The sequence below is a fragment of the Mariniflexile sp. HNIBRBA6329 genome (assembly GCF_043558645.1).
GTDB lineage: Bacteria > Bacteroidota > Bacteroidia > Flavobacteriales > Flavobacteriaceae > Mariniflexile.
The window spans coordinates 1-57,671 of record NZ_JBIFXS010000001.1; the positions used below are offsets into that span (position 1 = coordinate 1).

The following is a 57,671-nucleotide window of genomic DNA, read 5'->3' on the forward strand; positions in this document are numbered from 1 at the left end:
GGTAAACCTAAAAAATGGCGAAGCCTTTAAAACATGACCACCGTCAAAGACGGTGGTTTTTTAGACTGAAATAAAAACCTATGTAGCAGAAAAAAAGAAAGAGCGTGAGCAAATCCAAAATAAAATTCAAGAATTGAACGAAAAGCGTAAAGTGTTCATTTCAAAACAAAAAACGGATACCAAAAATGGTTTGGAAAACGCCATGACCAATGCCATTAAAGAACAAGCAAAAAAGAAGAAATATACTTGGGAATAAAAAATTGAACCGCAAATTCGCAAATTATTGCAATTGTAAGTATTTAAATTTGCAAATTTGCGGTTAAAATTTATGATTCTTTAATTTACTGCAGGACAGTTACAATCGTAACGTTCGCGTCTGCAATTAAAATTATATCCTAAAGTTAATTGATGGAAACCGCCATTGGCAAACACCACAGAATTGGATTGATAGGTGTAATTATAAGCAAACATAAACTCTTTATAATTTACTCCCAAAATAGGTGTAATTTGTTGTAAACGTTGGCTATTCACAGAGGCTCCTTGGGTGTACTCTGCTCCATCAAAACTATTTCTGTACGACAAGCCTCCCCATAGGGAACCAAATTCCATTTGCTTATATACTTTTCCATTCACATCAATAGATGCTTCTTTCGTTTCATCTCTATACTGAAACATTACAGAAGGTTCATAGCTCCACTCGCTGCCATATTTACTAAATACATTTCCAACAGAAAATAAATAGCGTCTTAAATTACTTGTAATGTTTCTATCTTTATTAACTCCCGAGTTCTCCAATACATTTTTAATGGTTCCATGTACATAAAAATCCAGGAAATGGTACGAAAAGCCTAAGTCAATATTGAAGTTTGTTTCGTTTTGCACTACACCATCAATAATTGGGTCTGGGCCATCAAACAAAAAAGAAGTTTCATCTAATTTATACTGAATAAACCCTGCGCTTAAACCAAATGAAAGCATATTCAAATCGGTTTCACTCCTAGAAAACATCAAATGATGTGCATAGGTTGCATAAGCCCCTGTTTGGGAATGATACCCATTTTTATCGGTGTATAAAATACCTCCAATAGCCGAAGGTGAATCTCCAATACGCCCATTCATACTCAGTGTTAAAAGTTTAGGCGCATCTTCATGTCCAAACCATTGCTGGCGCGCCGTTAACCTTACTTTAGAACAATTGGCAATACCCGCCATAGATGGGTGGATTAAATAATAATTATCGGTAAGGTAATCGGTATATATTGGTAGCCCTTCTTGCGAATATGTAACATGAGCGCACAAAACGCTTACTACTACCATAAAAATATTCTTTAACTTCATAAGTTCAATCTGGCTTTTTACGTACTATACAAATGCCCTGGTTATTAAAAAATTACACAAAAAACAATGTGCTAACCCTATTCTTTTCAATCTCTTAAAAAGAGGCAACAAAACTCAAATATATGGATAACTAAAGTTTTCTTTTAGTATTTTTGTAAAAAATTAGCTGAAATGAATACTTTCAAGGTTTCTGTGCAAGAAACATCAAATAACGCCATAGTTAAATTCGAAGTAAATGAATTTATAACCAAGCATCAAAGTTTTGAATTCAACAATATAGACGAAGCTAAAGCATCACCTTTAGCGCAACAATTATTTTACTTACCATTCGTAAAAAAAGTATATATCTCTGGAAATTTTATTGCTGTAGAACGCTATAACATTGTAGAATGGAGCGATGTACAAGATGAAGTAGCTGGGCAAATTGAAGCCTACCTTAACGATGGCGGTCTTGTTATCGAAGAAACAGCAAAAGCGAAAAAAGTACCCGTAACGGTGTATGCCGAAAGCACACCGAACCCTTCGGTAATGAAGTTTGTTGCCAATAAAAAAATAGTAACAGCCCTTTTTGAATTCACCTCAATTGATGAAGCAAAACTATCGCCATTAGCGACTGAGTTATTTCATTTTCCGTTTGTAAAAAGTGTTTTTATTGATGAAAATTACGTATCCATTACTAAATACGATATGGCCGAATGGCAAGACATTACCATTGAGCTTCGCGAATTCATTAGAAGTTATATTGAAAATGGAAAAGATGTTGTGTTACCTCATGCTGCCGAAACTTTAAAAAAATCAACACCTCAATTAGATTCACAATATGAAGCGTTGGATGATACTTCAAAAGAAATCATCAATATTCTTGAAGAGTATGTAAAACCAGCGGTAGCGAGTGATGGTGGCAATATTCAATTCATCTCGTACGATGCCGAAAGTAAAAATGTAAGCGTGATGCTTCAAGGTGCTTGCAGTGGTTGCCCATCTTCAACTTATACTTTAAAAAGTGGTATTGAAAACATGCTAAAGGAAATGCTTCCTGGTAAAGTAGAAATGGTTGAAGCCATAAATGGCTAATTGAATAATTTTCTTAACTTTAGGTTTTTCACTTAAATTAATAAAATTATGGCCGTATTAAAAGTAATCGAGATTTTATCCAACTCCAATACAAGTTGGGAAGATGCCACTAAAAAAGCTGTAAAACATGCTTCTAAAAGCGTTAAAAATATCCGTTCCGTTTACGTACAAGACCAAAGCGCTAGCGTAAAAGATGGTGAAGTAACCGAATTTAGAGTAAACTTAAAAATTACTTTTGAAGTAAATTAAATTTAGAAAAGCTAAGCGTTTTAAAACAGAGCGCTTGTTCTATACATCTTTTTAAAACACACCTTATATGACCGTTATTTTAATAGCCATTGTTGCGTTACTGCATTTCTATTTTCTAGTTTTAGAAATGTTTTTATGGACCACACCAAAAGGCATTAAAATATTTGGTTTAAAATCTAAACAATTTGCCGATGATACCAAGGTACTAGCGGCAAACCAAGGTTTATATAATGGTTTTTTAGCTGCTGGCTTGGTCTTTTCAATTATTAAAAAAGACATACAAATTGCTGCTTTTTTCCTTATTTGTGTGACCATTGCAGGTATTTATGGGGCTTACTCTACAAAGCAAATAAAATTATTTTACGTACAGGCAGTTCCTGCCATTATCGCTTTAATTAGTTGTTTTATTTAAAACTTAACTATTAGTTTACTTCTATTAGTTTCCAAAATTTTATATTACAAACATTAAATAAATTACAAAGTAAAGATTATGAATTTAGAAAACATTGACGCTGAAAAGTGGATTGAATTAGCAACAGAATATGGATTGAAAATAATTGGCGCCATTGCCATATGGATTATTGGGTCTTGGGTTATTAAAAAAGTATTGAAAGCAACCCGTAAAGTAATGACCAAAAGCAATTATGAGGAAAGCCTTCAAAAGTTTCTAATAAATCTGCTTAGTTGGGGATTAAAAATATTACTCATCATTACACTTTTAGGCACTTTAGGTGTTCCAACCACATCATTTGCAGCTGTTATTGCTGCCGCAGGTTTAGCCATAGGTTTGGCGCTTCAAGGATCGCTTGGAAATTTTGCTGGAGGTGTATTAATTATGATTTTTAAACCATTTAAAATTGGCGATTTAATTGAAGCTCAAGGTGAAATTGGTGTAGTAAAACAAATTGAAATTTTTACAACAAAGCTAACCGGCTTATCAAATAAAGAAATTATTATTCCTAATGGCGCACTGTCAAATGGCAATATTATTAATTACACTACCGAAGGTACAAGACGTGTGGATTTAGTTTTTGGTGTAGGATATAATTCCGATATAAAGAAAACCAAAGAAGTTTTAATGAATGTAATTACTTCACATCCAAAAGTTATTGATACACCAGCCCCAACAGTAAATGTCTTGGAATTAGCAGATAGTTCGGTAAATTTTGCCGTAAGACCTTGGTGCAAAGCAGAAGATTATTGGGCCGTTTATTTTGAAGTAACTGAAAATACTAAAATAGCACTTGATGCTGCAGGTATTGAAATTCCGTTCCCACATCAAGTTGAAATTCAGAAAAAAGGTTAATGTAACTATCCAAATTTCTTGAATTATTTAGATAGAAAAAGACCTGTTAGTTTTAAAGCTAACAGGTCTTTTTTTATTTTGAACTTTTTAAAGCCACAAAATCTTTTAAATAATAAGGCTCAAAATAAGCGACATCTTCAAAGTCGCCATTTTTATATTTATCAAATGCCAACATACCCATTTGGCTGGCGGAAGGCAATTTATCTTCAACAAAAAAAGCATTTTCGTGTTTTATTAAGTCTTTTGTTTTTTCAACACCATTCCCTACAAAATAGACTTTTCCCGTAGTTAGATAATCTGTAAAAGCGTTTTCATCTAAAATTTGCGCTTCGGTTTCTCTTATTCTATTATAATTTGAATCGAAAATAGCCGCATACACTTCCAAACGTCTGGCATCTAGCATGGTTACTATAACACCATCATTGGCTTTAACCTGATGCGCCAACGCTTCTAAAGTAGGTACCGATATTAAGGGTTTATCTAAAGCGAAACAAAGCCCTTTTGCTGCCGAAACCCCAATGCGCAACCCCGTATAAGAGCCTGGGCCTTTACTAATGGCTACGGCATCTAAATCTTTTGAAGTTATGCCTGCTTCTTTTAAAACAGCATTTATAAATACATGTAAACTTTCGGCATGCGAATAGTTTTTGCTGTTATCTTCCTTTAAAACAATTGTTTTTCCTGCTTTTGAAATAGCTACTGAACAATTGGTTGTTGCGGTTTCTATACTTAAAATTACTGACACATTAATTAGTTAAAGGTTTTCCCATGTAAAAGTCTAAAACTTTTGTCTTAAAAACAAAATCATACTTCGCATTTATTAAAGATGCTTGTGCATTTATTAAACGCACTCGTGCTTGGTCTAACTCAAAAGAGGTCATTACCCCAATATTAAAGCGCTCTTGTGAATTTTCAAATGATAATTCCTGTGCTGCCAACGATTTTTTTGCAGCCTCAAAAGCTTTAAATGCCGATTTAGCATCGGTAAAAGCACGTTGAATGTTTGATTCTAAATTTAGCTTTGCCTGTTCTAAATTAAGCTTACTATTTTCCTCTTGAATTTTGGATTTGGCAACAGCTGTTTTATTTTGAAATCTTGAAAATATTGGAATATTTACATTCAAATTAAAGCTGTGGGATTTTTGATTATTCAACTGGTCTAAAAAAGCTGCTTCATTTTGAGTTAAGTTTGTATAAAACGCATTGGTATTAAAACCATATCCTAATGATACACTAGGCAAAAAACCACTTTTAGAAATTTCAGTACTTAATTCCGCATTTTCAATATTTTTTTCGGCTATTTTAATCTCATTTCTATTTTCTAAAGCAAAATCTAAAATGGGAGCAATATTGTTATACAATAATATTTCAGTCGGACTTTCAATATTGATTATTTCCACATCAAACCCCTCAAAAGGCACTTGAAGCAATTGTGATAAGGTTAATAATGCCAAGGTTACATTATTTTCGGCAAGGGTTACGCTTTGGGCGTCGGCACTTAAGGTGGCCTCGGCATCATAAATATTGGCTCTAGGTTGTACGCCTGCATCTACCAAGTTTTTTACTTGCTGCAATTGTTTGTCGCTAAAATCATATTGTGCTTTTGCGGTGGCTAAGTTTTCTTTATTGAACAGTACATTCAAATAAGCATTCACCACATTTAAGGAAATGTCGTCTTTAATTCTATCCAACTCTAATTGGCTGGTTTCTAAATTTAATTTCGATTGTTTATAAAGATTTGTTAATCGAAAACCATTAAATACAGTTTGGCTTGCTCCAACTCCAAAACTTGTACTGTTAGAGGTTCTATCTACAATTACTTGGGTTTCTCCAATATCTATGCGTTGTGTCCCTATTCCAATGTTATGACCTGCACTAGCACTAACCCCAGGTAAAAAATTGCCTTTTGCAGCTATAATATTTTGCTCGTTTGTAAGTAATGCGTTTTCACCTTGTTTTACTGTAATATTATTTTCTAAAGCATGGTTTACACATGCTTCCAAAGTCCATTTTTTGGTTTGTGAAAATGATACTATACACACAAAAAAGGCTAGAACAACAAAACTTTGCTTCATTTTAAATGTATAAAAATCCATCATTTTATCTTCTTCTTTGTCTTTCTTCATCTTCATTGTCTTTTGATGCCTTGTTCCAAACTTTTATTTTATCACCTTTCTTAACACCCTCGGTAATTTCTACGTTTATACCATCGGAAATACCTAAAGTTACATCTTGTTTTTTGTACTTACCTTCGCTTACCAATACTTCAACAAAAGGTTTTTCTGTAATTCTGTTGTATTGTAATAAAGCTTCCCTTATGGCTAAAACACTGTCTTTACTTTCAATATCAATTTCGGCATTGGCACTATAGCCCGCTCTTACATTTGTTGTATTATCAAGCTTTACATTCGCTTTGACAGTAAATTGAACGGCGCCGTTTTCTTCAACACCTCGAGGTGCAACGAAGGTTAATGTTGCAGGAAATTCTTTTTCATTGATGGCACCTAAAATAACTTTAATCTCTTTACCTTCTTTTAATTTGCCTACTTCTGCCTCATCTACTTTACCTTCAAAAATCATGAAACTCATATCGGCAATAATGGCAATAGTGGTTCCTGCGTTAAAGTTGTTACTTTGAATTACTTGGTCGCCTTCACGCACTGGAATTTCTAAAATGGTACCCGCAATTTGTGCTATGATATTGGTGTTTGCTGAACTTCCGCCAGAGATAGAACCTCGTTTTATAATTTGATAATCGTTTTGTGCTTGCGATAATGTTTCTTTAGCTTGATTGAATGCCAATTCACTATTCTCAAAATCTTGTCTTGAAATCACGCCTTTTTCAAAAAGAGATTTATTTCTTTCATATAAAACCTTCGCATTATCAAAAGACAACTTTGTTGAAGCTATTCTACTGCTAGCACCTACCAAACTTTGTTCGTTTGGTACCACTCTTATTTTTGCAATTAAATCACCTTTCTTTACAATATCACCTTCCTCTACAAGAATTTCATCAACAATACCAGAGATCTGAGGTTTTAATTCAATTTCTTCTTCAGGATTTAATTTCCCTGTTGCTACTGCTTTCGTATTAATGGATGTATAAAAAGGTTCTTCTACTTTAAAATCTTCAATACCCTTAGAATTGGCGTCTTTAAAATACTTTAATACAAACGCTAATAGTATGATCACTACTAATACTAAAATGATTTTTACTGTTTTGTTCATTCTTCTATTTTTGGAATTTTGTTTTTTTATTTTTTGGGAATTTACTACATAGCAGCCTATTCTTCTCTTAATGCTTCTATTGGTTTAATGCTTGTGGCTTTAAATGCCGGAATCAACCCTATTAGAGTCCCTAATATTACTAATATAATAAGGGCAATAAATACAACTGCTATCGATACAGAAGCGTTTACTATTACCGCATCGGCACCTTGTCCGAAAGCCGCATCCAATCCTATTAAAATCCAACCACCGGTAATGATCCCGAAAACACCTGCCACCATGGTTAAGAACACCGCTTCTAACACAATTTGGCGTTTAATTTCAAAAGGTGTTGCACCCAAAGCACGGCGTATGCCAATTTCTTTGGTACGTTCTCTTACGGTAATCAACAATATATTTCCAATAGCAAAAACACCTGCTATTAGTGTTGCAATGCCAACAAACCATGTTAAAAACTGCATACCTATTAAAAAGCCTGTTACTTTTTTAAATTCTTTGCCTATGTTGACACTTCCAAAGGCACGCGTATCTTCTGGATGAATGTTGTTTAGGTTTTTTAATAACAGCTTAACATCTTCTTCAATTTGTTTAATATCATATTCTGGTTTTCCGGTTATCATCATCCAACCTATTCGATCGCCTCTATTATATATTTGCTGAAAGGTTGTAAATGGAATGTGAATATCTGTAGAAGGTCCCATGTTCATGTTTCCTACTTCAAAAACACCTACTACTATAAAATTAATACCGTTAACATCAATATACTTTCCAATGGCGTCTTCATCCTTTTCAAAAAGTTGTTTATAGGTATCTTCAGAAATAACGGCTACTTTTTTATTATCATCTATATCATTTTGATTGATGAAGCGACCATGTATGAGCTTTTTCTTTTGCAATTGGTCTAACAACGGATAATCGCCCGCCATTTGAAAACTACCCGTAAGAAAGTTTCTGGTAACACTGGTACCTTGCTGACTTCTTGGAAGCACAAACTCGATACCTTCTACATTTTCTTCTACTTTTTTAGCATCGGTTAAAGACAGCCTTACTTGCTTGCCTTCCTGAAATCCTTTAAATGGTTTGCTAGTACTTTGCCCCCAAACAAATACGCTATTGGTGGCAAAATTCCCAAACAATCTATTAAATGAATTTTCTAAACCTCGTGCAGAACCCAACAAGCCAATAAGCAATAGAATACCCCACCAAACGCCCACCATGGTAAGGATAGACCTTAGTTTGTTTTTACTAAAGCTATCAAAAACTTCTTGCCACGTATCGCTTTCAAATAAAAATTTAAACATGTTTAGTCGTTTCTTAGTGCTACAATGGGCTTGATTTTAGAAGCTCTTTTTGCCGGAAAATAACCTGCAATAGCTCCTGCCCCTACTAAAGTTAAGGTAGCTCCTATTACCAAACCATTACTTACGCCTGGGTCTTTAATAAAATAATCTTTTAAAACTGGTGTTGCAAGCTCAATAACCCCAACCCCAATTAACAACCCAACATAGCCTGCAATGGCTGTGATAAGAATAGATTCTATTAAAATAATAGAAACGATGGATCTTGGTGTAGCACCTAAAGCTTTGCGAATACCTATCTCTTTGGTACGTTCTTTAACTATAAAAATCATGATATTGCTTACCCCAACAACACCAGCTATTAAAGTTCCGAAACCGATAACCAAAATAATAACGGTTAAACCAAATGTCATTTGGCTAACGGCTTTAGTGCCTTCTGCCATGTTATGAACTCTTACAGCACGCTGGTCGCTACTAGCCACTGAAAATCGGTCTTTAAGCTTTTTGGTTAGTAATGAACTAAAAGCCAGAGCTTCGTCATAATTCATTTCAGGATTGTAGGTAAGGTTTATTTGATCGATATAATCATTTTTACCGTAAACTTGTTGCGCCGTGGTTACGGGCATGTACATAATCCGTTCTTCATTATCACCGCCATCATCGGTAAAAATACCAACTACTTTATAAGGTATGCTACTAAGGTTTATATATTTACCTAATGCGGTAGTTTTCAAAAACAAATCTTCTTCAATTTTTCTGCCAATAACAACTACTTTGGTTTTGTTTTCTAAATCGTTTAGATTGATATAACGACCTTCAATTACATTGGTTTTTTCTAAATATTGATGATCTGGATGCACACCACGTAAACTATAACTGTTTTGTTCTCCTCTAAAAGAAGCTTGTATATTATTGTATATACGTGCCGTTATATATTCTACTTTGTTACCAAATTCATCTTTTATGTAATCATAATCTTCGTTTTTAAATTGAATTTGTCTTCCAGACTGCAAGCCCTTATTGGCTTTGGTAGTTCTACCGGAATTTATAAAAATTGAATTGGTAGCATCATCAACAAACGCTTCAGCAAAGATGTTTTGTAAGCCGTTAGCAATACCAAATAGAATGGTAAATAATAAAATAGCAAAAGCTACCGTAAACCCCGACAATAAACTTCTGGTTCTGTTTTTATTAATACTTTGAAAGATTTCTCGCCAAAGGTCTAAATCAAACATACTGTGACGCTCTTACTTGAGTTACTTTTTTGTCTTCCATAATAATACCATCACGTAATCGCACAATACGTTTGCACATATTGGCAATATCTTCTTCATGGGTAACAATTAAGATGGTTTTGCCTTCGTCATTCAACTGCTGTATAAATTCCATAATTTCATGGGAAGTCGTCGTATCTAAAGCACCTGTTGGCTCATCAGCCAATAATAATTTAGGATTGGCAGCCAAAGCCCTTGCAATGGCAACACGCTGTTTTTGACCACCTGAAAGCTCTTTAGGTAAATGATGCGACCAGTTGGCTAAACCTACTTTTTCTAAATGGAACATAGCCAATTCCTGGCGTTCTTTACGCTTCATACCTTGGTAGTACAAAGGCAAAGCCACGTTTTCCAAAGCTGTTTTATAGTTTATAAGATTGAACGATTGAAAAATAAATCCTAAAAATTTATTTCTATAAATAGCTGCTTTTTTTTCGGTAAGATTTTTAATAGGAACATTATCTAATATATAACTGCCTTCATCAGCTTCATCCAACATGCCAATAATATTCAGTAATGTAGATTTACCCGAACCCGAAGAGCCCATAATGGCAACCATCTCACCTTCTTCAACAGAAAGATCGATGCCTTTTAATACATGTAAACTGGAATCTCCAATAGGATAGGATTTGTGTAACTGACGTATTTCTAACATTTATTTTTGATTGATTAAGCGTAAAGCTGTAAAATTTAGACTATCAACACAAAGAAATGTTACATATTACAGATAAAAAACTTTTTATTACTTTTTTAACGTCTTGTATTTCTTATAGATAAAGTAACCCAAGCCTCCCACCAAAATATAAGGGATAGCCATCAAATACACAATACCATCGTTGATGCCTTCTGCTGCTGTTTGTCCTTCTTCACTTTCTAAAACGGCACGACACATAGCGCATTGGGCGTTTGTATCCATAAAAAAGAATAGAGATAATAGAAAAAAGATGATTTTGTTTTTCATTTTAATATTATAAAGTTCTCGACTGTGCCCGAACAGACATTTTATACATAATATGGTGAAATCATGATATAAACAATAACGCCTGTTACCGCAACATACAACCACAGCGGAAATGTTATTTTGGCTATTTTTTTATGCTTTTCAATGTTGTTGGTGATGGCTCTTACATACGTAATTAATACAAACGGAATTACAATAATAGACAATAGAATGTGTGTTATTAAGATGAAATAATACACATATTTAATAGCCCCTTCACCTCCAAACTTCGTGGAATCACTGGTCATGTGGTAGGCAACATACATCACCAAAAATGCTACTGAACACCATATTGCGGTTGTCATTAAATTTTCATGGAGCACAATATTTTTATTTTTAATGGCTATGAAAGCAATTATCAATATAACAGCAGTTAGTCCATTTATGGTAGCATAAATAGGCGGCAAGAACGATAAAGGCTCTACATTAGGTATCCTAACACCAAATAAAACAGCTACTGCTATGGGTATTACAACAGATAATATTATAATTAACTTATTGTATTTTTTATCGTCTAAAACTTCGTTTGGATTATTCATTTAACAACTTTTTAATGTCTTCTTTTAATGCACTAATTTCTTCGGGGGCACCATCGTCATCAACCTTTTCAGATTCTGAAACAATGCCTTTGTAATAAATAATAGGATTTCCATACGTATCTTTTCTAGAACGAATGAATCCGTTTTTATCTATTAAAGCGAAATTTCCAGAATGTTCAAAACCACCTACGGCCTCTTCTTCCTGTGCAGTATACAAATTAAAACCTTCGTTTGAAAGTTTATAAATGGCCTCCTTATCACCGGTCATTAAATGCCAATTTGGGTTGGTTACACCATATTGGGTTGCATATGCCTTCAGTATTTCGGGCGTATCATACTCGGGGTTTATAGTGAACGATGCCACACCAAAATTTTCAAAACCTTTAAATGTATTTTGAATTTGAATAAGGTTTGCATTCATTCTTGGGCAGATGGTAGGACAAGTTGTAAAGAAAAATTCAATCACATACACTTTCCCTTCATAATCTTTATTAGAAATGGTTTTTCCATCTTGATTTGTGAAAGAAAAGGACGGAACCTTTTTTGCTTCCCCATTAATTTCTATAAAAGCCAAATCGGAAAGTTTTGTTTTGCTTCCTTTTGAAAAATCGCTTCTGCTCTCGTTTCTGGTAACATCGTCATTAGAAATTCTATCAACAATTTTTGGAATAAAAATAATACCAAAAACCAGAATCACAAATGCAATACCTATGTATGAATAATTCGTTTTTTTGCTCATTTCTTTTCTATCAATTATAACTAGTTTATTAGGTTTCGTCCCGATAGCTATCGGGATCACTTAACCAGACAACCTTATTAATTTGCAGTTTCTTTTAAATCGTTTGCTCTTCTAGTTGAAGAATCAAATTCTCCTTTTCTTATTTGTCTGTATTCCGTAAATAAAATACGTAAATCGTCGCTCATTTTGTTCTTTATTTCGGCTACTTCAATACAGTTATAAGAATTCAACCTATAAACAGGTGCTTTTTTTGAAATTTCATTATCCGTTCTATCATCCAATCTGCCTCTTTGGTTTAAATCCTTATCAACAACAAACACTTCGTTCGTTTCTAAGTTGCTGTTTAAATCTGTTTTACTTTTTAAACTATTGAACACGGTTTTAATTGCATCGGGTTCTCCAAAAACAAAGTGCCAAAACCTTAAATCTTCGTACCCACTAATTTCAGATTTTAACTTTTCAACCTCCGTTTCTGTTCCGTTGGGAACCAAAATAACGACCTGGAATTTTTTAAAACCTTTGAATTTATCATAAACCAATTCCTTTAAATTGGAGGCCATAATACTATTATTTATAGGGTTTGTCCCTAAAAAACCGAGTACGGTAATGTGGTCTTTTAAAATAATCTTTTCTTCAGCCTTTGAATTAAATTGATTGATTTCCAAAACCGATTGGTTTACGATATCAAGCGGCGTATAGTTATGTGTCGCTGGGTATAAGAACAGTAAAAACGTAACAGGAAGAAAGAACAAAACTCCTAAAATTAAATACCGACCTGCTTTTTTATAGTTCATTAAAAACCTGTTTTTTAATTAATGTGCAAAAATAAAAAAAGGCGGTTTAAAAACCGCCTTTATATATCTATTTAACACTTCAACTCTGTTATGTGCTAATTTATTTTTAATTCCTTAAAAATCTCTTTTAATATAGCCTTTATCGTATACGTTGAAAACATAACCACCTTCTTGTAATAAGATAAATATTAAATAAAGAATTAAGAAAATTGTTGTCCAAACTACAGCGCGTCTTAATCCTTTAGTTTCGTCGCGCATGTGCATAAAATCCCAAGTAATGTAATATGCTTTTACCAAGGTTAATATAATGAATATCCAGTTAAGACCTTTCATGCCTAAAACATGCCCCATTAACGCTTCTGGCTTGTAGATACCTAACACAACCTCAACCGCTGTAACAATGGTTAAAAAGACCAAAACTCCCCAAATTTTTTGAGTATTGGATTTAAACTTAATTAAACCTCTAAATATTTCTAATTTATGTGCGTGTGCCATTTTAAACTAATATTTTACTTATTAAACTAGGTAGAAGAATGTAAATACAAATACCCAAACTAAATCTACAAAGTGCCAGTACAAACCAACTTTCTCAACCATTTCGTAGCTTTTACGTCTTTCGTAAGTTCCTAATACCACGTTGAAGAAAATAATGATATTGATAACAACTCCTGAAAATACGTGGAAACCGTGGAATCCTGTAATAAAGAAAAAGAAATCGGCAAATAACGGCGAACCATATTCGTTTACATGTAAATTAGCACCTTCAACCACTAATTTACCATTGTTTTTCAACTGTTTTAACGATTCGGCTCTAGATAAAACCGTTTTATGTCCGTGCTCATCTAGCAACTGTGTTCTAACTAAAATATTTTCGTGTTTCTCTAAACCGTGAACAACTTCTTCAACCGTATAAGGAGGCAAAGTACCTTCTTCAACAAACCAAATACCATTTTTACGCTCTTGTTGTACGCGCTCATGCTCACCAGCTACCACAAAATCCCTTAATGCTACACGATGCCCATCTGTATCAACAAATTGAAGAATGTTTCCTCCTTTTGTTTGTACAGCACCAAAATCGCCTTTTATAAAGGTTGCCCATTCCCAAGCTTGAGACCCTACGAATATGATACCACCAATAATGGTTAAGAACATATATAAAGTTACTTTAGCTTTGTTTAAATGATGACCAGCATCTACCGCCAACACCATCGTTACAGACGACATGATAAGGATAAACGTCATGAACGCTACGTAAATCATCGGTAATTCTTGCCCATGTAAAAACGGTACGTGTGTAAATACCTCATCGGCAATTGGCCATGCATCAATAAATTTGAATCTTGAAAATCCGTAGGCAGCTAAAAACCCCGAAAAGGTTAATGCATCTGAAACGATGAAAAACCACATCATCATTTTACCATAACTTGCTTTTAAAGGTTGGTTACCTCCTCCCCAAGTTTTAACTTCTGTTCCAGTGTTTGCAACTGTAGTACTCATATATGTTGGTTGTTTTTTAAAAGTTGGACAAAAATAATCAATTTATTTATCTTATAAAATATAAAAATAAAAAGAGATACACCCATAGTATATCAATAAAATGCCAAAAGGTGGCTGCAAGTTCAAAACCAAGCATTTTTGTTGGTTTATACTTTTGTTTAAAATGATTATAAATTACAACCAATAAGCAAATAAGCCCTACAACCACGTGCAAAATGTGCACAATGGCTATTAAATAGATGTAAGACATGGTAACATTACTTGTTGGACCCGTAAAATTATAACCCAAATCAATAATTTGTTGGAAGCCTGAAAATTGATAAAAAATAAAAACCACGCCCAAAATAAGTGTGATGAACAACCAAAGCATGGTAGCCTTGTTGTTGCTTTTTTTTAAAGCTTTTTTAGCTAAAATAAAAGACACGCTGCTTAACATAATAATAACCGTGCTAATTATAAAAGCATTTGGCAATTGAAAATCTTTCAACCAATCGGGTCTGGAACTACTTACCACAAAAGCGCTGGTCCACCCTGCAAACGACATGATAAGCGATATAATACCAAACCAAAGCATCATTTTTTTTGCTCTGCTATTCTTTTCTTCTAAAGTACCTTGTGTTAAATCCATATTATCGTATAAATTTATCTATAACATATACTATTTGCACCAACGAAATGTAAGACACACTTACCAACATAAGCTGTTTAGCCGCTTTTTCGGTCATGATCTTAAACAAACGGATGGCGTAGTACAACATCCATAACCCTAAAGCAAATACTATAATTGCCGAAACTATGGATAGTTGTAAGCGTCCCGTAAATCCGAAAACCGGAATAATGGAAACCAAAACCGTCCATATGGTGTACATAATGGTTTGTACCGCAGTTCCTTTATCTTGTTTACCAGTCGGCAACATAAAGAACCCTCCTTTTTTATAATCTTCAAACAAAAACCATCCAATAGCCCAAAAATGCGGAAACTGCCAAAAAAACTGTAAAGCAAATAAGGTTCCTGGTTCAATACCAAAATCATCGGTAGCCGCAACCCATCCCAACATAAACGGAATGGCACCCGGAATGGCACCAACAAAAACCGCCAAAGGTGTTTTGGTTTTTAAAGGCGTATAAACACAGGTATATAAAAATATGGATATAGCACCAAACATGGCCGTTTGCTTGTTAATGGTGTACAGAATAATAACACCCAACAATGTAAAAATAGACGCAATTACAAACGCCGTGGTCACACTCATACGGCCCGAAGGGATGGGTCTGTTTTTGGTTCTATCCATTAAGGCATCCAAATCTTTTTCAATAATTTGATTGAACGCGTTAGAGGCGCCCACCATAAAATAGCCACCAAACGCCAGTAAAACCAAGGTTTTAAAATCAACCGTTTCCACCCCTAGCAAATAACCTGCAAGCGACGAGAACACCACGCTTAATGCCAATCGCATTTTAGTGATTTCCTTAAAATCTGATATAACAGAAGGCCCTGTTACTGAAGTTTTTGATTTGCCCAATAGTAAATTTACTTAACCGCTTTCAATAGCGAGTGCAAAGATACTTTATTAAAGCATTTTGAGCAATGCTTTTTATTGGTAATTTATTTTGGGAAATCTGTTAGAATTTTTGGGCGAGCCCCTATCGGGTCGGGCTATTCGTTACAATCTTTTTGCTAGTGCCTCACAAAAAGGATTTCCACTGCTATCCCTCACGCGGCGGTAGGTTCGGTTGGTTGTCACTGTTTTTTTGCTTCATATGCTTCGTCCTAAAGCATATTTTATAAATCTAAAATTCCGAATGTTTCCGTATATGGAACATCGATGCTAATTATTTCAAATTTTGGATTTGTTCCTTTTTTCAACAAGGCTAAAGTGGTTTTTGAACGAACGTCAGAAGTAACAAAATGAGTAACAGTTTTGTCTAAATCAGATTGAGCAAAAAGTTTTGAGTCGTTTGGAATTATAGCTCTAGGTGATAATTTTTCGTCACTTATTTTATTTTCAGCAAAAATAATTTTTGCAAATTCGCCTGTCTTTTCCGCTTCTTTTAAATTAAATGGAACAATTTGCACATTTTTTAAAGGTAAATCTTCCAGTTTTCCAACAACACAATATTCAGCAATTGTTATTGTAGAAACTTTAAGGGCAATTCCACTTTCCAAAAAATATTTAAAATAGCCAACAGCATTTGAGTGAAGAGGATCCTCATCATTAAGAAGTCGAATAAAGAAACTTGTATCTAATAATACACTATGCTTCATATCCGCCTCTTAAATCCAACAACCATTCATCAGCATTAATATTTTTCCAGCTGTTTTTAGCTTTTTTAATTAGTGAATTAAGATAATCAATATCGAATTTGGGCTGATAATCAATTAACTCAACTAATGACAGGGATTTAGTATCAATTTCGCCAGTTTCAATATTTTGTTTTCCGCTTGCTCTGACTCCAAATTTCTTATAAAGTAAATTTTCCTCTCTTTCTTTTAGAAATTCTTCGCCAGTTTCAATGGACAAATATCCATAGTCATCAGTATCTAAATGAATATTAGCTTTACTTTTCCCTCCCGCATCTTTTAAAATACCATAAAAGTAAAATTCAGCTTCAACCCAAATATTCTCTGTCCTAAAATATTTAGTAGTAGGATTTATTGTTAATTCATAATCGTCTTTGAGAGAAGTTTTTATTTGAAATTCGTAATTTTTCTGACGTGATAAATTTTGAATATTTTCTATCGCTCTCGCAGTTTTTAATTCTAAAAAATCTATAGATTCATTAGCTTGAACTTGTCCTAATACAGCACTAAATCCGATTACTGTTTGAATAGTCGTTTTAAACAAATGCAGAACTGAACCTTCTTGAATATCGTATGTTATGATTGGCCTGTCCTTTTTATTGTTTGGATATAACAAGTCCTCAACATTCTGCAAAATGGTTGCAATATGCTTAATATCATAGTTATCAGGACTTAAACTTTGATTGCCTGATTTACCTATCACTCGAATTTCTATGTCACCAATTTTTTCCACAATTCAAAGATACAATTATTTTGATATGGTTTATTCGTTTCTTTTTTCAGTATGCTTTACAACTCCTTATATATTAACCCTTATTACTCATATCCCATAAATATAAAATTTATTTCTGTAAAAAAATACGCTAAATTTTTAATATACTAATACTACTGAAAATTAATTTGATTTACGGTAAGTTGCGGTTAGGGATTACTCATGCATTTCTATTCTAAATTTGAAATCGTGAATGCTACGTATTTGAGGCAGAATCCTTTTGGTTTTATTTGTTAGGGAAATAATCTTAAAAAGAAGATTTAATTTTAATTGTGGATTCCTGCCTTCGCAGGAATGACAAAAAACCAAAAGATATAGCCGAAAGCCCGACCCTTATGGTAACGCCAAAAAAAATAAAAGTTGTAGTTATAATTTATGAGATTCCCGCCTATGCGGGAATGACAGAGCGATTAAAAATCGAAATACCAATTAAACAAATCGGTTCTTATACCAAAGTTAAACCACACGGTATTGTTCTTAAATGTGCTAGCAGTCTCCGCTTCTGGGTTAAAGTTTCTAACGGTTATATCGGTAAAAATCTTCAAATTAGTTGCTGGATTTATTAAATAACCTGCTTGTAAATTCCCATTAAAGGTTTTGGTTTTTATGCCTTGACCAACTTCTACCCCCGTATCAAAAGGGCGGTCGTTATAATTTCTATAAATATCACCACCGTAACTAAAATCATCGGTGCCATCATTAAAATCCAATCCGCGAACTCCAAAAATAAGTTTCGCATTGGCAAACCAACGTTTGTAATGGTAACGCCCAATTAAAATAGCTTCGCTAAAATTGGCTCCCCATAAATGCGCCATCGATTGGTTGTTGTGCCCATAGTTAAGCACAATGGTATTATGCGAATAGGTATATGGACGCATGCGGTTGTATTCAAACTGAAGCAATAAATTGTTTACTTTAAAAGCACTGTAATATTTAACACCCAATTGATAACCATATTTATTTTTCCAGCTTTTTTCGCCTCCTTTTATATCACTTAATGAAAACTCATCTAAAATAAATTGACTATAGACGTTTACATTATCATTAAACTTATATTTTACCGATGCACCAAGCAATGCATTTCCAGCACCTTGTCCCGTTTCAAACTCAATAGCTCTATAAAAAATAATTGGATTTAAATAATTGACATCAAAACCTCTACCGTTACTATTGGTCCACAATACCGATTCAAATAAACCGATATTCAGTTTTTTTGAAACATTCCAACTTAAATAATGGCTGGCAATGTATTTGCTTAAAAAAGCTTTGTCTTGCACTACTTCATCCCTTACGTCTTTTAACCACATCCAAGTATTGGTGTATTTTATTTTCCAAAATGAGGTGTTCAATTTTAAAAATGGGTGAGGACTCGCTACATCACTCAACAATAACGAGCGGTACCCATCACCTATAAAATTTTTCCCATGCCCAAACTGAACATTAATAAACTTAGCTGGCGCATACGATAAGTAAGCTTCCGCCACAGGATAATCATAGGAATCCGTTTTAAAACGTTTTGCTATACCACGCCCTGGAATAATAGCTGGGTCGGGACCAAAGGCTTTCAAGCTTTCGGCATAGTCGTTCACATATTGCGCAAATCTACCTTGACTTTCAAAAACCGATGCATAAAAATTTAATTTATCACCTAAACCTCCTTGTACTAAAACCCCGCGTGTGTTGTTGTATGTGGAATTAAAATCTGCATTAGTATCTGTTCCTGCTTGCAAATCTAAAATGGGGTCTATTGTAAACCAATAATCATTTCCTTGTAATTGTACCAAATGTTCGTTCCAAAGTTTTCGTCCTGCCCAAGTATCTGTTTCTTTAAGCAATTTGTCTTTTTCAGCTTTAAAATCGTAATATTTTGATACATCTTCGTAAACAAACGGTTTGGATGCGGTATGGCTATTGGTTCCAACCATGTTCATCTGCCTATCAAACCTCGCATAATCGCTATGCGTAAACGGAATATTAAGTTGACTGGAATAGGCTTTATCTTCAAACGTTTTTAAAGTCTTGTTTATACTATCAAATTCCGATTTTGCTTGTTGCTCTCGTTTAGATATTTCGTTCTCTTTAGCTATATCTTGGATTGCAGCCGTTTGGTTTACTAACGGTATCCTGATAGGAATGGTGTATTGTTTATAAGTATTTCTGCCATTGTATGTAGCTGGAGTAACTTTTGGAAACATGGAGAACACCCGTTTTGCTTCGGTTTTCAATTCGCTGTACATGGCTTCTACATACAATACTTTAAATTGCCCTGTGGTATCAACTTCAAAAAGCACCACTACTTCGCCTTTATAGTTTTCGGCTGAAACCTTTTCAGGCACTTTAAAATTATTGTAAATATGATTGTAAACGTTGGAATCAAAACATGTTTGCAACCTATCGATTGCTAAGCTATCACAATTTGGAAATACTGGTGGTTTTTCATTATAAACTTTATTTTGTGAACCCATTATAAAGCTTGCAAAAAGTAGGAATAGAACAACGAATTGCTTCATGGTTTTATATTAGCATTGATTTAGGGTTGAAAGATACTATATTTTTAATAATAGCTAATTAAAAAAGCCGTTATCGATGCATCGATATAACGGCTTTTACTTTTTTAAATTGTGATGGGTTTAATCTTGTACCTGAAATATAATAGGCAATGAGTAAATAACCCCTACATTTTTATCACGCTGTTTTCCAGGTGTCATTTCTGGGATGATATTGATAACACGTGTAGCTTCTTTTTCCAAATCTGGATGGGTTCCTCGAACTTTAATGTCTTTAACGTGTCCCGTTTTATCAATTTTAAATTGTGTTCTAATTACTTGTTTACCCGACAAACCTAATTTACTACCCAAATCCATATTGAACTTTTTTTGGATTAATTGGGTGATTTTATCTGACATACATTTACGTTTGTCCTCATTTGTTTTTTTGCTTTCACATCCGGGGTAAATGGGTACATTTTCTATAAGCTCAAATGGAACAGGCTCTTCGTCTACAGGCTTATCCACCAAATCAAAGCTTCCAGGTTTAACAGGTGTTGAAGTTGGTGTAGTTGGCTTTACCGGTTCGTCAATAAAATCATCTGGGGCATCATCAGGAACTTCTTTGTAATCATCTATAGGGTCGGTTGCTTTCTGTTTTACAGGTTCATCAACAACTTCTACCTCAGGTTTAAAAACGGTAACGTCTGCCATGTAAACCTCGTCTGGAGGCAAGAGTTCTACAACCTTTGGAATGTTGGTTTCAAATTTCATCTCTAACAAGCCATAGGCTGCCAGTAAACAAACAATTAAGCCAATTTGAAAATAAAGGCTTGAGTTTTTTCGTAAATTTGCATCATGCTTTTGAGGTTTTTTCACGATTTCTCCATTTTGCCGAATGGGTTCGTGAGTTTTCTTTGGATTACTCATAATAAATAAAGTTTAAATGTTAATATTATGATAAAGTCTCAATAAGTATACCAAAAAAGAAATCCCGTTACAAATTTTGTAACGGGATTTTATATGCCTCACCCGAAACCGTAAAACAACAATTTCGACCTCTCCAAAGGAGGGATAAAATAAAAAAACTCAAAGTTGCCTTTGAGTTTTTCATATATTAAGAAAGATTATTCTTAGTCTTGCACTTGAAAAACGATTGGTAATGAATATGGTACGTTTACTGGCTTACCACGTTGCATTCCTGGTTTCATTTGAGGAAGCATCCCAATAACGCGTGCTGCTTCTTTTTCCAACCCTGGATGTGGTGCTCTTGCTCTAATACCTGTAACCGCTCCTGTTTTGTCTATTTTAAAGATAACGTTGATACGTTGTCTTCCTGACAAACCTAATTCACTAGCTAAATCGGTATTGAATTTTTTATTTACAAATTCTTGTATTTTTTTAGACATACAATCTCTTTTTTCTGCATTGCTACCTTTTTCGCATCCTGGGAATACAGGTACATTTTCAATAACAGCAAACGGTACATCTACATCTTCTTCTACTGTTGGAGCTACTTTTACCGCTTCAACTTTTACAATTTTTTGCTCTTGATTAGACTCGGTAGATTCTATAACGGTTTCTTCTACTTCTACCTCATCTTCTACAACCTCAATAATTTCAGGTGCAGCTGGTGGCGGTGGCGGTGGCGGTGGTGTTTGTAATTGCTGAGTTAATGGGATTTCTTCCTCCAACTCTGCTTCCATATTAACCATACCTATTTCGACATCGGTCTTGTCATATGTTTTGAAATTAATAGCGAAATTTGTTAGAAATAACATTAACGCTAAACCAATAGCGAAATAAAGCGAACTGTTACGCCCAACATTTGCTTTAGGATTTTTTTTAGGTTCCATAATTTAAATTGTTTTTCAAGATTGCTAAAATAACTATTTATTTATCAAATAAGCAAGTGTTTATTGTTTTTTAATAGTAATCAAATTTTTAAAAAATATAATTATTACTGTTAGAAACACGCCCATAGTATTTGCTACAACATCATAAATATCGAATGATCGAGATGCTGTTAGTGCACCTTGTAATACCTCAATAATTATACCAAATACTATTGACAAAAGTGTAGCATATAATAGTGCTATCTTTTCTTTGAACTTAAATGTATAAAAAAAAGAACTAAACCATAAAAATGCTAAGACCGTGTATACTAAAAAATGAAATATTTTGTCTCCAAAAGACACTCCTAAATCTGGAAGATTATTTATTTTTATTAAACACACTGTAGCCAATGTTATGGTATACATTATGCTTATTAAAAATAAAATTTTTTTAAGCACCTATCAATGATTTATAAGCATCGGCAGACATGAGAGTTTCAACTTGAGTAAGGTCTGAACACTTTACTTTTATCATCCAACCATCACCATAAGGATCTGAGTTTACTTTTTCCGGTTCGTCTTCTAAAGCGGTGTTAAACTCAATTATTTCACCTGATAGAGGTAAAAATAAATCGGATACTGTTTTTACAGCTTCAACACTACCAAAAATTTCTTCGGCATCTAATGTTTCGTCAACGGTTTCTACCTCAACGTATACAATATCGCCCAATTCACTTTGTGCAAAATCGGTAATACCAACGGTTGCTATATCTCCATCGATACTTATCCATTCGTGATCTTTAGTGTATTTTAATTCTGATGGAATGTTCATTTTATTATTTTAAGTTTATTTACGGCAAATGTATTTATTCAAATTCTAAATTCAAATAGATTATATGTTAATTCCCAAAATTATATCTGATAGTAAAACCAGATCTAATAGTTGTTTGTGGAAACGCCGTTGAAATAGCATACTCTGAGAATGTATAATCGAAATAAAAGATAGCCGTTAGGTTTTTACTGAACGCGTAATCTGCGGAATATTTCAAACCCCAAATGGTTTGACCCGATGTTACTTGGTTGTTTTCTAAATCTAAATATCTAATAATGGTTTTATTGTCTCTTATAGATATATCAGCCTTCATATTTAAATCGCTTACAATGCGCTTGCTTGGTCCTGCTAAATTAGAATTGATACGTAAATCTTTAATTCTGTAGCCTAAGCCCAAAACGTATTCCATTCCTTGTACTTCGGTCATTAAATTGTTGTCGAAACTAAGTGATAATAAACGGTCTTTTTGAATTTCAGCTAATATTTTAACTGAGTTCTGCATTTCAAAATCGATTCGAACCAATGGACTGAACATTTCGGTTAAGTTGATGTTACTGTACAGTGTTTTGTTTTTATAATTTCCAGATTGATTAAAAACCTCATTTGGTTGATTATCATACTCTACATTAAAATCTGGTTGTACATAATCTAAATTAGACTGAAACTGATTGATGGTATATGTTGAACGGTAACCGTGTGTTAACGAGAAACGTTTAAAGTTCTTTTTAAACCAAGCGTATTTCATGAAACCAGTATATTTTAAATCCCAGTTTGGAATTGGCACATCTCTAAACGCAGAGGTTTTTACTTTGCTTGCGTCTTGCCCAGAATAGGCTGCTAAAAATGCCGGTAATAAAACTGCTTGACTGTTTTTACCGAAACCTTTAGGATATCCCTCGGCATCAACATCGTTTATATCAACCCCTTTTTCTTGGGCTAAACGCTGCGCAATTACAAGTCGGTTTGCTCTAAAATCATTAAACGCATCGGATGTAGTTTCATCACTTTTACTAAATGCGGTTTTAATTAAAAGGGTTGAAATATTGAAATTTCCAAAGGTATTTGGAGTTAACGAATTGTACTCATACGAATTTGGGTCTACTCTAAAGTTTTCAGTATAATTTTCATAGTATGTTCTATTTCCAACGATATCAATTTTTAAATCCTTTACAGGTTCTAAACTTGCAGACACATCCAATTGTTTGGTATTGGTGGTTGTAAATTGCTGATTAAAATCTTGAAATAATGTTAACCAACCACGTCTTGCTGCTAAATCCCTAATGTCGTTTTGGCTACCAAACGTAAAGCCAACTGTTGGTTGTAACGTACCTATAAAACCAGGGGTTTGTAAATAACCTGGTAAAAATGTACCACTATTTTCAGAATAATTAACCTGAATTCTTTTGATGCTTGTTAAAATATCCACTCCTGCATTTAGCAACTTGGTAACCGATTGGTTTTTAACTTTAGGCTGATTTGTTTGGTTCTGGTTTGGTCCTGGAGGTCCACCAGCTGGAGGTGTTGTTCTTGCTCTGACTCTAGAAATTGGTTTCTTCACTAACCCAATATATCTGTAGAACCTATTCATATCCAAGTTTGTATTAATGTTATGGGTATTGGCATTTTGGATGGTGTTTCCTAAATTGTAAGTTTCGCCATCTATTTCCAATTCACCATATAAATCGGAGCCTTTTTGCCATTGAAAATTACCACTGTATTGATACGTAGCATTTAAAAAACTAAAGGTTGGTATTTTATTAAAAGGTATTTGATAAGTAATACCTAAGTCTTGCGATTGCCTATTAGGATCGCCAACATCGAAAAAGCCATCCCAAACATTTAAGGTTTCATCTTGTTCACCATTGAAAATATTGTCTTTAAAATAATTACGAACAATATTATTATTAGCTGCTGTGAAATTAAAACTTAACGATTCGGTTAAATTGTAATTGATGGTGTATTGAAAATCGAAGGTGTAATTTCTTCTAAACAATTCTTCAATACCAATATTACCTCCTGCTAGATCTACTTCCCTAAATTTTTGTTTATTGAATTGTCGGTTTATATCCGAATTAACGGTAAAACTTGATGGCAATAAATTTAAATTGAAATCTTTTAAAAGCTTCCAATATCTACCAGTAAATAACGAATCATTCTTTTTGAAAGGTTCAATTTTTATTGGGTTGAAATTAAATGCATAATTTGCTCCAGCACGCACGGTTTGGTTTAACGAGTTTTCAATTTCAAAATCGCGGTGTTCAACTTTGTTGTATGAATAATTAACCGTTAAATTCTCAACATCGTAAAAACGTGGTTTAGCATCGGTGGTTCTATTTTTTCTAACGCCAATGAAATTGATGCTTTGACGCTTTGTATAATCTTCTGATTGTTCTTTTATTGTATTTCTTTCAGCAGTGGTTTGTGCGGCATCTAGTCTAGATTGTAGCGTTAAATCTTCGTAATATGCATCGTATTTAGGCGTAATCAATTCTTCACTTTGACCATAATTAAACGGCACTTGAATACCCCATTTTTTTGGTAATAACTGCCCCACATTAATGTTGGTAACTACATCGTACTGCTTTACATCTTCCAAACTACGTTGGCTAGGACCTTGCTCAAGACTACCAAACCCAGAAGTACTTTGTCTACCCGTGGCGCTGATATTCATAAAATCGGCAATATTGGTATCCAAACTCACTACAGCTGCCCAACCACCTTCATTGTCCATATCAGATAAACGAAGTTCGTTAAACCAAACCTCGGCACAAACAGGTGATGGTGCTGGTGGCATATCACCATTTCCATCTAAAACAGCATTTTTAACACCAACCATTAAGGTTCTAATATCTCCAAAATTAGGATTTCCTTTTATGGTAACGCGATGTTGACCAAGCACATACGGCGAAAACTCATCAACTGGTGTATCTACCAATTTTCCATCAACAACATCATAAAACTTTAGATCTTCATTTGGTAATGTTGGATTTGCTATTTCCAAAGCTTTAATTTTCCCCAAAACATCAATAGGTAAATTGATTTCATTTTCTTCAGGCCAAAGTCCTTCTCTTGATTTTGATTCAGATATTTTTAAAGGAATTTCAATTTGATAATAGTTTTCTGTAAGGTCGTTACCCATACGCACAAAACCTACAACAGTACTACTATTCGGTATGCCCGTACCATCTTCTTGAAGATGCATGAACATACGCATGCGTTTAAACTGACGCATGTCTAAATCGATGTTTTTATAAACACCACGTGCGTCCTGCGATTCTAAGTTACATACATTAACCAGTAACGATTGCTCGTTTTGTTCAACTACCGTATTGTTGTTATACAACTCTTCAGGCTCGATTCCTGGAGGTCTTTGGTAACTGCCATCGTTTTCAAGCGTACCTATAACACCTACCGAAAAATCGGTATTATCATCGGAAGGGTCGTCTTTATCTGCTTCTAATGTTTGCGTGTAGCGTCTCCACTCACTACGCACTAAATCTAAAGTTCCAAAACGGAAAACCGTAGGCTGTGTAAATTCTTTAAGGAATAAACGTGTAAAGCGTACCGAACGCAAATCGGTAATACCTCCAACTGGTTTTGCTAAATTACCTTGAACAGGAATTCTAAATAAATACCATCTTACATCTGGATTTTGCCCATTAGGAAGTGCTCTAGGCCTGCTTTTAAAATCTACTATATATTCTCTTAAAGGATTATTAGACGACGCTAAATTATCAAAATCTGATTCTGTTAACGGTAAGTTTTGTCTCGTAATTGGCAACTCATATTCGTAATAACTATCAATTGTGTTCATGGTGTTATCACGATTAATATCTTCTACATCAGGTTGTGTATTGGCACCTCTATCAGTATTTGAAAAAGAATCTGGAGTATTCCCTTCTACACCGTTATAATTTTTATAGCGATCGAAAATGTTTCCATCGGTATTTAAAAAGTAACTATAATTATCTTTTGATGGATCTGCCAATAAATTATAGCCTCCTGGTAATGCAGAAGTGAATTGTATTTCATCGGCATCGTTATAACCATCGTACCCAATATCTTGATTGACACGCTCTTGACCCGTTGAATCAAATGCATATACTAAAGATTGGTTTTGTGGCACCACCGACCCCCAAGCTGTAGGATTCAACAAAGATTTATTTCCATCTTTTGGCAATCCGTTTTCATAAAGTTTTTTACCATCTTTAATAATATCCTCTGAAATATTACCTAAATTAAATACTAACTTTCCTCCATTATTTGATGGATTTTCTTGAAAGGGGTCTTGTAACCAAAACTCGATGTACTCCACATTTTGTTGTTCAAAATCGGTTGAAGTTAAAGCGCGTGTGATACCTGCCCAACTATCTTGCGGCTGGGTTAAAATACCATTGCTTACGTCAACATTTGTTGTTTGAAAATTATAAGGACCTCTTTCTGTTGGGTAATAAGCTAAATCCAGCGTACTTATTACTGTATTTTGTCCTTGCACTAAATCTCTATCGGGAAATAATTCTTTTATAAAAACACGACTGGTATATAAACTGGATAAATCGTTGTCTGATATACCATTTGGTCTTTGGCTTGTATAGAAAATAGGGTCTATACTATACCAGTTTAACATGGCCCTATTATATCCACTTTCAATACCATTAACATATTCAGGATCCGTTTGTCCATCACCATCTAAATCTGAAGGTCTGCTTGATAAAAACCAAGATTGTTGCGATTTTAAATCGATGGAATTTTGTGTACCCTCAAAATCATCAACATACGAAGTAGCTTCTCCATTCAAATTAGTACCTTTTGGTGAACCTGGGGCTAAATAAGCAAACTCCCCACGTAGTGATAAGTTCGATTCTACATCGGTATCAATATTTGGTAATTTATTTGCTAATCGTGTTAAAAATGGCACTTTGGTGGAGTAATTCCCGTTAAAACCAAAAATGGTGTTGTTTATAGGTTCGGTACCATAATTTGCTTTTTGAGTTATTGGCCGCTCGTTTAAATTTAAAAGTGTACCACCTATCACAAAATTTTCGTTGAACTTATGCTCAACATTAATACCTGTAAAGCGTCTTGTTTGCTGACCGAATACTGCATTGTTTTCGGTTGAAACTTCAATAGGTGTATTGGATGCTTTTAAGGCTTCATCTAAAATTTGAACGCGACCTAATTGGTAATTTACGGTGTAATCTATTCCTTCTACCAACACACGACCACCTGCTGTAACACGAACCGAACCTCGTGGCACGTTAAAAGCCCCAATAGGAATACCATCGCCTCCACTAGATTTATAGCGTCCTTTTAATTTAAATTTATTTTTTTCAACCTCTTCTAAAGCTGCTGTTTTAGTACTTTTATATAATGTTCGATATACATACTTCTTTTGATTTTCATTAAAATCAGTAGGATTCGTTATATCACCTTGGTAATTTTCTGAAACATCAAGTCTCAATTTTTCAAATAAATATTCTCCAAAAGGTTCGGCACTTGGGAAAATAATTTTTCCACTTTGCGACAACACGGTGATGCGTTCAACGTAATCAAAAAAACCATCTCCTTTTGATTGCGGATCGTTGTTGTAATTTAATTTATCTAAACTAAAAACCCTTAGTAAAGGTGTTTCTTCTAAAGGATCTTCATTAGACCCGGGTGTTGGAAACGCAGTAGTTCCTACAGGTTTTATATAGTTTAAAGGTGATGCTTCGTTGTAAAAAATATTCAGTTTAAAATCTTCTTGACTTAAATTGTAAGCACCCGTATCATAGATGTTTTTCATCATCAAATCCCAAACCGGTTGGGTTACATTGGTGATGCTACTTTTAAGCATTTTTAATATTAAATTAGAATTGACCACATTGGTAACTTGCCCTGAAGTATTGGTTGTTACATTGGTAGCATCTACTCCATCGTTAGCAAACTCACCTACTTGGTATACTTGTCCACCTAACGTATACTGAAACGCTACTGCTAACACTTCATCATTATTCAATCTTTGATTTAACGAAATATATCCCAATTGGGTGTTTAAAATATATTCTTGCCCACCAATTAACTTTCTGGCGTTTTCCAATTTAGCATAATCAAAACCTTCACGCACATTAGGCAAAGAGATACCATTTTGAACAGTTGCAACATCTCTAATAGCTGTTGTAATCTGTGAACCAGGTCCACCTATATTTGTAGGATCAAAGGCATTGTTTTTGTTACTTGGGAATGCCGAAGGGGCCGCAGTTATGGTTACAGCTGAACCAACTTTGTTTGGATCGGACTCTCCAATGTCTTGCAACGCTACCACATTTCTTACATTGTCGGTTTTATTGCTTCTATTGGTAACCCAAACTTCAACCCTTGTAATTTGTAAACCTTTGGTATTTAAATACGGATAGGTTTGTAACGCCGTATCATACGTGTCTCTAAAATACTGTGCTAAGAAAAAATGACGGTTTTCATCATAATCTCTAATAAAAAGTTCAAACTCTTCCAAAGTACCACCACCTTGTGCTACGACGGTATTTGCTTGTGATTTTTGTTCAGAAAACACCCCAGTAACCGTGGTTTTTCCAAACTGCAGTTGCGCTTTTACACCAAACAAACTTTGTGCACCCGTAATTAAACTACTGTTTAAAGGCATACTTACATTACCAACTTCTATTTTTTGAATGATATCGTCTTCGGTTGGTGTGTATTCTAATTTTATAAGGTTTTGAAAATCGAAAGTAGATTGGGTATCGTAATTAGCAGTTACTTGCAGTCGTGTACCCACTTTACCCATTAAACTTAAACTAATACGTTGGTCGAAATCAAAAGTAAAATTGCTTCTATTTCTTGGTGAAAACGATGGATTATCTTGTTTTGAAAATAGTATCCCTAAATCCATTTCCACCGAGCCTTGTGGCACTACTTCAATAGTGTTACCTCCAAAAATAGATTCAAAAAGACCTGATTTCACATAAAACTCGGGCAATAGGTTTTTTTGAGCATCATCAGCTCCTTCCTTCTTTCCATCAAAAGCACTTATTTTTTCCTTATAGTACTCTTTTACACTCTCTTTTGCTACTAATTCGTAATATTCTTTTGGGGTTAAAATGACAGGATAGTTGATATTGAAACTACCTATTTTTTCGGTATAAATATAACGATTTGTTAAAGCGTCGTAGGTGTATTTAGACTCGATGCTATTGGGGTTTGGGGTTTTAATTGTTCCCAAATTAAAACCTGTTTTAACTGAATCTTGAGGCGTTGGTTGTTGCGACCAAGCAGTCACAGAAAACAAAAACACAAGAACTAAAGCACTGCGTTTATTAATGGATTTATAGAAATTAAGGTTAGTTATATTCAAAATCTATTATAAGTTTTTTAAAGCTTGTTTAATAATGGTTTCTACAGTGGCATCTGGTTGTGACGAAACAATTTTTTCCACAACACGCTCTGCCTGTTTTCTTGCGAAACCAAGCACTTCTAAAGCAGATAACGCTTCATCTTTGTTGGTATTGCCTTTAGCGACCGAAACTTCATCAATATCATAAATCTTTAAGACCTTATCTTTCAAATCTATAATAACACGTTGCGCTGTTTTGGCACCTATACCTTTTATTCCTTGTATTAAAGCGATGTCGTTACTTGCTATTCCTTCTATAACTTGTTTTGGTGTTAATGAAGATAGCATAGTACGTGCAATACTGGCACCAATACCGCTAACGGAAATTAATAATCTAAAAATTTCGCGTTCTATCAACGATGAAAAACCATAAAGCGTATGCGAATCTTCCTTAACTTGAAGGTGCGTATATAATTTTAAATGTTCACCATTGGGAATTTGGGAATAGGTATGCAATGAAATATTTAACATATAGCCAACACCGTTGCAATCTATAACAACATCGGTTGGGTTTTTCTCTACAAGTTTTCCTTGAATATGTGTAATCATTTATAGCAATTCCTTAATCGACCAAATGTAATAAATTTATTTTCAACAGAATTACTTAGAATTCACCTTTTCCAATTCAGTTTTTTCCTTTTGCTGAGCATCAATTACCGCAATAGCAGTCATATTTACAATTTCATCTACATTAGCACCCAATTGAAGAATATGCACTGGTTTGCGCATTCCCATCATAATTGGTCCTATAGAAACAGCTTCATTTAACTCTTTTAATAATTTATAAGTGATGTTTGCCGAATCTAAATTTGGAAAAATTAAAGTATTCACTTTTTTACCAACCAATTTGGAAAATGGGAATTTTTCTTGAAGCATGTCTGGATTCAAGGCAAAATCTGTTTGCAACTCACCATCTACAACCATTTCTGGATAATAACGATGCAAATGAGAAACCGCATCACGTACTTTTGTCGCATTTTCGTGTGAAGATGAGCCAAAATTCGAATATGAAATCATAGCCATAACTGGATCCATGCCAAACATTTTAACCACTTGCGAGGTCATTTGAGCAATCTTAGTAAGCTCTCTAGCTGAAGGATTGATATTTATAGACGTATCACTTAAAAATAACGGTCCACGTTTGGTCATCATCACATTGGTAGTTGCCACACGCGATGTACCTTTTGCCATACCAATAAGCTCTAACATAGGTTTTACAACTGATGGGTAATTTCTTGAATACCCTGAGATTAACGCATCGGCATCACCTTCATTCACCATCATAGCTGCAAAATAGTTACGCTCTCGCATTAAACGCTGTGCCGAATAATAGGTAACACCACGACGCTTACGTTGCTCCCAATACACTTTAGCATATTTGTCTTTACGCTCGTTTTCTTCTTCTGTTTTTGGATCTATAATAATAACGTCTTCGGCATCAAACTCAATTTCAGCCATCAATTCTTTAATGGTTTCAATCCTACCTAATAAAATAGGAATAGCAACACCTTCTTCATAAACTATTTGAGCCGCTTTTATAACCGCCAATTGATCTGCTTCGGCAAAAACAACTCGCTTAGGGTCTGTTTTTGCACGGTTAATCAATAATCTAATGAGTTTATTGTCGTTACCTAAGCGCTCTCTTAATTCATCTTTATATTTTTCCCAATCTAATATTGGTTCTTTTGCAACACCACTTTCCATGGCAGCTTTGGCTACTGCTGGAGGCACTTCGGCAATTAAACGTGGATCGAAAGGTTTTGGAATGATGTAATCTTTACCAAATGCTAAACGTGTTTCGCCATAAGCCACATTTACTTGTTCTGGTACCGATTCTTTAGCTAGTCTTGCCAACGCATGTACAGCCGCCATTTTCATTTCTTCGTTAATTTTAGTAGCACGTACATCTAATGCGCCGCGGAAAATAAATGGAAACCCTAGTACATTGTTTACTTGGTTAGGATGATCTGATCGACCCGTTGCCATAATAATGTCTTTACGGGTAGCTATGGCTAAATCGTATTTTATCTCTGGATCTGGATTTGCCATGGCGAAAACGATTGGGTTTTTGGCCATAGACAACAGCATTTCTGGAGTCACTATATTTGCCATAGACAGACCAATAAATACATCGGCATCTATCATGGCTTCTTCAAGCGTATCAATTCTCCTATGTGTAGCGTATTCGGCTTTTTCAGACGACAAGTTTTCCCTGTCGTTTCTAATAACACCTTTACTATCTAACATCACCATATTTTCTCGTTTGGCTCCACAAGCTTGGTATAAACGCGAACAAGAAATGGCAGCTGCACCGGCACCACTTATTACAATTTTAACTTCGTCTAGTTTTTTCTTAGCAATTTCTACCGCATTAATTAAAGCTGCTGCTGATATGATGGCAGTACCATGTTGGTCGTCATGCATTACCGGAATATCCAACTCTTCCTTTAAACGGCGCTCAATTTCGAACGCTTCAGGTGCTTTAATGTCTTCAAGGTTGATACCTCCAAAAGTTGGTGCTATATTTTTTACAGTTGCAATAAACTCTTCTATATTTTCGGTATCAACTTCAATATCGAATACATCAATATCTGCAAAAATTTTAAATAACAAACCTTTACCTTCCATTACAGGTTTTCCTGCCAATGCACCAATATTACCTAAACCTAAAACCGCAGTACCGTTTGAAATTACCGCTACCAAATTTCCTTTGGCGGTATATTTATACGCGTTGTTTTTATCTTTTTCAATCTCTAAACATGGTGCAGCAACACCTGGAGAATAGGCTAGAGCTAAATCGCGTTGGGTTGCATATTTTTTGGTTGGAACTACTTTTATTTTACCTGGTGTAGGCTTTGCGTGGTATATAAGGGCTTCTCTACGTTTGCTTTCTTCGCTCATAAATGAAATTAGTTAACTAATCGAACAAAGATAATAATCATATTGTAGTAAACACTAATCTTTTATGGGAAAGTCCTATTCTTTTTTTGGCTAAAGGTTGCTTCTTTAAAGAATCAATTTCCACTAAAAACAGAAGACCAAGATAAAATCTTTAATATTATAGAATTCTAATGAAAAAATTTAAAACTCTAATGTTTTTAGGACACCTTCTTGTGAAGAATTTATGCTAAACGTTTTAGTTTTAAGATTAGCTTTTAAATGTGCTGAATCGTTTTGGTTTATCCACAAAATATCAATTTCATTATCATTTGAATCATTAATTGTTACTGTTCCTAAGAAAGCTTTGGACGTATTTCTTAACCGTATTAATTCAAGCTGATTACGTACAATATCTGTTTTAAGACCTGCTTCAACATCTTGCAATGTTAATGTAGTTCTATTAATTTCTTTATGTCCTGCACTACCGCCTTTATCGGCAGCTTCATAGTCATTTTTTCCAGCAAAAATATCTAAATACCATACTTGTGGAATCCCTGGCATAAACATTTGAATAGCTCTTGCAAGCAATAGCTTTTTTTCATCTTCACCCAAAGCACTAAAAAATGTAGCATTTACTTGGTAGTAAGAAATTTTATTACCTGATGGGTCATAAAGGTTTTTAACCCGACCTCCACGGTCCATTATTTTATTCATGATATCTTCTATCTCAGCATCTTCCAACAAACCTTTGTTGTAAACACCATCAACTTCTTTCCCTTTTAAATCTAAAACAGGAATTCCATCATGACACCCAAGCATATTTACTGTTTTATAACCTTTATTTATAATTTCTTTAGCCCAAGTTATAAGTGCCTTGCTGCTAGCGTTTTCAATGGTATGAATGGTTAATCCTGGAAGGAAAAAATCATAGATATAATATCCTTGACTTGCTACCTCATCGTGTAAATGCAAGCCATATTCAGCATGAATTTCTGGCAAAAGTGTTAAATCATTTTTTTGAGCTATTTGCTTTATTCTTTCTAAATATTCCCATGTACCCGGTTTATTAAAAAAGTTGGACTGACCAATTTCTTTATGCAAGTAAGCGAAAGCGTCTAATCTTAATATTCTACCGCCAAAGCCACTAACTTTTTGTAAAGTTTCTTCATAAAAATCCCAAACCAATGGTGAATTTGCATTCACATCCATTTGACCTAAAAAGCTGTTATCCTCATTCACTTTCTGATAAAAAGTATTCCAATACGGTTTTTTAGTTCCGTCAGGAAAAGGCACTTTTAAAATAGGCAATCCAGATTTTCTCATAAACAATTTGGTGAGAAATTCTTCCTTTGGAATGATAACACCATCTGCTCCCATAGTGCCATTTCCTTCCCAAAACTCGTTCCAGTTAATAAAAAAATCTTTGTATTTTGATTGATTTCCATGTTTTAATAAATCTTTAAATTGCGGTGAAGCAACTGATAGATGATTTAAAACAATATCGAATTTCAACTGAATATTGAGTTCTTCTAAAGCTTTTAAATCCTCTTCTGAAACCAATTCTTTATTTAAATTATAATCAATAATTGAGAAACCCCTATCTAAATCACTATTAAAAAAGGTTGGCAATACATAAAACAACGAAAAAACATCCTTAAATTCAGTCATTTTCAGCATAGTAATTATATCATTTAAATTACTACCTATACTATCCGGATATGCATTTAGCATAACACCGTTACTAATTTTATACTCTTTTGACATCGCTTTTAAAATTTACAGAAGTTCTGATAATATATTAATGTTATCTGGCAACCTACCTACATTTTGAAGTTTTAAAGCAGCAAGTTGCAACGCTACTTCCAAGCATTTCTCCATAGGTTTTTCTTTGATGTAAGCAAACAAAAAACCAGACCAAAACGCATCTCCAGCCCCAGTAGCATCTTGTACTACATCAATTTTAATAGCTGGCAACTGAATGATTTTTTTTCCTTTTTGTGATAGTTTAACCCCTTTACTACCTAATGTTAAGCAAACAATATCTACCCCTTTGGAATGAAAGAACTCAAATATCTCTTCATGTGGCAATTCTTTCTCAAAAAGACGCAACATATCATCTTCACTAACCTTTACCAATGGGTTTAACTGGCAGTATGCTTTAATTACACTAAGTGCTTCTTCTTTACTTTCCCATAATTTTTTGGCATAATTAACATCTATACTTAATTTACAACCTAAACGATGTGCTTCGGCTGCCTTTTTTAAAATTGTAGTTTGCGCTGGCTTTTTGCTCAAAGCAAAACAGGTAGTGTGGTAAATGTTGGTATTAGAAAGTGTTTCAGTTGAAATTTGATCTTCTGTAATATGGTAATCTGCTTTTCTAAAAGGTATAAAATCTGGAGTGCTATCGGTTCTTGACACAAAAATGACACTGGTAGGTTCATCTTCAACCTGTTTAATGAAATCGGTTATGACTCCAACCTCACCAAGTCTTTCAAAAATATATTCACCAAAACCATCATTCCCAACCGTTGCCACCAAAACAGATTTCAATCCTAATCTGGCAGAATTCATTGCCACATTAGTAGGTGAACCACCTAAATATCTGTGGTAATCTCTTGTGTTGTTGATTTGTACTCCTGCTTGATGACCAATAAAATCAACAAGCACTTCACCAACACATAAAATATCTATATCTCTTATATTGTTTTTCAAAATAAATTCATTTTTTATTAGTCATGATTTTCTAAACTAGTGTCCGCCACCACCTAAAACAATCGCATTTTCATCGTCATCATCTGTTTTAGGTTCTTTAAGGCGCATTGCCAAAACACCAGCGATCATAAAAAACACACCTCCAAATAGGATGGCATTAACCGCACTATTATTCAGTAAGTTTTTAACAATAGGACCAAACGTTAATGTTTGAATACCCATAGGTATAACAATCATCATATTCAATATCCCCATATAGACACCACGTCGTTCTTGAGACACTATTTTTGAAACCATGGAATACGGAATCCCCATCATAGCAGCCCAACCTATTCCAAATAAAATCATGGGCAAAATAACCAAGAGAGGATCTTGTATATAAGGGATAGAAAGCATGGCAATTCCTGTTAAAAGCAGACTTAGCACATATACTTTTTTACCTCCAAATTTTAGTGCTAATGGCACCAATGCCAATGCGAAAACAATAGTAGAAACATTATAAGTTGTATTCATTTTTGCTGCTTGACTTAACGCCTGAGATTTATCGAAACCCATACTTTCTTCGAACATGGGAGAAATAAATTGCCAATACACAAATAAAGCATACCACTGAAATAGATAAACACCTGACAGTTTCCACATAAATTTGGGCATATCTTTTATAGCTTCTACAATTTCTATAAACGGTGTTTTAACCCTGTCTGAAAACGGTAAAGCATTGTGTTTTTTAATCTCTTCTAATTCCTCATTAGAAGGTGGAATTTCAGGTGTTTTTAAAACAGACCACAATATGGTGCCAACAGACAATACAGCTCCAATAAAAAAAGAATAGTACAACCATTTTGGAATAGTACTTACAGCTTCTGTAACTGTTTCTATGCCACCAAACCAATCTTGAAATAGAAATATGGAAGCATTCGCCAAAACAATTCCAGCACCTACAAATAAACTTTGCATCTGGTAACCAAAACTTAGCTGTTTGTTTGGTAATTTATCGCCTACAAAAGCACGATAAGGTTCCATTGCCATGTTATTACCTACATCTAAAATCCATAATAAACCAACGGCAAACCATAGTGTTGGGCTAAAAGGAAATGCGAATAAACACAAACTACCTATTAGAGCTCCAATTAAGAAAAATGGTTTACGTCTGCCCCAACGAGGCGACCAAGTTTTATCTGAAATAGCACCAATTATAGGTTGAATTATTAAGCCAGTAACTGGACCTGCAAGGTTTAATAAAGGTAAATCTTCATGATGCGCTCCTAAAAAAGAAAATATAGGGTTAACAGCGGTTTGTTGTAAACCGAAACTGAATTGAATTCCTAAGAATCCTACATTCATATTAAAAATTTGCCAAAAGCTTAATCTAGGTTTGGTTAACATAACTGCCGTTTTATATTTTATTTAATAATTCTTTTAAGAAATGCACTAAAATCTTTTCCATTGGTAAATAATTCGCCACCTTTATCGATAACGGGTAAGCTTAAACTTGAAACATCAATGTTTGCTTTTATTAATTTGTTTAGCATTTCTTGTTGCTTTTCTAAGTTTACATCTACATCATAATAAATAAACTTTACATTTTTTTCTTTTAAAAATGCTTTTGTATCGGTACAATAATGACATGTATCACTACCATAAACAATAATGGTTTTTTGTTCTTGTGCCAAATCATCACTTAACAGTTTTGTTTGACTATTTAGAGTCATGAAAAAAAGAAATGTAAAAGCTAAATATTTCATATTAGAATAAATTTAAAGTAAAAGAGTTGATATCAAGTTGCCAAAACACCAACTCTAATTACTCACTTAAAAACCAAACAAACTATTTGCTATTAACCCGTTTTAGAATTTATATTGTAGTGATATGGTTGATGAACGACCACTAATAGATCTTGCTCTAACCAAACGATCTGAACCAAAAGCACCATCGCCATTACCTTCTACTTCTGTTATACCCACAGTATCAAAAATATTATTTATACTTAACACTAATGATAGGCCTTTGGTTAAACCAGCTCTTCCTATTAAATTAAAGTATGCATATGCAGGCATCACTAAATCATTATCATCTTGTGCATACGATTTTGATGTACCCAAAACACTTAAAGCTATATTATGTTGACTTGTTTTGCCAAAATTATACGATGGAGATAAGTTGTAAACTAAATCAGCTTGTCTTCTTGGAGTATTTCCTTTATTAGCACCACCATCTATTTCAGCTTTAGTCCAAGTAAAAGAACCATTAAAAGAGAAGTTTTCTCCAAAAGCTAAAGCAGTTTCTGCTTCTAAACCAAGGGCTTTAAACGGGTTACCTACAGATCTATTTAATTCATTACTTAAGCCTTCATCAGTATTACTCATAAATCCAGTTAAGTTAAGAACCCCATTGTTTAGTCTTTTCTTAAAACCAACTTCAAGTTGAGATACTTCATCATACTGAACATCTGCCTTACCATCTGTTCCATAATTATTTCTGTCTGCCGCTCTACCTGAAGCACCAGAACTATATCTTGCAAAAACAGCAGCGCCTTGATTGAACTTGTAATTAAGTCCCGCAGAATATGAAATAAAATTATAGTTGTCATTTACAATTTGACCAGCATTACCAATGATAACCGGTACACTTTGCTCAATGCCTTCAATGGTTCCGTTTCCGTCATAATCAAATTCACCTTGGCTAGTTGGACCACCTTGTATATTACCATTTACACGTACATTTTCAAAACGCACACTACCATCAAAATTTAATTTATCGGTTAAATCTGCATCAACACCTACATAAGGAGAGTTTACATTATGTACTGTATTGTATTTACGTTGACAGCAGTTACCCCAAACAGGTGTTCCGTAAGAATATTGTCCGCCTCTAGAAAAACCATCAAAATCAGCTAATCTTGCTTCTCCACCACCTTTAACTTCAGATAGGAAAGAACTCCATTGCCATCCAATTTTGGTGTTTTGTGTTGCACTGAACAAACCAGCAGTAACACCAATATTATCACCAAGTTTTTTAGAAATTTTAACATCACTGAAAAAGTTGCTTAAATCATCAACAGTTACATCAAACATATGTATTATTTGAGCTAATCCATTTGAAGGATTGAAAGCTTCTCTATCACCATCAGCATACACTAAAGATCCCGTAGCACTTGAAGCGTCTCTTGCCGTTGTTTCAATTTCAGAAACCGTACCTACTGCAGCAGTAAACGGAGCAACCCATTGGCCGCTATTGTTAGAATATCTTGCTTTACCTGCAACTCTCCAATCATCTCCTAAATCAAAAGAAAACTCTGCCCCTAATGCCTTAGAAATAGGATTGTTACCATTTCTCACGTCATTAACATGTCTTTCACCAGTAAATGGAGATGTTCCTGCACTTTGTTGTAAATAAGCTGATTGTACAGCATCACTAGTAATATCAAAACCTGGAAGATTGTCAAATGTTGGTTTAGAATTGCTTCCTTTTACCAACATTGGCATTGGTAAGTACATTACAGATTTATCGTTTAAAAACTTAGCATATGCACGTACATAACCATTGTCAAATTTTTTGGTAAGATTTGCTTTAAATTGTCCTCCTTTGTTTCCTTGGTATCCAATTTCTCTTGGACCTTCACCCGATCTCATAAATCCTCCAATATGGTAAGACAATCCATTTTCTAACGGTGCCCCATATTCAAAATCTAATCTATTTGATTGATAATCTAGTCCAAAAGTAGTTCCAACAGAACCTCCTTCTGTTGCTCCTGTTTTACTTATCATGTTAATGATACCTGCAGGACCATTAGACGTTTGGGTTGATGCAGAACCTCCTCTAATAGCTTCAACTCTACCAACATTAGAATCAATTCTTAAGAAGTTATCAGCATTACCGAAAGACGTATCACCGAATAAGTTCAATGGCAAACCATCTTCTTGAATTTGAAAATATCTAGATCCACCAGAAGAAATTGGCACACCACGAACATTGAAGTTAGCATTACCTTCACCACCAGAAGATTCCGCGCGTATACCAGGTACATTTCTAAAAAGCTCTCCGGCACTTCTTGGTGAAGCCTGCTCAATAAGCTTAACATCCATTGAAGAAACAGATACACTCGACTCAATTTTAGATTTTGGATTTACAACACCTGTAACAACTACCTCATCTAAAGAAGCAGCGTCTTCTGCCATTATAAAATCCAATTTAATATCAGCACCTTTAACTGTAATACTTTTAGTAAAGGTTTTGTATCCTAAAAAAGATGCATTTAATGTATAAGTACCATTATCTACATTACTAATAGAATAGTTTCCATCAAAATCAGTAACGGAACCTTTTGTTGTTCCTCCAAGAATAACGTTTACACCACCTAATGGCATTCCACTTTGGTCTTTAACTGTTCCAGAAATCGTCGATTGTGCAAAAATTGCCGATACTGAAAACAACATTAGGAATAATAAACTCCATGTAATTTTTTTTGAATTCATTGTGTCTTAAATTTAGTTAAATAATAATATTTTAGTTTAATTATGACGCAATTTATATTTAAGATATATTAAAAATAAGAATTTGGCAACGAAAACGTTTTCGAAAACAACGAAAACGTTTTCGATTTTAGTTTTTTTATTATATTTAATCTATTCTAATAGAAAAGAAATTATGAAACCTGTAACACTAAAACAAATTGCAGAACAATTAAACATCTCTGTAACAACAGTTTCTAAAGCCTTAAAAGATTATTCTGATATTAGCCCAAAAACAAAAGCTTTAGTAAAAGAACTGGCCAAAACATTAAACTACAAGCCCAATACTTTTGCTGTTAACTTAAGAACCAAAGAATCTAAAACCATTGGTTTAATAATTCCGGTAATTGTGCATCATTTCTTTTCAAATGTTATTAGAGGTATTATTTCACAAGCGGAAAAAAAAGGATATTTGGTTATCATTCTTCAATCTAATGAATCGTATGAATTAGAAAAAAAACAAATAGACTTATTAATGAGCCAACGCGTTGATGGTATTTTAATATCACTTGCTAATGGCACTGCAAACTTTAGCCATCTCAATGAAGTTATTGCACAAGACAAGCCTTTGGTGATGTTCGATAAAATTGCCAAAATTGTAAAATGCTCCAAAATTATTATTGACGATAGAAAAGCAGCCTATATGGCAACACAGCATTTAATAGATACGGGCTGCAAACGTATTGCCCATTTTAGAGGTGCTCTTTTACCACAAAACTCTATTGATAGATTTCTTGGCTATAAAAAAGCATTATTAGACAATAACATGTCTTACGACCCATCTTTGGTATACATCTGCGAATGCGGTGATATGAGTTTTGAGGAAGGGAAGAAAAATGCACAACAATTATTAAAAGACCATAAGGATGTTGATGGTATTTTTATAAATACCGATTTGGTGGCTATTGGTGCCTTGACTGAATTTAATAAACAAGGTGTAAAAGTACCTGAAGACATCTCTATTGTTGGGTTTAGCAATTGGTTTATGTCGTCGGTTATTTCGCCAACGTTAACAACGATTGACCAACCAGGATTTGAAATGGGGAAAGCAGCATTTAAACAACTTTATAAAGAAATGAAGGCAGTTAAAAAAAACAAACCCATTGTCTATAAAGAAATTGTGTTAGAGACTGCATTAGTAAAGAGAGAATCTACTAAAGAACTTATAAAATAATTTTATTTCAAAAAATCAATATTCCGTTTTAAACCTACAAACTTTGTTCGTTTTACTGCGGAATCTTTAAATATTTTTCTAAAAACATCTTCAGTTATCTCTTCCCAATCTTTTTTGGTTATGGACAATAATTCGGGATGCGGATTAAATAGTGGTTCGTTATGCGATTTTGAAAACCGGTTCCATGGGCATACATCTTGACATACGTCGCAACCAAACATCCAATCGTCAAACTTACCTTTAAATTCTGTTGGAATATTTTCTTTAAGTTCGATAGTGAAATATGAAATACATTTGCTACCATCTACTACATAAGGCTCGGTAATGGCTTGGGTGGGGCAAGCGTCTATACATGCCGTACAAGTGCCACAGTGGTCGGTAGTTTTGGAATCGTATTCTAAATCTAAGTCAATAATCAATTCAGCTATAAAATAAAATGATCCTACTTGTTGGGTTAATAAATTACTATGCTTTCCAATCCAACCTAAGCCCGACTTTGCAGCCCAAGCTTTATCTAACACCGGAGCGGAATCTACAAAAGCACGCCCATAAACCTCGCCTATTTTATCTTGAATAAATTGTAAAAGCGATTTTAGTTTATCTTTTATTACGAAATGATAATCGGTTCCGTAAGCATATTTTGATAGTTTGAAACTATTTTCAGTTTGCGTTTCTTCAGGATAATAATTCAACAATAAAGAAATAACAGATTTTGAATCCTCAACCAATTTTGTTGGATCTAAACGTTTATCAAAATGGTTTTCCATGTACAGCATTTGCCCGTGCTTGTTGTTGTTTAGCCATTTTTCCAACCGAGGTGCTTCTTCTTCTAAAAACTGGGCTTTACTAATACCACATGATAAAAAACCGAGGCGTTTCGCTTCGGTTTTTATGAGGTTAGTATGTAACTGTTTGTTATTCATTTTATATGATTCTGAAATAAATTCAGAATGATGCAAGCATCAAAACAACCCACCCTGAATGGGCCCTTTTATTTTTCCTAAATGTTTATAGGCAAGTTCGGTTACTTCACGACCACGAGGCGTACGCATAATAAATCCTTGCTGTATTAAAAATGGTTCGTAAACCTCTTCAATGGTTTCAGCACTTTCACTAACAGCTGTTGCTAACGTAGAAATACCAACTGGCCCACCTTTAAATTTATCGATAATAGTAGTTAAGATTTTGTTATCCATTTCATCCAAACCAAAAGCATCAACATTCAATGCTTCTAAAGCGTATTTTGCTATTTTTATATCAATACTTCCGTTGCCTTTTATCTGAGCAAAATCGCGAACACGACGCAGTAATGCATTTGCTATACGAGGAGTCCCTCGGCTTCTTCCTGCTATTTCAATAGCTGCTTCCATGGAAATTGCCACATTTAAAATGGATGAACTACGTTGCACGATGGTTGTTAATAGTTCTGTGTTATAATATTGTAGTCTGCTTTGAATACCAAAACGCGCACGCATGGGTGCTGTTAGTAAACCTGAACGTGTGGTGGCTCCAACCAAAGTAAAAGGATTTAAATTGATTTGAACAGAACGTGCGTTTGGACCCGATTCGATCATGATATCAATTTTATAATCTTCCATAGCGGAATACAAATACTCTTCAACAATAGGACTCAATCTATGGATTTCATCTATGAATAGTACATCGCGTTCTTCAAGATTGGTCAACAACCCTGCCAGATCGCCTGGTTTATCCAACACAGGACCTGAAGTTATTTTTATTCCTACATTCAACTCATTGGCAAGAATATGTGCCAATGTTGTTTTTCCTAAGCCTGGAGGGCCGTGAAATAGAGTATGATCTAATGCTTCATCACGTAAATTGGCCGCTTGAACAAAAATTTGAAGGTTCTCCAAAACCTGATCTTGCCCCGTAAAATCATTAAAAGACAGTGGTCTCAACTTTTTTTCGACGTCTAATTCTTCTGGAGAAAAATTTTCGTTTTTTGGGTCTAGGTTTTCGTTCATAATAAAGACCTTTCGACTGCTCTCAAGGTGACACTGCGTTTAACTTTTAAAATAGATCCTGTCTTAGCAGGAATAACAAATATAAAGAAAAAGCCTTTCTAAACATAGAAAGGCTTTTTTTGGATAATCTTTATTTTTAATGCTGAAGTTCTTCTTCGCCTTCTTTTAATGGAATATTTTGCGGAACAAAATCTACATCATGCCCTGGTTTACTATAATCGTAAGCCCAACGGTGTACATGAGGAATATCTCCTGGCCAGTTACCATGCATGTGTTCTACAGGTGTTGTCCATTCTAACGTAGTAGAACTCCAAGGATTTTGTGTTGCTTTCTTTCCGTAGAAAATACTACTGAAGAAGTTATATAAATATACTATTTGTACCACACCACCAATTAAAGCAAAAACGGTAATAATAACATTTACGTTTGCTAAATCGTCAAATAATGGAAAATTAGAATTTGTGTAATAACGACGTGGTAAACCTGCCATACCTATAAAGTGCATTGGGAAAAACACACCATAAGCACAAACCGCGGTTATCCAGAAGTGAATATAACCTAAGTTTTTATTCAACATTCTACCAAACATTTTTGGATACCAATGATAAATACCAGCAAACATACCATAAAGTGCAGATATACCCATTACCAAGTGGAAGTGAGCTACTACGAAATACGTATCGTGAACGTTAATATCTAAAGCACTATCTCCAAGAATGATTCCTGTTAAACCTCCAGTGATGAATGTAGAAACAAACCCAATAGAAAATAACATTGCAGGGTTCATTTGTAGGTTACCTTTCCATAAAGTTGTAATCCAGTTGAATGCTTTTACTGCTGATGGAATCGCAATTAATAATGTTGTAAATGTAAATACAGAACCTAAGAATGGATTCATACCAGAAATAAACATATGGTGGCCCCATACAATTGTTGATAAGAATGCAATGGCTAAGATAGAAGCTATCATGGCACGGTAACCAAAAATCGGTTTGCGTGAGTTTGAAGCCATAATTTCAGAAACTAATCCCATCGCAGGTAATATAACGATGTATACCTCTGGGTGACCTAAGAACCAAAACAAGTGCTCAAACAATACTGGAGAACCACCTTGGTAATGTAAAACTTCACCTTGAATGAAAATATCTGATAAGAAGAATGATGTTCCAAAACTTCTATCCATAATTAATAATAATGCCGCAGATAATAATACTGGGAATGAAATGATACCAATTACAGCAGTTACAAAGAAAGCCCAAATTGTTAAAGGCAATCTTGTCATAGACATCCCTTTGGTACGTAAGTTAATTACAGTAACAACATAATTAAGAGAACCTAATAATGAAGACGCAATAAATATTGCCATAGAAACTAACCAAAGCGTCATACCCATACCAGAACCACCTTGAGCCATTGGTAAAGCACTTAATGGCGGATAGATGGTCCATCCAGCTGCTGCAGGACCCGCTTCAACAAATAATGATATAACCATGATTACACTTGAAAGAAAGAATAACCAATAAGACACCATGTTTAGGAATCCTGAAGCCATATCACGAGCTCCAATTTGTAACGGAATTAATAAATTACTGAATGTACCACTTAAACCAGCAGTTAATACAAAGAATACCATGATGGTACCATGTATCGTTACTAATGCTAAATAAATATCGGCATCCATAACACCATCTGGTGCCCATTTGCCCAATAAAGCTTCAAACAATACGTTTGGCTCCTCTGGCCATGCAATTTGCATACGGAACATCATAGACATTAAAACACCTATAACTCCCATAATAGTACCTGTAATAAGGTACTGCTTAGCAATCATTTTATGATCTTGACTAAATATGTATTTAGTTACAAAGGTCTCTTTATGATGATGTCCGTGGTCGTCATGAGCGTCGTGAGCGTGAGTATCTTCGTGTGCTGACATAATCTTATAGCGTATTTATCTTTTTTAATTAATTAACTAGAGAGTTTTTGAATTCTTTTTGCTCCTTCATCCAAGCATCATATTCTTCTTGAGTTTCTACTACAATCTTCATTTGCATGTTGTAGTGAGATTTTCCGCAGATTTTATTACATAATAATAAATAGTCGAACTCATATCTATCTAAAGCTTCACCGCCTTCAGCAATTAACTTTTGGCTTTTCTCAACTCTAATATTATTAATGTTTGCAACTTTCTCTATCATTTCTGGGGTTTGTCTCATTTCTGCAGTAGTTACTGTTGGAGTAAATCCAAATTGAGTTATCATACCTGGTACACAGTTCATCTGTGCTCTAAAATGTGGCATGTAAGCAGAGTGTAATACGTCTTGCGAACGCATTTTGAACAATATTGGCTTGCCTACTGGTAAATGTAACTCCGTAGTAATGATATCATCTTGTGCGTTTGGATCTGCTTCATCTAAACCTAAAATATTAGCACGATCAATATCAATTAGACGCACATTCGCTTTACCTAAAGTATTATCTGCTCCACCGTATCTAGCTTTCCAGTTAAATTGTTGTGCATATAACTCGATAACAATTGGGTCATCACTTTCATCAACACCCATGATGTTAATCCAAGTATTTAAACCGTATATAATTAAACCTGCCAAAACAATTACCGGTATAATAGTCCAGATCGCTTCTAATTTATTGTTATCAGCAAAAAACAATGCTTTTTTACCTTTTTCACCTTTGTATTTAAAAGCAAAATAGTGTAATAAAAATTGTGTGATTGTTTGCACAAAAAAGATGATAACCATAGAAATAATCATCAAGTTATCAATAGTTGGACCATGTTCAGATGCCGAATTTGACATTAAAGGCAAATCGCCCCATTTAGCAAAACATACAATGGTAATGATATAAATGAACGCTAAAAAGCCCATCATTAAATACCCATTGATTGTATTATCCTTGTCAGTGGCAACTTGAGAGTTTTCATTTTTAGCTTGTGCTAAATCGAAAATCTTAACCATTTGCCAAATGGCAACTAAAATAAATACTAAAACTATAATTGTTAATAAAGCAGTCATTTGTATCGTTCGTCTTTATTTATATCTTAATTAATAATGAAAATCTTCACTTTCTTTTCTAAAAGGATACCCTTTTACAAGTAATGGTGCTTTTGTTAAAGCTGTAAATACTACAAATATGAATAGTCCAGCAAAAAGCAATATAGAACTTATTTCAGGGATACCTATAAACCATCTATCTCCTACAGTAGCTGGCATGATCATATTGAAAATATCTATATAATGTCCAAACAAAATTACCAATCCAGCCATTACAACAAACCAAGGGATACGTTTGTAATCTGCGTTCATTAACAATAAAATTGGGAATACAAAATTCATAACCACCATACCTAAGAAAGGCAATTGGTAATCGTTAAAACGAGATATGAAATATGTTACCTCCTCTGGTATGTTTGAGTACCAAATAAGCATGAATTGTGAGAACCACAAGTAAGTCCAGAAAATACTGAATGCAAACATGAATTTAGCAACATCATGTAAATGGTTTTCATTTACAAATGGTAAATAGTTTCTAGATTTCAAGTAAATAGTGATTAAAGCGATAACGGTTATACCACTTACAAACATACTAGCAAATACATACCAACCAAATAATGTTGAGAACCAGTGAGGATCTACACTCATAATCCAATCCCAAGACATTATAGATTCAGAATAAATAAAGAATACTAAAAATGCAGCAGCTATACGGAATGATTTTTTAAAGTTGCTTTGGTCTTCTGCTGTATCTTGAGCAATAGAGAATTTACGAGCAAAATGACGGTATAAACTCCATCCTGCTATAAAAACCAAACCTCTAATGGTAAACCAAGGTAAGCTTAACCATCCTGCTTTTCCTTGTAATAATTTATCATGAGCTACTACTTCAGGATCCATCCATACAAATAAATTGTAGTGGCCAATAGTACCTGAAGCTATAGCAATAGCCAAAACTATTAATGCACCAGGTAATACATAGGCTGTAATACCTTCCATAACTCTAAACAATACTGGAGACCATCCTGCTTGAGATGCAATTTGAATAGCATAAAAAGCTAAAACACCTAAACCAATCATCATAAAGAAAAAGGCAGCTACATATAGTGCAGACCATGGTCTGTTAGCTATTTGGTGCTGAACATGTTCAATATGTTCTTTGTGTTCATCAACTTGAGCATGTGACTCTTCCCCATGTCCATTATCAACTGCATGTGCATCATGACTAGCGGCTCCATGTGAAGCTTCAACTTCATGACCACCACCGTGATGAGATTCTTCTGCAAGTAAGGTTTCAACTTCTTCAAAAGATTTATGAGATGTCATAAAACCATATCCAACTCCTAATGCTCCTAAAATCATTAGAATGAAAGAAAATGTCTTTAATTTATTTGAAAATGTATACATATCTATAATAATCTTGTCTATCTTACTTTTCTAAATTAGCCTTTAATTCCAACACATACGAAACTACTTGCCAACGCTCTTCTTCTTTTAACTGGTTTGCATAGGAACCCATCGCATTTTTTCCATAATAAATAGTATGGTAAATACTTCCTTCGGTTATAGCTCTACCGGCATCATCATAACTTGGAATACCTAATATTTTTTCGCGTTTCACTAGATTTCCTTGGCCGTCTCCTTTATTTCCATGACAGATACCGCAATAAATGTCATATAATGCTTTTCCTCTCTCTAAATCAACTGAAAGCGAATCTAAAGGGCTTTTCAAGATTTCTTTAGCTAACATATACCCTTCGGTTGAATTCTCGATATCAAAAGGAATAAAACCTCTTGCTATAGAACCTTCAGCAGGTAATTGCGCTTCAACTCCATCTTTAAAAGCAGCTTCTCCATATGTTTCATAACCTACAGACTCATACATGTTTGGCATGAATTGGTAGTTTGGTGCGGTATCTTTTTTACATGATACAGCAACTAAAACGACTGCTAGTACTAATATTTTAATTAAGCTCTTCATCATTATTAATGCGCTTTATCAATTAAATTAATTTCAACTGCTCCAGTTTCTTTTAGTAAACTTGCTAATGCTTCTTCATTACCATCTACTGCAATTTCCATTAAAAAATGGTCGTCTGTAGTTCTCGGATCTGGATTTTCAGCATTTTTAAATGGCCACATTCTACTTCTTAAATAAAATGTAATTACCATTAAATGCGCAGCAAAAAACACGGTTAACTCAAACATAATTGGTACGAAAGCTGGCATATTCTCTATGTAACTAAAACTTGGTTTTCCACCAATGTTTTGAGGCCAATCTTCAATCATTATGAAATTCATCATGGTGATTGCAACCGTTAAACCTACTAATCCATACATAAATGCAGTAATCGCAATTCGTGTTGGAGCTAAGCCCATAGCTTTGTCTAGTCCATGCACCGGAAATGGTGTATATATTTCTTCGATGTGATATCTTTCTGCCTTGACCTTTTTAACAGCAGACATTAATACATCATCATCGGTATAAATAGCGTGAATTACTTTAGATGCTTCCATTGCCTACGCTTCGTTTTTGTTGTTATTTACTTTATCTCCAGAGGTTCTTGCATCTGCACCAGTTCCTACTAAACTATTACCTGCCTCTCTTAAATTTTTATACTTTTCTCCAGAAGATTTTAAAATGGTTTTAACCTCGGCCTGTGCAATTACAGGGAATGTTCTTGAATACAATAGGAATAAGACAAAGAAGAATCCTATAGTTCCTATAAATATACCTATATCTACAAATGTTGGAGAGAACATGGTCCATGAAGATGGCAAGTAATCTCTATGTAACGATGTCACGATGATTACAAAACGCTCAAACCACATTCCTATATTTACTACAATTGAGATAAAGAATGAGAACATGATACTTGTTCTTAGTTTCTTGAACCACATAAATTGTGGAGAGAATACGTTACACGTCATCATCGCCCAATATGCCCACCAGTAAGGACCAGTTGCTCTGTTTAAGAATGCGTATTGTTCGTATTCAACACCGGAATACCATGCAATAAATAACTCTGTAATATAAGCCACACCTACAATAGAACCAGTAATCATGATTACAATGTTCATCAACTCGATGTGTTGTACGGTGATATAATCTTCAAGGTTACACACTTTTCTCATGATGATAAGAAGTGTATTTACCATGGCGAATCCTGAGAATACCGCTCCAGCAACGAAGTATGGAGGGAAAATAGTGGTATGCCAACCTGGGATTACCGAGGTTGCGAAGTCAAAAGATACAATAGTATGTACAGAAAGTACAAGTGGTGTTGCTAAACCTGCAAGTACCAAAGATACTTCTTCAAAACGTTGCCAATCTTTAGCACGACCAGACCAACCAAAACTTAAAATAGAGTATATTTTCTTTTGGAAAGGCTTAATAGCTCTATCACGTAGCATAGCGAAATCTGGAAGTAAACCTGTCCACCAGAATACTAATGATACTGATAAGTATGTTGAAATTGCAAATACGTCCCAAAGTAATGGTGAGTTAAAGTTTACCCATAACGAACCAAACTGATTCGGGATTGGTAATACCCAGTATCCTAACCATGGACGACCCATGTGAATAATTGGGAATAAACCTGCTTGAACTACCGAGAAGATGGTCATCGCCTCTGCAGAACGGTTAATGGCCATTCTCCATTTTTGGCGGAACAATAAAAGTACCGCAGAAATAAGTGTTCCTGCGTGACCAATACCAACCCACCAAACGAAGTTAGTAATATCCCAAGCCCAACCTACGGTTTTATTTAAACCCCAAGTTCCAATACCTGTTGATATGGTATATAAAATACATCCAATACCCCAAAGAAAAGCTGCTAGTGAAATACCAAAAACTATCCACCATTGTTTGTTTGCTTTTCCTTCTACTGGTTTAGCCACATCCACAGTAACGTCGTGATATGATTTTTCGCCTGTAACTAAGGGTCTTCTAATAGGTGCTTCGTAATGAGACGCCATTTCTTAATTGTTTATTTGTTTATTTGTTTAAGCGCTTATTTGTTTAAAAGACACTATGCTTTTTAAACTTTTTACTTTCAAACTTTTTACTTGATTTATGCTTCAGTTGTATTTCTCACTTTTGTTTGATACATCACATTTGGTTTAACCCCTACATGCTCTAACAAGTGGTACATACGTTTATCTTCTTTAAGTTTTGCAACTTTACTTTCTTTATCGTTGATGTCTCCAAAAACCATGGCACCACTTCCACAAGCTGCAGAACATGCTGTTTGGAATTCTCCATCTTTAATTTCACGTCCATCACGTTTAGCATCAAGAATTGTTTTTTGTGTTTTTTGAATACACATAGAACATTTTTCCATAACACCACGAGAACGCACCACTACATCTGGATTTAATACCATACGACCTAAATCATCATTCATATGGTAATCAAACTCATCATTACCATTGTACAAGAACCAGTTGAAACGACGTACTTTATAAGGACAGTTGTTTGCACAATATCTAGTACCTACGCAACGGTTGTAAGCCATGTGGTTTTGACCTTGACGGCCATGAGAAGTTGCTGCCACAGGACATACAGTTTCACAAGGCGCATGGTTACAGTGCTGACACATTACTGGTTGGAATGCTACTTGTGGGTTTACAGAAGCATGTTCCATTTCACCAAATTCGCTTAACGAACTTCCTAATCCAGAAATATTATCTTTTTTCTCGTTATCACCTTCAAAAGATTCTTCAGATGAATAATATCTATCGATACGCAACCAATGCATATCGCGGCTACGGCGCACTTCTGTTTTACCAACTACTGGTACATTATTTTCAGCGTGACAAGCAATAACACAAGCACCACATCCTGTACAAGCATTTAAGTCGATTGACAAGTTGAAATGATGCCCTATGGAGCGATCAAATTCATCCCATAAATCTACATCTGGAGATGTTACTGGAGTTTCTTTATGATTTAAAGATACTACAGGAACAGCGTTCCAATGTTTTTTATCTTTGGTATTGAAGATTTCTAAAGACGTTTCTTTAATGATATCACCACGTCCCATTAAGGTATTATGTAACTGTACCGATGCAAATTCATGCTCACCAGTAGCAGCTTCTATAGTAACATTTTGTACCGTGTTAAAATCTTTATATAATGCATAGGCATTAACACCCGTTTGCATTTCTTCTTTTAATCCTTTAGTTTTTCCATAACCAAACGCTAAACCAACGGAGCCTTTAGCTTGCCCTGGTTGAATCATTACTGGAGCCGTAATAGTGGTTCCTTTTACAGTAACTTTAGCATAACTACCATTTAAGGCACCGTTAGCAACGTGCTTGTTCATTAAACCTAATTCATCAGCATCAGCTTTTGAAATGGTTAAATAGTTATCCCAAGATGTTCTTGTAATAGGGTCTGGAAACTCTTGTAACCATGGGTTATTGGCTTGTTGCCCATCACCCATACCTACTTTGGTATATAATGTTAATTCTAAGCCTGATTTTTTAGCTGAAGCAGCTAATGCACTAGCAACATTTCCTGAAGGTGTTTCTGCAGATGTTTCAGCATCCGATGTATTTTCTGTTTCAGTAGCAATGGCTCCAACATAAACACCATCATGTAGTGCTTGGTTGAATGAACTACCACCTAAAATAGTCGTTCCCCAAGTTTCTTTAATATAATCGTGATAAGAAACATCGCTTCCGTTCCATTTTAATAAAGCCTCTTGAAATTGTCTGGTTTTGAATAACGGACGAATAGCTGGCTGTGTTAAAGCATAATGTCCCTTTTTCAATTCCACATCGCCCCAAGATTCTAGATAATGAGGTGCTGCTGCAACGTATTGGGTTTCTGATGCGGTTTCATCAACTTTCATTGAGAACGCAATAGATAATTCTGTTTTTTTCAATCCTGCTACAAAATCTGAAGCATTTGGCAACGTGTAAACTGGATTTACACCACTCATAATAATGGCTCCAACTTTACCTGCCTTCATATCAGCAACTAAATTTAAAACCGCTTTATCATTACCTTGTCTTGTTTTAATAGGTGTTTTTGGATCGAACGCTTTACTATTTAAAAAAGCATTTAATTCTAAAACAACAGTTTGTGCATTTACATCTTGAATTCCTGTAACTACAACTCCTTTGCCTCCTGCTTTCTTTAATTGAGCTGCTGCTTTTTTAACGGCATCTTCAATATGTGATGGTAAACTTCCTGATACAGAACCACCAACTACATAACTATATAATTTAGCTAAAGCTATTTTTTGTTCACTTGGTGTTAATGGCACACGCTTATCTGCATTGGCACCAGTTAAAGACATATTAGACTCAAACTGAATGTGACGAGACATCTCACCATTTTGTGGAATTTTGTTTTTTGAGTAACCAGAATCAAAACCACCACCTTGCCAATCGCCTAAGAAATCGGCACCAACGGAAACGATGGTCATGGCTTTAGAGAAATCGTAATTAGCTAAACCACGCTCTCCATATTTTGCTTGGTAAGCATCCAACGCAGCCGATTCTGAAACAGCATCATATACTACGTGGCGAACATTACCGTATTTTTCTTTGAATTCAGAAATTAACTTGCTTGTAGAAGGACTTGCAAATGTTTGTGTAAGCAACACAATTTCTTTACCAGCTACTTTTAAATCGGTTAATTTTTGATTTGTTTCTTTATCAAATGTACTCCAAGAAATAGAAGCACCTCCTTTTTTAGGCCCTTGCACTCTTAAACTATCGTACAATCCTAAAACCGAAGCATTAACTCTAGCGTTTGCTGTTCCATTAACAGCTGCTAAAGTGTTATTTTCAATTTTAATGGGACGACCTTCACGCGTTTTAACTAAAACACTAGCAAAATCAAATCCGTCTGCAATAGTTGTTGCATAGTAGTTAGCAACACCAGGAATAATTTCTTGAGGCTGTACCACATAAGGAATAGATTTAACAACAGGTCCTTCGCATGCAGCTAAAGAAGCAGCAGCTGTACTAAACCCTACATATTTTAAGAAATCGCGACGTGTAGTAGAACTTGCTTCCAGTGTATCTTTATCACCTAAAAATTCATCAGCAGGAATTTGTTCTACAAACTCGTTTTGTTTTAGCGTCTCAACAATAGAACTATTCTCGTTTAGCTCTTCAACACTTTTCCAGTATTTCTTGTTTGATGACATATTATATAATTGAATTACTTCTTATTAAATTTATTAATAGTGGCATTTACCACATTCTAAACCACCCATTTGAGCAGCAGTTAACTTATCTACACCATACTTTTTAGATAATTCTTCATGAATTTTAGTATAGTAAGCATTATCTTTTACGTTAACATCGGTAGTTCTATGACATTCAATACACCAACCCATAGTTAATGGTGCATGTTGAGAAACCACTTCCATTTCTTCAATTGGACCGTGACATGTTTGACATTCTACACCAGCAACAGTAACGTGTTGTGAATGGTTAAAGTAAACAAAATCAGGCAAGTTATGAATACGTACCCATTTTACAGGCTGCGAATTTCCTGTGTATTTTTGTTCAGCATCATCCCAACCAGCTGCTTTGTATAGTTTTTTAATTTCACCATCATAGAATTCTTTAGAATGCTCTGGAGTCGTTTCTCCATTATATTCATAAATTGATTTATGACAGTTCATACAAACATTTAAAGATGGAATTCCTGAAGTTTTACTTGTTCTTGCAGAAGAGTGACAGTATTTACAATCGATACCGTTATCACCTGCGTGAATTTTATGTGAAAAATGAATTGGCTGCACTGGTTGGTACCCTTGATCTACACCAACCTGCATTAAATATCCATAAACAAAATAGGCACTAGACAACAAAAAGAATATAGCAACAACCAACATTAAAAATTGGTTCTGAACAAATGCTTTCCAAAGCGGTGTTCTTTTTGTTTCTGCCGGCAATTCGATATTTTGAGCCTGAGCAAAACGACGCAATGTTTTGTTCACTAAAAACAATCCAGACGCTAGCAATATAAATAGAATTGCTAAAGCACCTAAGATGATTTCATTTGAAACACCTCCTGTTGAAGCAGCACCATCTGTAGCAACTGCAGCTCCACCAGCAGCGGCAGCAGGAACTTCTGCTTTCACCTCAGCAGTGTAAGCTAGAATATTATCTATATCTTCATTAGATAATTGTGGAAATGCCGTCATAGCTGCACCACCATACTCGTTATACACTTTGTTTCCGTAAGCATCGCCAGACTTAATAACTCCCGGACTGTTTTTTACCCAAGCATAAATCCAATCTTTATCCAAACCTTGTTCGTCTGCTAAACGCGCTTCTACGTTACGCAAAGCAGGACCTGTCATTTTTTTATCTAATTGATGACATGCCGCACAATTGGCATTAAATAATGATTTTCCTTTTGCCGGATCTCCTTGAGCAGAAAGCGAGCTTGTAAACGCTAATAATAAAACTAAGCTAACACGAAGAATGTTTACACTTAATTTACGGTGAATCACCTTTCTCATATTGTTGGTCAAATTAACTTCTAAACTTTGGTATGATTTTTTCATTTAACAATTGAAAAAAATACAGTTAAAAAAATCTCTCGCAAAAGTAATACTTAAAGTCGATTTGGGAAATGTTAGAGAACTGTTAATTGATAATTTAGAGAGATTCTAAATAACTAAAACAACCTAAATTAAGTTTTTAACGTATACATTTGTATAAATATATTTGAAAATGAAATCATTGAATTTAAAAATTAGCACATTAAGCATTCTCACTTTTATTATAACAACAGGCTATTGTTTTTCCCAACAGGGAAGTGTTGTTGTAAATCAGGACAAAAAAATAACCACTTTGCTTGAGGTTAAAAAAGAAATGAACAAAAACGAACCTGATTCTGATAGATATAAAATACAAATTTACTCAGGAAATCGTTCCAGTGCGGAATCTGCACAAAGGGAATTCAACTCAAATTTTACCGATTGGAAAGCTACGCTTGAATATGAAACCCCTAATTTCAAAATTTGGGCTGGCAACTACAGAACACGTTTAGAAGCAGACCGTGCTTTGAAAAAAATTAAAAACAAATTTCCTGCGGCTTTTATTTTTAGACCTAAGAAATAAAGATCCTTAGAGCTTTAGAGTTATAGAATGTTAGAAGCATAAAAAAAAGCGACCAATTGGTCGCTTTTTTTATTTATTGAACTTAAAATTATTTAAGTTTCTTTTTAACTTCCACTTGATGAAAAGCTTCAATGATATCTCCCTCTTGAATATCGTTGTAGTTTTTAATTTGCATACCACAATCGAAACCTTTGGTCACTTCTTTCACATCATCCTTAAAGCGTTTTAACGAAGCTAATTCTCCAGTAAACACTACCACGCCATCTCTAATTAAACGTACACTTGAACTTCTAAGAATTTTTCCACTAGTTACCATACAACCGGCAATACTACCAATTTTGGTTACTTTAAATATTTCTCTTATTTCAGCAGTACCTAAAATTTCTTCTTTGAATTCAGGAGACAACATGCCTTCCATCGCATCTTTAAGATCGTTGATGGCATCGTAAATGATTGAATATGTTCTAATATCAATTTCTTCTTTATCGGCAATCATTCTTGCATTTCCAACAGGGCGTACATTAAATCCAATAATAATAGCATCGGAAGCAGAGGCTAATAACACATCGCTTTCGGTAATGGCACCAACACCTTTATGTAAAATATTTACTTGAATTTCTTCAGTTGATAATTTTTGGAACGAATCGGTTAATGCTTCCACAGAACCGTCCACATCACCTTTAAGGATGATATTCAATTCTTGGAAATCACCTAGTGCAATACGACGACCTATTTCATCTAAAGTAATATGACGTTGCGTTCTAACAGATTGCTCACGTTGTAATTGCGCACGTTTTGAAGCTATTTGTTTCGCTTCGCGTTCATCTTCAAATACGTTGAATTTATCACCCGCTTGTGGCGCACCATCTAAACCTAATATAGACACTGGTGTTGAAGGACCTGCTGTTACAACGTTATTACCACGTTCGTCATGCATCGCTTTTACCTTACCGCTATTTCTTCCAGCTAACACATAATCTCCTACTCGAAGTGTTCCTGCTTGTACTAGAATAGTTGCAACGTATCCACGTCCTTTGTCTAAAAATGCTTCAACCACCGTACCAAGTGCTGGCTTATTTGGATTTGCTTTCAACTCTAACAATTCAGCTTCAAGCAATACTTTTTCTAATAATTCTTTTACGCCTGTTCCTACTTTAGCAGAAATATCGTGCGATTGGATTTTACCACCCCAATCTTCAACCAGTAAATTCATTTGTGCTAATCCTTCTTTAATTTTTTCAGGATTTGCTGCTGGCTTATCTATTTTATTGATAGCAAACACAATAGGCACACCTGCTGCTTGCGCATGGGCAATGGCCTCTTTGGTTTGTGGCATGATATCATCATCGGCCGCAGCCACAATAATAGCAATATCGGTTACTTGTGCACCACGAGCACGCATTGCGGTAAACGCTTCGTGACCCGGTGTATCTAAAAATGCAATTTTTTGTCCGTTATCCAATTCTACACCATAGGCACCAATATGCTGTGTGATACCTCCAGATTCTCCGGCAATTACATTCTCTTTACGTATATAATCCAGAAGCGATGTTTTACCATGATCGACGTGACCCATTACGGTTACAATTGGCGCTCTTGGTTTTAAATCTTCTTCTTTATCTTCAAATACCTCTATAGATTCTTCAATATCGGCTGTTACAAATTCTACTTCATATCCAAACTCATCAGCAACGATAGATAATGTTTCAGCATCCAAGCGCTGATTCATGGTAACCATCATTCCTAAAGACATACATGCCGAAATAATTTGGGTAACCGATACATCCATCATGGTTGCAACTTCACTTGCAGTAACAAACTCAGTAACTTTTAGAATTTTACTTTCTGCTGCTTCTTGCTCTAAGTTTCTTTCGGTTTGATCTCTATGTTGATCTCTTTTATCTCTTCTATATTTTGCGCCTTTACCCTTAGAAGACTTTCCTTGAAGTTTTTCTAAAGTTTCGCGTACTTGCTTTTTAACATCCTCATCACTAGGATCTTCTTTAACAATTGGACGTCTTGACTGCCCCGGTTTATTACCTTTATAACGGTCGTTACCTGGTCTGTTGGAATCACCTCTGTTGTCGCCTCCTGGTTGCGGGCCACCAACTTTACTGATACGTCTACGTTTTTTCTTGTTGGCTGAAGCTGCATCACCAGGTTTAGCATCTGGCTTCTTATCTTCTTTCTTTTTCTTGGGCTTGTTAAACTGAGATAAATCAATTTTATCTCCGGCTATTTTTGGCCCTGTAAGTTTTTGGTATTTGGTTTTTACTTTTTCTTCAGGAATTAATTCTCCTTCTGAGTTGGTAATTACTTTACCTTCTGCCGCTTCCGTTTTGCCTG

The 57,671-nt window shown here is 34.7% G+C and carries 47 protein-coding genes and 1 pseudogene (1 of these 48 running past the window's edge); 7 read left to right on the forward strand and 41 right to left on the reverse strand.

What is annotated here, in order from left to right:
* Positions 1 to 133 precede the first annotated feature (133 nt).
* Positions 134 to 256: a hypothetical protein gene (locus ACGK9U_RS00005; protein ID WP_394464290.1), complete on the forward strand. Its 123-nt coding sequence runs from the start codon at positions 134 to 136 to the stop codon at positions 254 to 256.
* Between the two features lie 80 nt (positions 257 to 336).
* On the opposite strand, the gene ACGK9U_RS00010 is transcribed toward ACGK9U_RS00005, so the two are convergent.
* A complete protein-coding gene (locus ACGK9U_RS00010) occupies positions 337 to 1,338 on the reverse strand; it encodes a type IX secretion system membrane protein PorP/SprF (RefSeq protein WP_394464291.1) in 1,002 nt (333 codons plus the stop codon).
* A gap of 171 nt (positions 1,339 to 1,509) precedes the next feature.
* Here ACGK9U_RS00010 and ACGK9U_RS00015 point away from each other — a divergent pair, with 171 nt between their 5' ends.
* From ACGK9U_RS00015 to ACGK9U_RS00030, 4 genes are all read left to right on the forward strand, one after another.
* Positions 1,510 to 2,412, forward strand: coding sequence for a NifU family protein (locus tag ACGK9U_RS00015; RefSeq protein WP_394464292.1), 903 nt, complete (start codon positions 1,510 to 1,512; stop codon positions 2,410 to 2,412).
* Between the two features lie 48 nt (positions 2,413 to 2,460).
* Positions 2,461 to 2,661, forward strand: coding sequence for a dodecin family protein (locus tag ACGK9U_RS00020; protein WP_394464293.1), 201 nt, complete (start codon positions 2,461 to 2,463; stop codon positions 2,659 to 2,661).
* Between the two features lie 67 nt (positions 2,662 to 2,728).
* Complete coding sequence (locus ACGK9U_RS00025) at positions 2,729 to 3,073, forward strand: DUF1304 domain-containing protein (RefSeq protein WP_394464294.1); 345 nt, start codon at positions 2,729 to 2,731, stop codon at positions 3,071 to 3,073.
* Between the two features lie 78 nt (positions 3,074 to 3,151).
* A complete protein-coding gene (locus tag ACGK9U_RS00030; protein ID WP_394464295.1) occupies positions 3,152 to 3,967 on the forward strand; it encodes a mechanosensitive ion channel family protein in 816 nt (271 codons plus the stop codon).
* Between the two features lie 73 nt (positions 3,968 to 4,040).
* Here ACGK9U_RS00030 and tsaB read toward each other — a convergent pair whose 3' ends face one another.
* From tsaB to ACGK9U_RS00175, 29 genes are all read right to left on the reverse strand, one after another.
* Positions 4,041 to 4,712 (reverse strand): tRNA (adenosine(37)-N6)-threonylcarbamoyltransferase complex dimerization subunit type 1 TsaB, encoded by a 672-nt coding sequence (tsaB, locus tag ACGK9U_RS00035; RefSeq protein ID WP_394464296.1) that lies wholly within the window; start codon positions 4,710 to 4,712, stop codon positions 4,041 to 4,043.
* Between the two features lies 1 nt (position 4,713).
* Positions 4,714 to 6,093: a TolC family protein gene (locus ACGK9U_RS00040; RefSeq protein ID WP_394464297.1), complete on the reverse strand. Its 1,380-nt coding sequence runs from the start codon at positions 6,091 to 6,093 to the stop codon at positions 4,714 to 4,716.
* Complete coding sequence (locus ACGK9U_RS00045) at positions 6,068 to 7,195, reverse strand: efflux RND transporter periplasmic adaptor subunit (RefSeq protein WP_394464298.1); 1,128 nt, start codon at positions 7,193 to 7,195, stop codon at positions 6,068 to 6,070. The genes ACGK9U_RS00040 and ACGK9U_RS00045 overlap by 26 nt, the downstream gene beginning before the upstream one ends.
* Before the next feature lie 56 nt (positions 7,196 to 7,251).
* On the reverse strand, positions 7,252 to 8,496 hold the full coding sequence (locus tag ACGK9U_RS00050; RefSeq protein ID WP_394464299.1) for an ABC transporter permease: 1,245 nt from the start codon (positions 8,494 to 8,496) through the stop codon (positions 7,252 to 7,254).
* A 2-nt stretch (positions 8,497 to 8,498) separates the two neighbouring features.
* Complete coding sequence (locus ACGK9U_RS00055) at positions 8,499 to 9,728, reverse strand: ABC transporter permease (protein WP_394464300.1); 1,230 nt, start codon at positions 9,726 to 9,728, stop codon at positions 8,499 to 8,501.
* Positions 9,721 to 10,422 carry an ABC transporter ATP-binding protein gene (locus ACGK9U_RS00060; protein ID WP_394464301.1) on the reverse strand — a complete coding sequence of 234 codons (702 nt, stop codon included), beginning with the start codon at positions 10,420 to 10,422 and terminating at the stop codon, positions 9,721 to 9,723. Before ACGK9U_RS00060 ends, ACGK9U_RS00055 begins: the two co-directional genes overlap by 8 nt.
* Positions 10,423 to 10,509: 87 nt before the next feature.
* Positions 10,510 to 10,728 carry a hypothetical protein gene (locus ACGK9U_RS00065; RefSeq protein ID WP_394464303.1) on the reverse strand — a complete coding sequence of 73 codons (219 nt, stop codon included), beginning with the start codon at positions 10,726 to 10,728 and terminating at the stop codon, positions 10,510 to 10,512.
* 41 nt (positions 10,729 to 10,769) lie between these two features.
* Complete coding sequence (locus tag ACGK9U_RS00070) at positions 10,770 to 11,306, reverse strand: DUF420 domain-containing protein (RefSeq protein ID WP_394464304.1); 537 nt, start codon at positions 11,304 to 11,306, stop codon at positions 10,770 to 10,772.
* Complete coding sequence (locus ACGK9U_RS00075; protein WP_394464305.1) at positions 11,299 to 12,045, reverse strand: SCO family protein; 747 nt, start codon at positions 12,043 to 12,045, stop codon at positions 11,299 to 11,301. Before ACGK9U_RS00075 ends, ACGK9U_RS00070 begins: the two co-directional genes overlap by 8 nt.
* A 77-nt stretch (positions 12,046 to 12,122) precedes the next feature.
* The gene (locus tag ACGK9U_RS00080) at positions 12,123 to 12,839 is read right to left on the reverse strand and encodes a hypothetical protein (RefSeq protein ID WP_394464306.1); all 717 of its coding nucleotides are present in this window, start codon (positions 12,837 to 12,839) and stop codon (positions 12,123 to 12,125) included.
* Between the two features lie 114 nt (positions 12,840 to 12,953).
* A complete protein-coding gene (locus ACGK9U_RS00085; protein WP_394464307.1) occupies positions 12,954 to 13,334 on the reverse strand; it encodes a cytochrome C oxidase subunit IV family protein in 381 nt (126 codons plus the stop codon).
* A 21-nt stretch (positions 13,335 to 13,355) separates the two neighbouring features.
* Positions 13,356 to 14,336, reverse strand: a complete 981-nt coding sequence (locus tag ACGK9U_RS00090) for a cytochrome c oxidase subunit 3 (protein WP_394464308.1) — start codon at positions 14,334 to 14,336, stop codon at positions 13,356 to 13,358.
* A gap of 46 nt (positions 14,337 to 14,382) precedes the next feature.
* Complete coding sequence (locus ACGK9U_RS00095) at positions 14,383 to 14,964, reverse strand: heme-copper oxidase subunit III (RefSeq protein ID WP_394464310.1); 582 nt, start codon at positions 14,962 to 14,964, stop codon at positions 14,383 to 14,385.
* Between the two features lies 1 nt (position 14,965).
* Positions 14,966 to 15,859, reverse strand: coding sequence for a heme o synthase (gene cyoE, locus ACGK9U_RS00100; RefSeq protein ID WP_394464311.1), 894 nt, complete (start codon positions 15,857 to 15,859; stop codon positions 14,966 to 14,968).
* Positions 15,860 to 16,119: 260 nt separating this feature from the next.
* Positions 16,120 to 16,602, reverse strand: coding sequence for a type II toxin-antitoxin system VapC family toxin (locus ACGK9U_RS00105; RefSeq protein ID WP_394464312.1), 483 nt, complete (start codon positions 16,600 to 16,602; stop codon positions 16,120 to 16,122).
* Complete coding sequence (locus tag ACGK9U_RS00110; protein ID WP_394464313.1) at positions 16,592 to 17,371, reverse strand: hypothetical protein; 780 nt, start codon at positions 17,369 to 17,371, stop codon at positions 16,592 to 16,594. The genes ACGK9U_RS00105 and ACGK9U_RS00110 overlap by 11 nt, the downstream gene beginning before the upstream one ends.
* Before the next feature lie 449 nt (positions 17,372 to 17,820).
* Positions 17,821 to 19,920, reverse strand: a complete 2,100-nt coding sequence (locus ACGK9U_RS00115; protein ID WP_394464314.1) for a gliding motility protein RemB — start codon at positions 19,918 to 19,920, stop codon at positions 17,821 to 17,823.
* A gap of 120 nt (positions 19,921 to 20,040) precedes the next feature.
* Positions 20,041 to 20,826, reverse strand: coding sequence for an energy transducer TonB (locus ACGK9U_RS00120; protein ID WP_394464315.1), 786 nt, complete (start codon positions 20,824 to 20,826; stop codon positions 20,041 to 20,043).
* A 203-nt stretch (positions 20,827 to 21,029) separates the two neighbouring features.
* The gene (locus ACGK9U_RS00125; RefSeq protein WP_394464316.1) at positions 21,030 to 21,752 is read right to left on the reverse strand and encodes an energy transducer TonB; all 723 of its coding nucleotides are present in this window, start codon (positions 21,750 to 21,752) and stop codon (positions 21,030 to 21,032) included.
* A gap of 60 nt (positions 21,753 to 21,812) precedes the next feature.
* Entirely contained in the window at positions 21,813 to 22,157 is a 345-nt protein-coding gene (locus tag ACGK9U_RS00130) for a VanZ family protein (protein WP_394464317.1), read from the reverse strand.
* A 25-nt stretch (positions 22,158 to 22,182) separates the two neighbouring features.
* Positions 22,183 to 22,563 carry a glycine cleavage system protein GcvH gene (gcvH, locus tag ACGK9U_RS00135; RefSeq protein ID WP_394464318.1) on the reverse strand — a complete coding sequence of 127 codons (381 nt, stop codon included), beginning with the start codon at positions 22,561 to 22,563 and terminating at the stop codon, positions 22,183 to 22,185.
* A gap of 67 nt (positions 22,564 to 22,630) precedes the next feature.
* Complete coding sequence (gene sprA, locus ACGK9U_RS00140; protein ID WP_394464319.1) at positions 22,631 to 29,911, reverse strand: cell surface protein SprA; 7,281 nt, start codon at positions 29,909 to 29,911, stop codon at positions 22,631 to 22,633.
* Positions 29,912 to 29,917: 6 nt separating this feature from the next.
* On the reverse strand, positions 29,918 to 30,499 hold the full coding sequence (ruvA, locus tag ACGK9U_RS00145; protein WP_394464320.1) for a Holliday junction branch migration protein RuvA: 582 nt from the start codon (positions 30,497 to 30,499) through the stop codon (positions 29,918 to 29,920).
* Positions 30,500 to 30,550: 51 nt separating this feature from the next.
* Entirely contained in the window at positions 30,551 to 32,851 is a 2,301-nt protein-coding gene (locus ACGK9U_RS00150) for an NADP-dependent malic enzyme (protein WP_394464321.1), read from the reverse strand.
* Between the two features lie 180 nt (positions 32,852 to 33,031).
* On the reverse strand, positions 33,032 to 34,594 hold the full coding sequence (gene gtfA, locus ACGK9U_RS00155; RefSeq protein WP_394464322.1) for a sucrose phosphorylase: 1,563 nt from the start codon (positions 34,592 to 34,594) through the stop codon (positions 33,032 to 33,034).
* 12 nt (positions 34,595 to 34,606) lie between these two features.
* On the reverse strand, positions 34,607 to 35,545 hold the full coding sequence (locus tag ACGK9U_RS00160; RefSeq protein ID WP_394464323.1) for a carbohydrate kinase family protein: 939 nt from the start codon (positions 35,543 to 35,545) through the stop codon (positions 34,607 to 34,609).
* A gap of 36 nt (positions 35,546 to 35,581) precedes the next feature.
* On the reverse strand, positions 35,582 to 36,889 hold the full coding sequence (locus ACGK9U_RS00165; RefSeq protein WP_394464325.1) for an MFS transporter: 1,308 nt from the start codon (positions 36,887 to 36,889) through the stop codon (positions 35,582 to 35,584).
* 59 nt (positions 36,890 to 36,948) lie between these two features.
* Complete coding sequence (locus tag ACGK9U_RS00170; RefSeq protein ID WP_394464326.1) at positions 36,949 to 37,290, reverse strand: glutaredoxin family protein; 342 nt, start codon at positions 37,288 to 37,290, stop codon at positions 36,949 to 36,951.
* 102 nt (positions 37,291 to 37,392) lie between these two features.
* A complete protein-coding gene (locus ACGK9U_RS00175; protein ID WP_394464327.1) occupies positions 37,393 to 40,020 on the reverse strand; it encodes a TonB-dependent receptor in 2,628 nt (875 codons plus the stop codon).
* Between the two features lie 172 nt (positions 40,021 to 40,192).
* Here ACGK9U_RS00175 and ACGK9U_RS00180 point away from each other — a divergent pair, with 172 nt between their 5' ends.
* Complete coding sequence (locus tag ACGK9U_RS00180; protein ID WP_394464328.1) at positions 40,193 to 41,230, forward strand: LacI family DNA-binding transcriptional regulator; 1,038 nt, start codon at positions 40,193 to 40,195, stop codon at positions 41,228 to 41,230.
* A gap of 2 nt (positions 41,231 to 41,232) precedes the next feature.
* Here ACGK9U_RS00180 and queG read toward each other — a convergent pair whose 3' ends face one another.
* The 10 genes and pseudogenes from queG to ACGK9U_RS00230 form a co-directional block, all read right to left on the reverse strand.
* Positions 41,233 to 42,153 (reverse strand): tRNA epoxyqueuosine(34) reductase QueG, encoded by a 921-nt coding sequence (queG, locus tag ACGK9U_RS00185; protein ID WP_394464330.1) that lies wholly within the window; start codon positions 42,151 to 42,153, stop codon positions 41,233 to 41,235.
* Between the two features lie 39 nt (positions 42,154 to 42,192).
* A complete protein-coding gene (gene ruvB, locus ACGK9U_RS00190; RefSeq protein ID WP_394464331.1) occupies positions 42,193 to 43,215 on the reverse strand; it encodes a Holliday junction branch migration DNA helicase RuvB in 1,023 nt (340 codons plus the stop codon).
* Between the two features lie 136 nt (positions 43,216 to 43,351).
* Positions 43,352 to 45,151 (reverse strand): cbb3-type cytochrome c oxidase subunit I, encoded by a 1,800-nt coding sequence (locus ACGK9U_RS00195; protein WP_394464332.1) that lies wholly within the window; start codon positions 45,149 to 45,151, stop codon positions 43,352 to 43,354.
* A gap of 28 nt (positions 45,152 to 45,179) precedes the next feature.
* A complete protein-coding gene (locus ACGK9U_RS00200; RefSeq protein ID WP_394464333.1) occupies positions 45,180 to 46,247 on the reverse strand; it encodes a cytochrome c oxidase subunit II in 1,068 nt (355 codons plus the stop codon).
* A 30-nt stretch (positions 46,248 to 46,277) separates the two neighbouring features.
* Positions 46,278 to 47,633 carry a quinol:cytochrome C oxidoreductase gene (locus ACGK9U_RS00205; protein ID WP_394464334.1) on the reverse strand — a complete coding sequence of 452 codons (1,356 nt, stop codon included), beginning with the start codon at positions 47,631 to 47,633 and terminating at the stop codon, positions 46,278 to 46,280.
* A gap of 22 nt (positions 47,634 to 47,655) precedes the next feature.
* Positions 47,656 to 48,207 carry a c-type cytochrome gene (locus ACGK9U_RS00210; RefSeq protein ID WP_394464846.1) on the reverse strand — a complete coding sequence of 184 codons (552 nt, stop codon included), beginning with the start codon at positions 48,205 to 48,207 and terminating at the stop codon, positions 47,656 to 47,658.
* A 5-nt stretch (positions 48,208 to 48,212) separates the two neighbouring features.
* Entirely contained in the window at positions 48,213 to 48,743 is a 531-nt protein-coding gene (locus ACGK9U_RS00215) for a DUF3341 domain-containing protein (protein WP_394464335.1), read from the reverse strand.
* Positions 48,744 to 48,782: 39 nt separating this feature from the next.
* Positions 48,783 to 50,204: pseudogene (gene nrfD / locus ACGK9U_RS00220) on the reverse strand (NrfD/PsrC family molybdoenzyme membrane anchor subunit); the annotation flags it as partial.
* A gap of 95 nt (positions 50,205 to 50,299) precedes the next feature.
* Complete coding sequence (locus ACGK9U_RS00225) at positions 50,300 to 53,392, reverse strand: TAT-variant-translocated molybdopterin oxidoreductase (protein WP_394464336.1); 3,093 nt, start codon at positions 53,390 to 53,392, stop codon at positions 50,300 to 50,302.
* 33 nt (positions 53,393 to 53,425) lie between these two features.
* A complete protein-coding gene (locus tag ACGK9U_RS00230) occupies positions 53,426 to 54,721 on the reverse strand; it encodes a cytochrome c3 family protein (RefSeq protein WP_394464847.1) in 1,296 nt (431 codons plus the stop codon).
* 214 nt (positions 54,722 to 54,935) lie between these two features.
* Between ACGK9U_RS00230 and ACGK9U_RS00235 the strand changes: the two genes are divergently transcribed.
* On the forward strand, positions 54,936 to 55,325 hold the full coding sequence (locus ACGK9U_RS00235; RefSeq protein ID WP_394464337.1) for an SPOR domain-containing protein: 390 nt from the start codon (positions 54,936 to 54,938) through the stop codon (positions 55,323 to 55,325).
* Positions 55,326 to 55,413: 88 nt separating this feature from the next.
* On the opposite strand, the gene infB is transcribed toward ACGK9U_RS00235, so the two are convergent.
* Positions 55,414 to 57,671, reverse strand: partial view of a translation initiation factor IF-2 gene (infB, locus tag ACGK9U_RS00240; protein WP_394464338.1) — the 3' portion only. 535 nt of this gene lie beyond the right edge of the window; only the last 2,258 of its 2,793 coding nucleotides appear in the window; the start codon falls outside the window, past its right edge; it ends in the stop codon at positions 55,414 to 55,416.

What these genes read in the sequence shown, in the direction of transcription:
- ACGK9U_RS00010 (WP_394464291.1), bottom strand. Translation starts at nt 1,338, where the DNA reads ATGAAGTTAAAGAATATTTTTATGGTAGTAGTAAGCGTTTTGTGCGCT.
- ACGK9U_RS00015 (WP_394464292.1), top strand. Translation starts at nt 1,510, where the DNA reads ATGAATACTTTCAAGGTTTCTGTGCAAGAAACATCAAATAACGCCATA.
- ACGK9U_RS00020 (WP_394464293.1), top strand. Translation starts at nt 2,461, where the DNA reads ATGGCCGTATTAAAAGTAATCGAGATTTTATCCAACTCCAATACAAGT.
- ACGK9U_RS00025 (WP_394464294.1), top strand. Translation starts at nt 2,729, where the DNA reads ATGACCGTTATTTTAATAGCCATTGTTGCGTTACTGCATTTCTATTTT.
- ACGK9U_RS00030 (WP_394464295.1), top strand. Translation starts at nt 3,152, where the DNA reads ATGAATTTAGAAAACATTGACGCTGAAAAGTGGATTGAATTAGCAACA.
- ACGK9U_RS00040 (WP_394464297.1), bottom strand. Translation starts at nt 6,093, where the DNA reads ATGAAGAAAGACAAAGAAGAAGATAAAATGATGGATTTTTATACATTT.
- ACGK9U_RS00045 (WP_394464298.1), bottom strand. Translation starts at nt 7,195, where the DNA reads ATGAACAAAACAGTAAAAATCATTTTAGTATTAGTAGTGATCATACTA.
- ACGK9U_RS00050 (WP_394464299.1), bottom strand. Translation starts at nt 8,496, where the DNA reads ATGTTTAAATTTTTATTTGAAAGCGATACGTGGCAAGAAGTTTTTGAT.
- ACGK9U_RS00055 (WP_394464300.1), bottom strand. Translation starts at nt 9,728, where the DNA reads ATGTTTGATTTAGACCTTTGGCGAGAAATCTTTCAAAGTATTAATAAA.
- ACGK9U_RS00060 (WP_394464301.1), bottom strand. Translation starts at nt 10,422, where the DNA reads ATGTTAGAAATACGTCAGTTACACAAATCCTATCCTATTGGAGATTCC.
- ACGK9U_RS00065 (WP_394464303.1), bottom strand. Translation starts at nt 10,728, where the DNA reads ATGAAAAACAAAATCATCTTTTTTCTATTATCTCTATTCTTTTTTATG.
- ACGK9U_RS00070 (WP_394464304.1), bottom strand. Translation starts at nt 11,306, where the DNA reads ATGAATAATCCAAACGAAGTTTTAGACGATAAAAAATACAATAAGTTA.
- ACGK9U_RS00075 (WP_394464305.1), bottom strand. Translation starts at nt 12,045, where the DNA reads ATGAGCAAAAAAACGAATTATTCATACATAGGTATTGCATTTGTGATT.
- ACGK9U_RS00080 (WP_394464306.1), bottom strand. Translation starts at nt 12,839, where the DNA reads ATGAACTATAAAAAAGCAGGTCGGTATTTAATTTTAGGAGTTTTGTTC.
- ACGK9U_RS00085 (WP_394464307.1), bottom strand. Translation starts at nt 13,334, where the DNA reads ATGGCACACGCACATAAATTAGAAATATTTAGAGGTTTAATTAAGTTT.
- ACGK9U_RS00090 (WP_394464308.1), bottom strand. Translation starts at nt 14,336, where the DNA reads ATGAGTACTACAGTTGCAAACACTGGAACAGAAGTTAAAACTTGGGGA.
- ACGK9U_RS00095 (WP_394464310.1), bottom strand. Translation starts at nt 14,964, where the DNA reads ATGGATTTAACACAAGGTACTTTAGAAGAAAAGAATAGCAGAGCAAAA.
- ACGK9U_RS00105 (WP_394464312.1), bottom strand. Translation starts at nt 16,602, where the DNA reads ATGAAGCATAGTGTATTATTAGATACAAGTTTCTTTATTCGACTTCTT.
- ACGK9U_RS00115 (WP_394464314.1), bottom strand. Translation starts at nt 19,920, where the DNA reads ATGAAGCAATTCGTTGTTCTATTCCTACTTTTTGCAAGCTTTATAATG.
- ACGK9U_RS00120 (WP_394464315.1), bottom strand. Translation starts at nt 20,826, where the DNA reads ATGAGTAATCCAAAGAAAACTCACGAACCCATTCGGCAAAATGGAGAA.
- ACGK9U_RS00125 (WP_394464316.1), bottom strand. Translation starts at nt 21,752, where the DNA reads ATGGAACCTAAAAAAAATCCTAAAGCAAATGTTGGGCGTAACAGTTCG.
- ACGK9U_RS00130 (WP_394464317.1), bottom strand. Translation starts at nt 22,157, where the DNA reads ATGTATACCATAACATTGGCTACAGTGTGTTTAATAAAAATAAATAAT.
- gcvH (WP_394464318.1), bottom strand. Translation starts at nt 22,563, where the DNA reads ATGAACATTCCATCAGAATTAAAATACACTAAAGATCACGAATGGATA.
- ruvA (WP_394464320.1), bottom strand. Translation starts at nt 30,499, where the DNA reads ATGATTACACATATTCAAGGAAAACTTGTAGAGAAAAACCCAACCGAT.
- ACGK9U_RS00150 (WP_394464321.1), bottom strand. Translation starts at nt 32,851, where the DNA reads ATGAGCGAAGAAAGCAAACGTAGAGAAGCCCTTATATACCACGCAAAG.
- gtfA (WP_394464322.1), bottom strand. Translation starts at nt 34,594, where the DNA reads ATGTCAAAAGAGTATAAAATTAGTAACGGTGTTATGCTAAATGCATAT.
- ACGK9U_RS00165 (WP_394464325.1), bottom strand. Translation starts at nt 36,889, where the DNA reads ATGAATGTAGGATTCTTAGGAATTCAATTCAGTTTCGGTTTACAACAA.
- ACGK9U_RS00170 (WP_394464326.1), bottom strand. Translation starts at nt 37,290, where the DNA reads ATGAAATATTTAGCTTTTACATTTCTTTTTTTCATGACTCTAAATAGT.
- ACGK9U_RS00175 (WP_394464327.1), bottom strand. Translation starts at nt 40,020, where the DNA reads ATGAATTCAAAAAAAATTACATGGAGTTTATTATTCCTAATGTTGTTT.
- ACGK9U_RS00180 (WP_394464328.1), top strand. Translation starts at nt 40,193, where the DNA reads ATGAAACCTGTAACACTAAAACAAATTGCAGAACAATTAAACATCTCT.
- queG (WP_394464330.1), bottom strand. Translation starts at nt 42,153, where the DNA reads ATGAATAACAAACAGTTACATACTAACCTCATAAAAACCGAAGCGAAA.
- ruvB (WP_394464331.1), bottom strand. Translation starts at nt 43,215, where the DNA reads ATGAACGAAAACCTAGACCCAAAAAACGAAAATTTTTCTCCAGAAGAA.
- ACGK9U_RS00195 (WP_394464332.1), bottom strand. Translation starts at nt 45,151, where the DNA reads ATGTCAGCACACGAAGATACTCACGCTCACGACGCTCATGACGACCAC.
- ACGK9U_RS00200 (WP_394464333.1), bottom strand. Translation starts at nt 46,247, where the DNA reads ATGACTGCTTTATTAACAATTATAGTTTTAGTATTTATTTTAGTTGCC.
- ACGK9U_RS00205 (WP_394464334.1), bottom strand. Translation starts at nt 47,633, where the DNA reads ATGTATACATTTTCAAATAAATTAAAGACATTTTCTTTCATTCTAATG.
- ACGK9U_RS00210 (WP_394464846.1), bottom strand. Translation starts at nt 48,207, where the DNA reads ATGAAGAGCTTAATTAAAATATTAGTACTAGCAGTCGTTTTAGTTGCT.
- ACGK9U_RS00215 (WP_394464335.1), bottom strand. Translation starts at nt 48,743, where the DNA reads ATGGAAGCATCTAAAGTAATTCACGCTATTTATACCGATGATGATGTA.
- ACGK9U_RS00225 (WP_394464336.1), bottom strand. Translation starts at nt 53,392, where the DNA reads ATGTCATCAAACAAGAAATACTGGAAAAGTGTTGAAGAGCTAAACGAG.
- ACGK9U_RS00230 (WP_394464847.1), bottom strand. Translation starts at nt 54,721, where the DNA reads ATGAGAAAGGTGATTCACCGTAAATTAAGTGTAAACATTCTTCGTGTT.
- ACGK9U_RS00235 (WP_394464337.1), top strand. Translation starts at nt 54,936, where the DNA reads ATGAAATCATTGAATTTAAAAATTAGCACATTAAGCATTCTCACTTTT.